This is a genomic window from Stenotrophomonas rhizophila, from assembly GCF_007667275.1.
GTDB lineage: Bacteria > Pseudomonadota > Gammaproteobacteria > Xanthomonadales > Xanthomonadaceae > Stenotrophomonas > Stenotrophomonas maltophilia_AE.
The window spans coordinates 395,354-450,425 of record NZ_VDQT01000004.1 but is presented as its reverse complement, the minus strand read 5'-3'; the positions used below and the strand labels follow the sequence as shown (position 1 = coordinate 450,425).

56 protein-coding genes and 1 tRNA gene (2 of these 57 cut by a window edge) are annotated in these 55,072 nt (G+C 67.0%); 30 read left to right on the top strand and 27 right to left on the bottom strand.

Annotated features, from left to right (window positions below; translation table 11 throughout):
• On the bottom strand, positions 1 to 395 hold the 5' portion of the coding sequence (locus tag FSZ13_RS15100) for a TonB-dependent receptor (RefSeq protein ID WP_145481104.1). 2,497 nt of this gene lie to the left of the window's left edge; only the first 395 of its 2,892 coding nucleotides appear in the window; it begins with the start codon at positions 393 to 395; the stop codon falls past the left edge of the window.
• Positions 396 to 753: 358 nt separating this feature from the next.
• On the opposite strand from FSZ13_RS15100, the gene FSZ13_RS15095 reads away from it, so the two are divergent.
• From FSZ13_RS15095 to FSZ13_RS15070, 6 genes are read left to right on the top strand one after another with little or no spacing between them, the layout of a single operon-like run.
• A complete protein-coding gene (locus FSZ13_RS15095) occupies positions 754 to 2,961 on the top strand; it encodes a polysaccharide lyase 6 family protein (protein ID WP_145481102.1) in 2,208 nt (735 codons plus the stop codon).
• A complete protein-coding gene (locus FSZ13_RS15090) occupies positions 2,958 to 5,195 on the top strand; it encodes an oligoalginate lyase (RefSeq protein WP_260844195.1) in 2,238 nt (745 codons plus the stop codon). Before FSZ13_RS15095 ends, FSZ13_RS15090 begins: the two co-directional genes overlap by 4 nt.
• Positions 5,192 to 6,481, top strand: coding sequence for an MFS transporter (locus FSZ13_RS15085; RefSeq protein ID WP_145481100.1), 1,290 nt, complete (start codon positions 5,192 to 5,194; stop codon positions 6,479 to 6,481). The genes FSZ13_RS15090 and FSZ13_RS15085 overlap by 4 nt, the downstream gene beginning before the upstream one ends.
• Positions 6,482 to 6,516: 35 nt before the next feature.
• On the top strand, positions 6,517 to 7,272 hold the full coding sequence (locus FSZ13_RS15080) for an SDR family NAD(P)-dependent oxidoreductase (protein ID WP_145481097.1): 756 nt from the start codon (positions 6,517 to 6,519) through the stop codon (positions 7,270 to 7,272).
• Between the two features lie 29 nt (positions 7,273 to 7,301).
• A complete protein-coding gene (locus tag FSZ13_RS15075) occupies positions 7,302 to 8,483 on the top strand; it encodes a GDSL-type esterase/lipase family protein (protein WP_145481094.1) in 1,182 nt (393 codons plus the stop codon).
• Positions 8,480 to 9,583, top strand: coding sequence for a sugar kinase (locus tag FSZ13_RS15070; RefSeq protein ID WP_145481092.1), 1,104 nt, complete (start codon positions 8,480 to 8,482; stop codon positions 9,581 to 9,583). Before FSZ13_RS15075 ends, FSZ13_RS15070 begins: the two co-directional genes overlap by 4 nt.
• An 8-nt stretch (positions 9,584 to 9,591) precedes the next feature.
• On the opposite strand, the gene FSZ13_RS15065 is transcribed toward FSZ13_RS15070, so the two are convergent.
• On the bottom strand, positions 9,592 to 10,017 hold the full coding sequence (locus FSZ13_RS15065) for an NUDIX domain-containing protein (protein WP_145481090.1): 426 nt from the start codon (positions 10,015 to 10,017) through the stop codon (positions 9,592 to 9,594).
• Between the two features lie 234 nt (positions 10,018 to 10,251).
• The gene (locus tag FSZ13_RS15060; RefSeq protein ID WP_145481088.1) at positions 10,252 to 10,824 is read right to left on the bottom strand and encodes an Ax21 family protein; all 573 of its coding nucleotides are present in this window, start codon (positions 10,822 to 10,824) and stop codon (positions 10,252 to 10,254) included.
• 696 nt (positions 10,825 to 11,520) lie between these two features.
• Here FSZ13_RS15060 and FSZ13_RS15055 point away from each other — a divergent pair.
• The gene (locus FSZ13_RS15055; RefSeq protein ID WP_145481086.1) at positions 11,521 to 11,886 is read left to right on the top strand and encodes a DUF1428 domain-containing protein; all 366 of its coding nucleotides are present in this window, start codon (positions 11,521 to 11,523) and stop codon (positions 11,884 to 11,886) included.
• A gap of 46 nt (positions 11,887 to 11,932) precedes the next feature.
• Here the strand turns inward: FSZ13_RS15055 and FSZ13_RS15050 are convergent, their stop codons facing one another.
• Together FSZ13_RS15050 and FSZ13_RS15045 are read right to left on the bottom strand one after the other, a co-directional pair.
• Positions 11,933 to 12,610, bottom strand: a complete 678-nt coding sequence (locus FSZ13_RS15050) for a hypothetical protein (protein WP_145481084.1) — start codon at positions 12,608 to 12,610, stop codon at positions 11,933 to 11,935.
• Positions 12,611 to 12,733: 123 nt separating this feature from the next.
• Positions 12,734 to 13,666, bottom strand: a complete 933-nt coding sequence (locus FSZ13_RS15045; RefSeq protein ID WP_145481082.1) for a histone — start codon at positions 13,664 to 13,666, stop codon at positions 12,734 to 12,736.
• A 579-nt stretch (positions 13,667 to 14,245) separates the two neighbouring features.
• On the opposite strand from FSZ13_RS15045, the gene FSZ13_RS15040 reads away from it, so the two are divergent.
• The 9 genes from FSZ13_RS15040 to FSZ13_RS15000 all read left to right on the top strand — a co-directional run bounded on the left by FSZ13_RS15040 (position 14,246) and on the right by FSZ13_RS15000 (position 22,274).
• Positions 14,246 to 15,673, top strand: a complete 1,428-nt coding sequence (locus FSZ13_RS15040) for a Do family serine endopeptidase (protein ID WP_145481080.1) — start codon at positions 14,246 to 14,248, stop codon at positions 15,671 to 15,673.
• 137 nt (positions 15,674 to 15,810) lie between these two features.
• Entirely contained in the window at positions 15,811 to 16,176 is a 366-nt protein-coding gene (locus FSZ13_RS15035) for a hypothetical protein (RefSeq protein WP_070208571.1), read from the top strand.
• Between the two features lie 6 nt (positions 16,177 to 16,182).
• Complete coding sequence (locus FSZ13_RS15030) at positions 16,183 to 16,680, top strand: phage holin family protein (RefSeq protein WP_186308957.1); 498 nt, start codon at positions 16,183 to 16,185, stop codon at positions 16,678 to 16,680.
• Positions 16,677 to 17,144, top strand: a complete 468-nt coding sequence (locus FSZ13_RS15025; protein WP_145481078.1) for a protein sip-5 — start codon at positions 16,677 to 16,679, stop codon at positions 17,142 to 17,144. The genes FSZ13_RS15030 and FSZ13_RS15025 overlap by 4 nt, the downstream gene beginning before the upstream one ends.
• A gap of 129 nt (positions 17,145 to 17,273) precedes the next feature.
• Entirely contained in the window at positions 17,274 to 18,374 is a 1,101-nt protein-coding gene (locus tag FSZ13_RS15020; RefSeq protein WP_145481076.1) for an AI-2E family transporter, read from the top strand.
• Between the two features lie 44 nt (positions 18,375 to 18,418).
• Positions 18,419 to 19,156, top strand: coding sequence for an HAD family hydrolase (locus FSZ13_RS15015; protein ID WP_145481074.1), 738 nt, complete (start codon positions 18,419 to 18,421; stop codon positions 19,154 to 19,156).
• Positions 19,153 to 20,520: a leucyl aminopeptidase family protein gene (locus tag FSZ13_RS15010; protein WP_145481072.1), complete on the top strand. Its 1,368-nt coding sequence runs from the start codon at positions 19,153 to 19,155 to the stop codon at positions 20,518 to 20,520. Before FSZ13_RS15015 ends, FSZ13_RS15010 begins: the two co-directional genes overlap by 4 nt.
• Positions 20,521 to 20,622: 102 nt before the next feature.
• Entirely contained in the window at positions 20,623 to 21,735 is a 1,113-nt protein-coding gene (locus tag FSZ13_RS15005) for a catalase family peroxidase (protein WP_145481070.1), read from the top strand.
• The gene (locus FSZ13_RS15000) at positions 21,732 to 22,274 is read left to right on the top strand and encodes a cytochrome b (RefSeq protein ID WP_145481068.1); all 543 of its coding nucleotides are present in this window, start codon (positions 21,732 to 21,734) and stop codon (positions 22,272 to 22,274) included. The genes FSZ13_RS15005 and FSZ13_RS15000 overlap by 4 nt, the downstream gene beginning before the upstream one ends.
• Positions 22,275 to 22,330: 56 nt before the next feature.
• Here FSZ13_RS15000 and FSZ13_RS14995 read toward each other — a convergent pair whose 3' ends face one another.
• Both FSZ13_RS14995 and FSZ13_RS14990 read right to left on the bottom strand, forming a co-directional pair.
• A complete protein-coding gene (locus tag FSZ13_RS14995) occupies positions 22,331 to 22,933 on the bottom strand; it encodes a response regulator transcription factor (RefSeq protein ID WP_145481066.1) in 603 nt (200 codons plus the stop codon).
• Positions 22,930 to 24,189 carry a sensor histidine kinase gene (locus FSZ13_RS14990; RefSeq protein WP_145481064.1) on the bottom strand — a complete coding sequence of 420 codons (1,260 nt, stop codon included), beginning with the start codon at positions 24,187 to 24,189 and terminating at the stop codon, positions 22,930 to 22,932. The genes FSZ13_RS14995 and FSZ13_RS14990 overlap by 4 nt, the downstream gene beginning before the upstream one ends.
• Before the next feature lie 313 nt (positions 24,190 to 24,502).
• Here FSZ13_RS14990 and FSZ13_RS14985 point away from each other — a divergent pair, with 313 nt between their 5' ends.
• The 4 genes from FSZ13_RS14985 to FSZ13_RS14970 all read left to right on the top strand — a co-directional run bounded on the left by FSZ13_RS14985 (position 24,503) and on the right by FSZ13_RS14970 (position 29,051).
• The gene (locus tag FSZ13_RS14985) at positions 24,503 to 25,747 is read left to right on the top strand and encodes an efflux RND transporter periplasmic adaptor subunit (protein ID WP_145481062.1); all 1,245 of its coding nucleotides are present in this window, start codon (positions 24,503 to 24,505) and stop codon (positions 25,745 to 25,747) included.
• A 120-nt stretch (positions 25,748 to 25,867) separates the two neighbouring features.
• A complete protein-coding gene (locus FSZ13_RS14980) occupies positions 25,868 to 26,557 on the top strand; it encodes an ABC transporter ATP-binding protein (RefSeq protein ID WP_145481060.1) in 690 nt (229 codons plus the stop codon).
• Between the two features lie 14 nt (positions 26,558 to 26,571).
• Positions 26,572 to 27,729 (top strand): ABC transporter permease, encoded by a 1,158-nt coding sequence (locus FSZ13_RS14975; protein WP_145481058.1) that lies wholly within the window; start codon positions 26,572 to 26,574, stop codon positions 27,727 to 27,729.
• 11 nt (positions 27,730 to 27,740) lie between these two features.
• The gene (locus tag FSZ13_RS14970) at positions 27,741 to 29,051 is read left to right on the top strand and encodes an ABC transporter permease (RefSeq protein WP_145481056.1); all 1,311 of its coding nucleotides are present in this window, start codon (positions 27,741 to 27,743) and stop codon (positions 29,049 to 29,051) included.
• A 15-nt stretch (positions 29,052 to 29,066) separates the two neighbouring features.
• On the opposite strand, the gene FSZ13_RS14965 is transcribed toward FSZ13_RS14970, so the two are convergent.
• A complete protein-coding gene (locus FSZ13_RS14965) occupies positions 29,067 to 29,945 on the bottom strand; it encodes a hypothetical protein (RefSeq protein ID WP_145481054.1) in 879 nt (292 codons plus the stop codon).
• Between the two features lie 618 nt (positions 29,946 to 30,563).
• Between FSZ13_RS14965 and FSZ13_RS14960 the strand changes: the two genes are divergently transcribed.
• Positions 30,564 to 32,093 carry an MASE1 domain-containing protein gene (locus FSZ13_RS14960; RefSeq protein ID WP_145481052.1) on the top strand — a complete coding sequence of 510 codons (1,530 nt, stop codon included), beginning with the start codon at positions 30,564 to 30,566 and terminating at the stop codon, positions 32,091 to 32,093.
• Here FSZ13_RS14960 and FSZ13_RS14955 read toward each other — a convergent pair.
• The 3 genes from FSZ13_RS14955 to yedA form a co-directional block, all read right to left on the bottom strand.
• The gene (locus FSZ13_RS14955; RefSeq protein ID WP_145481051.1) at positions 32,082 to 32,534 is read right to left on the bottom strand and encodes a hypothetical protein; all 453 of its coding nucleotides are present in this window, start codon (positions 32,532 to 32,534) and stop codon (positions 32,082 to 32,084) included. The genes FSZ13_RS14960 and FSZ13_RS14955 overlap by 12 nt on opposite strands.
• A 152-nt stretch (positions 32,535 to 32,686) precedes the next feature.
• Positions 32,687 to 33,598, bottom strand: a complete 912-nt coding sequence (rarD, locus tag FSZ13_RS14950; RefSeq protein ID WP_260844194.1) for an EamA family transporter RarD — start codon at positions 33,596 to 33,598, stop codon at positions 32,687 to 32,689.
• Positions 33,595 to 34,497, bottom strand: coding sequence for a drug/metabolite exporter YedA (gene yedA, locus FSZ13_RS14945; protein WP_145481049.1), 903 nt, complete (start codon positions 34,495 to 34,497; stop codon positions 33,595 to 33,597). Before yedA ends, rarD begins: the two co-directional genes overlap by 4 nt.
• Positions 34,498 to 34,676: 179 nt before the next feature.
• On the opposite strand from yedA, the gene FSZ13_RS14940 reads away from it, so the two are divergent.
• Positions 34,677 to 36,011, top strand: coding sequence for an MFS transporter (locus tag FSZ13_RS14940; RefSeq protein WP_145481047.1), 1,335 nt, complete (start codon positions 34,677 to 34,679; stop codon positions 36,009 to 36,011).
• A gap of 139 nt (positions 36,012 to 36,150) precedes the next feature.
• On the opposite strand, the gene FSZ13_RS14935 is transcribed toward FSZ13_RS14940, so the two are convergent.
• From FSZ13_RS14935 to FSZ13_RS14920, 4 genes are all read right to left on the bottom strand, one after another.
• Positions 36,151 to 37,803, bottom strand: a complete 1,653-nt coding sequence (locus FSZ13_RS14935; protein ID WP_145481201.1) for a M28 family metallopeptidase — start codon at positions 37,801 to 37,803, stop codon at positions 36,151 to 36,153.
• A 98-nt stretch (positions 37,804 to 37,901) separates the two neighbouring features.
• Positions 37,902 to 38,834 carry an MBL fold metallo-hydrolase gene (locus tag FSZ13_RS14930; protein WP_145481045.1) on the bottom strand — a complete coding sequence of 311 codons (933 nt, stop codon included), beginning with the start codon at positions 38,832 to 38,834 and terminating at the stop codon, positions 37,902 to 37,904.
• 37 nt (positions 38,835 to 38,871) lie between these two features.
• Complete coding sequence (locus FSZ13_RS14925) at positions 38,872 to 39,210, bottom strand: hypothetical protein (protein WP_145481043.1); 339 nt, start codon at positions 39,208 to 39,210, stop codon at positions 38,872 to 38,874.
• Positions 39,211 to 39,346: 136 nt separating this feature from the next.
• The gene (locus FSZ13_RS14920) at positions 39,347 to 40,642 is read right to left on the bottom strand and encodes a tryptophan--tRNA ligase (RefSeq protein WP_145481041.1); all 1,296 of its coding nucleotides are present in this window, start codon (positions 40,640 to 40,642) and stop codon (positions 39,347 to 39,349) included.
• Positions 40,643 to 40,752: 110 nt separating this feature from the next.
• Here FSZ13_RS14920 and FSZ13_RS14915 point away from each other — a divergent pair, with 110 nt between their 5' ends.
• Positions 40,753 to 41,580, top strand: a complete 828-nt coding sequence (locus tag FSZ13_RS14915; protein WP_145481039.1) for a hypothetical protein — start codon at positions 40,753 to 40,755, stop codon at positions 41,578 to 41,580.
• A gap of 96 nt (positions 41,581 to 41,676) precedes the next feature.
• Here the strand turns inward: FSZ13_RS14915 and FSZ13_RS14910 are convergent, their stop codons facing one another.
• From FSZ13_RS14910 to rocF, 3 genes are all read right to left on the bottom strand, one after another.
• Positions 41,677 to 41,898 carry a CsbD family protein gene (locus FSZ13_RS14910; protein ID WP_145481037.1) on the bottom strand — a complete coding sequence of 74 codons (222 nt, stop codon included), beginning with the start codon at positions 41,896 to 41,898 and terminating at the stop codon, positions 41,677 to 41,679.
• Between the two features lie 266 nt (positions 41,899 to 42,164).
• A complete protein-coding gene (locus FSZ13_RS14905; protein ID WP_145481035.1) occupies positions 42,165 to 42,302 on the bottom strand; it encodes an entericidin A/B family lipoprotein in 138 nt (45 codons plus the stop codon).
• Positions 42,303 to 42,492: 190 nt separating this feature from the next.
• Positions 42,493 to 43,416 carry an arginase gene (rocF, locus tag FSZ13_RS14900; RefSeq protein WP_145481033.1) on the bottom strand — a complete coding sequence of 308 codons (924 nt, stop codon included), beginning with the start codon at positions 43,414 to 43,416 and terminating at the stop codon, positions 42,493 to 42,495.
• A gap of 315 nt (positions 43,417 to 43,731) precedes the next feature.
• Between rocF and FSZ13_RS14895 the strand changes: the two genes are divergently transcribed.
• The 4 genes from FSZ13_RS14895 (at position 43,732) to FSZ13_RS14880 (ending at position 46,193) form a co-directional block, all read left to right on the top strand.
• Positions 43,732 to 44,184 carry a roadblock/LC7 domain-containing protein gene (locus FSZ13_RS14895; protein WP_145481031.1) on the top strand — a complete coding sequence of 151 codons (453 nt, stop codon included), beginning with the start codon at positions 43,732 to 43,734 and terminating at the stop codon, positions 44,182 to 44,184.
• 76 nt (positions 44,185 to 44,260) lie between these two features.
• Entirely contained in the window at positions 44,261 to 44,620 is a 360-nt protein-coding gene (locus FSZ13_RS14890; protein ID WP_070208473.1) for a hypothetical protein, read from the top strand.
• A 74-nt stretch (positions 44,621 to 44,694) separates the two neighbouring features.
• Positions 44,695 to 45,657, top strand: a complete 963-nt coding sequence (locus tag FSZ13_RS14885) for a hypothetical protein (protein ID WP_145481029.1) — start codon at positions 44,695 to 44,697, stop codon at positions 45,655 to 45,657.
• The gene (locus FSZ13_RS14880; RefSeq protein ID WP_145481027.1) at positions 45,654 to 46,193 is read left to right on the top strand and encodes a GTP-binding protein; all 540 of its coding nucleotides are present in this window, start codon (positions 45,654 to 45,656) and stop codon (positions 46,191 to 46,193) included. The genes FSZ13_RS14885 and FSZ13_RS14880 overlap by 4 nt, the downstream gene beginning before the upstream one ends.
• A 154-nt stretch (positions 46,194 to 46,347) precedes the next feature.
• Here FSZ13_RS14880 and FSZ13_RS14875 read toward each other — a convergent pair whose 3' ends face one another.
• The 5 genes from FSZ13_RS14875 to birA all read right to left on the bottom strand — a co-directional run bounded on the left by FSZ13_RS14875 (position 46,348) and on the right by birA (position 49,457).
• On the bottom strand, positions 46,348 to 46,737 hold the full coding sequence (locus tag FSZ13_RS14875) for a DUF3800 domain-containing protein (protein ID WP_260844202.1): 390 nt from the start codon (positions 46,735 to 46,737) through the stop codon (positions 46,348 to 46,350).
• A gap of 47 nt (positions 46,738 to 46,784) precedes the next feature.
• Positions 46,785 to 46,860 (bottom strand) — tRNA-Thr (locus tag FSZ13_RS14870).
• Between the two features lie 39 nt (positions 46,861 to 46,899).
• Positions 46,900 to 47,748 carry an SPOR domain-containing protein gene (locus FSZ13_RS14865; protein ID WP_145481023.1) on the bottom strand — a complete coding sequence of 283 codons (849 nt, stop codon included), beginning with the start codon at positions 47,746 to 47,748 and terminating at the stop codon, positions 46,900 to 46,902.
• A 9-nt stretch (positions 47,749 to 47,757) separates the two neighbouring features.
• Positions 47,758 to 48,495, bottom strand: a complete 738-nt coding sequence (locus tag FSZ13_RS14860; protein ID WP_145481021.1) for a type III pantothenate kinase — start codon at positions 48,493 to 48,495, stop codon at positions 47,758 to 47,760.
• A complete protein-coding gene (birA, locus tag FSZ13_RS14855) occupies positions 48,492 to 49,457 on the bottom strand; it encodes a bifunctional biotin--[acetyl-CoA-carboxylase] ligase/biotin operon repressor BirA (protein WP_429000005.1) in 966 nt (321 codons plus the stop codon). Before birA ends, FSZ13_RS14860 begins: the two co-directional genes overlap by 4 nt.
• A 134-nt stretch (positions 49,458 to 49,591) precedes the next feature.
• On the opposite strand from birA, the gene FSZ13_RS14850 reads away from it, so the two are divergent.
• Positions 49,592 to 49,867, top strand: coding sequence for a hypothetical protein (locus tag FSZ13_RS14850; RefSeq protein WP_145481017.1), 276 nt, complete (start codon positions 49,592 to 49,594; stop codon positions 49,865 to 49,867).
• Complete coding sequence (locus FSZ13_RS14845) at positions 49,834 to 50,631, top strand: zinc-dependent peptidase (protein WP_145481015.1); 798 nt, start codon at positions 49,834 to 49,836, stop codon at positions 50,629 to 50,631. Before FSZ13_RS14850 ends, FSZ13_RS14845 begins: the two co-directional genes overlap by 34 nt.
• A gap of 100 nt (positions 50,632 to 50,731) precedes the next feature.
• Here FSZ13_RS14845 and FSZ13_RS14840 read toward each other — a convergent pair whose 3' ends face one another.
• The 4 genes from FSZ13_RS14840 to dusA form a co-directional block, all read right to left on the bottom strand.
• The gene (locus tag FSZ13_RS14840; protein ID WP_145481013.1) at positions 50,732 to 52,156 is read right to left on the bottom strand and encodes an ATP-binding protein; all 1,425 of its coding nucleotides are present in this window, start codon (positions 52,154 to 52,156) and stop codon (positions 50,732 to 50,734) included.
• A gap of 23 nt (positions 52,157 to 52,179) precedes the next feature.
• Complete coding sequence (locus FSZ13_RS14835) at positions 52,180 to 52,863, bottom strand: response regulator transcription factor (RefSeq protein ID WP_004136763.1); 684 nt, start codon at positions 52,861 to 52,863, stop codon at positions 52,180 to 52,182.
• A gap of 72 nt (positions 52,864 to 52,935) precedes the next feature.
• Positions 52,936 to 53,304, bottom strand: coding sequence for a hypothetical protein (locus FSZ13_RS14830; RefSeq protein WP_145481011.1), 369 nt, complete (start codon positions 53,302 to 53,304; stop codon positions 52,936 to 52,938).
• 214 nt (positions 53,305 to 53,518) lie between these two features.
• Entirely contained in the window at positions 53,519 to 54,532 is a 1,014-nt protein-coding gene (gene dusA / locus FSZ13_RS14825; protein WP_145481009.1) for a tRNA dihydrouridine(20/20a) synthase DusA, read from the bottom strand.
• Between the two features lie 456 nt (positions 54,533 to 54,988).
• Here dusA and nadS point away from each other — a divergent pair, with 456 nt between their 5' ends.
• Positions 54,989 to 55,072, top strand: partial view of a NadS family protein gene (gene nadS, locus FSZ13_RS14815; protein WP_145481007.1) — the 5' end (the start) only. 213 nt of this gene lie beyond the right edge of the window; only the first 84 of its 297 coding nucleotides appear in the window; its start codon is at positions 54,989 to 54,991; its stop codon lies off the right edge, out of view.

Sequence of the window (55,072 nt, the reverse complement as noted above, 5' to 3'; positions counted from 1 at the left end):
TTGAAGGTGGACGAGCCCAGGAACGGGCCCAGCCCGCGGATCGAGATTTCCGAGGCGCCGCCCTTTTCGCGGTGGGTGGACGCGCCGGTGATGGTTTCGATGGCTTCGCCGATGGACAGCGCCGGCAGGTCGCCGATGTCTTCCGCCGACAGCACATCGGAAACCACGGTCTCCTCGCGTTTCTTGTCGATCGAGGTCTGGATGGTGCCGCGGGTACCGGTCACCTGGACCTGGTCGAGCGTGGTGGCCTGCTGGCCTGGCGCGGTGGCCGGGGCGGCGTCCTGCGCGTGCACCAGCGGCACGGCCGCAGTAGCGCACAGGGCGTAGAACAGCGCGCTGTGCAGCGCGGTGTGGCGGAGGCCTCGTGGCGAGGCCGTACGGCGGTCATGCAACATCGTGATCTCCCTCCCAGGATGGATCGTCCGACTACACGGATTCGATCCGGAAGATTCACGGTTGGAAGACCAATGTCAATGAATTGGTACTAAAGTCTACCCCGGTGATGCACCTAGACCAGTTAGGACCACTTTTATGTGCGGATGCAGCAGGATTTTGCGCAAAGCGCTTACCAGATGCGTCTAAAGTGGTATGCGATTCTGGTTGACTGTTGCGCGGTGGAGGCTGTTACCATCCGGACTCGCGTTGGCGTCCATGGTGATCTGGGAGGGTTAGCCGGTGGCACAGCAACATGATGTGGGTCAGGGTAAGGCGGTGAAGCGTTGGCGTTGGTGGGGTCCGTGCGTTAAAGCGCCGATGGGCCGTACGGGCGGGCGTTTGGGAACCGCCCCTACCATTCTGGCACTGCTCCTCTGCCCTGGGTTTGCCTGGTCGGCTGAGTATCTTGTGCACGACGCGGCTGGGTACGCTGCCGCTGCCAAGGGCCTTGAACCGGGCGATACCGTCGTTCTGGCTGACGGGATCTGGCGGGATATGGACCTGCTGCTGACGGGCACCGGTACAATTGGTCAACCAATTCGACTGACTGCCCAGACCCCGGGCAAGGTGATCCTCAGCGGGCAGTCGCAGCTTCGGCTGGCCGGCGCCTATCTGGAGGTGTCCAACCTGGTGTTCCGCGATGGCTGGGCGCCGGGCGGCGAGGTGGTGAGCTTCCGCAGCTCCTCCAAGGCCTGGGCCGAGCACAGCCGGGTTACCGGGATCGTGATTGACGGCTATAGCAAGCCCGACCGCGCCCAGTCCGACAACTGGGTGGCGATGTACGGCCGCTTCAACCGCTTCGACCACAACCAGCTGGTGGGCAAGACCAACGCCGGCACCACCCTGGTGGTGGTACGCAACGCCACCAGCGGCCTGGACAACCGCCACCGCATCGACCACAACTGGTTCGGGCCACGCCCCAACCTGGGCAGCAACGGCGGCGAGACCATCCGGGTGGGCACCAGCCACGATTCGCAGTCGGCCTCGAACACGGTGGTGGAGAACAACTGGTTCGAGCACTGCGATGGCGAAGTGGAGATCGTCTCCAACAAGTCCGGCGGCAACCTCTACCGCGGCAACGTGTTCAAGGAATCGCGCGGCTCGATGGTGCTGCGCCACGGCCACGGCAACGTGGTGGAGCGCAATGTGTTCCTGGGCAACGGCAAGGCGCACACCGGTGGGGTGCGGGTGATCAACCGCGACCAGATCGTGCGCGACAACTACTTCGAAGGGGTGGCCGGCGACGGCTTCGCCGCGGCGCTGGCGGTGATGGCCGGCACCCGCGATGCACCGCTCAACCGCTATGAGCAGGTGGACAACGCGCTGATCCGCCACAACAGCTTCGTGCAGGCGCGTTACCTGTTCCTCGGTGCCGGGCTGGACGAGGAGCGCAACGCCATGCCGGTGCGCAGCAGGCTCGCCGACAACCTGTTCGTCGGCGATGGCAGCGGCGAGCTGTTGCGCACGCAGGGCGACCTTTCCGGCATTGCCTTCAGCGGCAACGTGCAGAGCCCCACGGCATCACCCGGTTTCCCCAACGGCGTGCAGGGCCGTAGCCTCACCCTGCAGCGCGCGGCCAACGGGCTGTTGTATCCGCCGGCCGGCATCGAGGTCGGCGCACCGCGCGACCTGGCGCCGGTTCCGCGCGAACAGGTCGGCGTGGCGTGGTATCCCAAGCAGCTGACCCGGACCGCGCTGGACAGCGGCCGCGAGCAGCGCGTGGCGCCGGGCGAAGACACCCTGGTGACAGCGGTGGCGGCCAGCGCCGCGGGCGACCGCCTGCAGCTGCAGGCCGGCGATTACCGCATCAGCCAGGTGCTGGCGGTGGACCATCCGCTGAGCGTGGTGGGTCCGGCCAAGGGCAAGGCCACGCTGCGCTTTTCGCGGCCGTCGCTGTTCGAGATCCGCCCCGGCGGTTCGCTGCGCCTGGCCGGGCTCGACATCGACGGCAGCCTGGCGCCGGACGCCGCCGGCAATGCGGTGATCCGCGTGCCGCCGGGCAGCCAGGCCTTCGATTACACGCTGGACATCGCCGACAGCCGCATCCACGACCTGAGCAGCAACAAGGCCTTCGATGTGATCAACACCGGCAAGGGCACGTTCGCCGCGTCGATCCGGCTGCAGGGGGTGACGGTGCGCGACATCAGCGGCAGCGTGATCGCCGCGGCCGCCGAGACCGACGACCTGGGCACCTACAACGCCGAAACCGTGGACATCGTCGATTCGGTGTTCCAGCGGATCGACGGCCCATTGGTGAACCTCTACCGCGGCGGCACCGATGAAAGCACCTTCGGCCCGGCCTTCCAGCTCCGCGGCAGCCGCCTGGAACAGGTCGGCAATGCCGGCGATACCAGCCTGCGCCTGCACGGCGTGCAGCAGGCCAGCCTGAGCGACACCACCTGGCTGCGCAGCGGCCGGGTGCGGTTCACCCACCAGACCGGCGAGCCCACGCTGCGCCTGCGCAACACCACGTTCACCGCTACGGCGGCGCTGCAGTCCGATCTTCCAGCCGAGACTTTGCCATGACGCGTTCCACGCCCCTGATGCTGCTGCTGGCGGCCACTTTCAGCGCCTGCGCGCTGCCCGTCGCGCACGCGCAGGCGCCCAGCGCCGCCGCGCGCGGCACCCAGGCCGACACCGCACCGGTGCTGGTCACCGCCGCGCAGTGGGAGCAGATGCGCCGCGACGGTGCCGGCTACCCGATGTTCGCCAGGGAACAGGCGCGTGCGGAAAAACTCGTGCGTGCCATGATGAAGGCCGGCATCGACGTGCCGGTACCCAAGGACAAGGGCGGCGGCTACACCCACGAACAGCACAAGCGCAATTACCAGGCCATCCAGGCCGCGGGCGCGCTGTACCGCCTGACCGGCGACAAGGCGTATGCGAACTTCGCGCGCGATGTGCTCCTCGGCTACGCCAAGCTGTACCCCGGCCTGGGGGCGCATCCGGAAGGACGCGGGCAGATTCCCGGGCGACTGTTCTGGCAGACCCTCAATGATTCGGTGTGGCTGGTCAACGCCGTGCAGGGCTACGACGCGATCCGCGACAGCCTCACCGCCGACGAACGCCGCACCATCGACGACAACGTGTTCCGGGCGATGGCGCGGTTCCTGAGCGGCAACCCGGAGAATTTCGACAAGATCCACAACCACGCCACCTGGGCGGTGGCCGCCACCGGCATGACCGGCTATGTGCTGCGCGATCCGGTACTGGTGGATCAGGCGCTGAAGGGCAGCAGGCGCGATGGCAGCGCCGGCTTCCTCAAGCAGGTGGACCAGCTGTTTTCGCCGGATGGCTATTACGAGGAAGGCCCGTACTACCAGCGGTATGCGCTGGCGCCGTTCATCCTGTTCGCGAATGCTGTACAGCGCAACGAACCCGACCGAGGAATCTTCAAGCGCCGCGACGGGGTGCTGCTCAAGGCAGTGGATGCGCTGGTGCAGAGCAGCTATGGCGGTTACTTCATCCCGATCAACGACGCGATCCTGGACAAGGGGCTGGACACCGAAGAGCTCGTGGCAGGCATCGACATCGCGTACGCCAACACCGGCGATGCACGGTTGCTGTCGGTCGCCAAGGACCAGAAGCGCGTGCTGCTCTCGCCCGAAGGGCTGCAGGTGGCCAAGGCGCTGGCTGAAAACAAGGCCAAGCCCTATGACTTCGTGCCCACCCTGCTGCGCGACGGTCCGGACGGCACCGAAGGCGCACTGGCGATCCTGCGCATGGGTGGCGAGAACGGCCAGGCGCTGGTGATGAAGAACACCAAGCAGGGCATGGGCCACGGTCACTTCGACAAGCTCAACTGGCTGTTCTACGACAACCGCCAGCGCGTGGTCACCGACTACGGCGCGGCGCGCTTCCTCAACATCGAAGCCAAGTCCGGCGGCATCTACCTGCCCGAGAACACCAGCTGGGCGCGGCAGACGCTGGCGCACAACACGCTGGTGGTGAACGAGCAGAGCCACTTCGGCGGTGACTGGAAGAAGGGCCAGCCGCTGTCGCCGGTCCCGCTGCTGTTCGCGGTGACCGACGACACCCAGATCGTGTCGGCACGCATGGACGGTGCGTACGACGGCGTGAGCTTCACCCGCACCCAGGCGCTGCTGTCGCACCCCTCGCTGGGCCAGCCGGTGGTGCTGGACCTGCTGCGCGTGGACGGCAGCAAACCGGCCCGCTACGACCTGCCGCTGCACTTCAACGGCCACATCATGGACGTCGGCTTCAAGGCGCAATCGGCCGTGGCCACCCGGCCGGTGCTGGGCACGGCCAACGGCTACCAGCACGTGTGGGTGGATGCCTCCAGCGACCCCTCCGCCGAGGCCCGCAGCCTGACCTGGCTGCTGGATGGGCGCTTCTATACCTACCGTTTCGCCAGCACCGCGCCATCGCGTGCGTTGATCGGCGAAAGCGGCGCCAACGACCCGTCGTTCAACCTGCGCCGCGAGCCGTTGCTGCTGCAGCGCGTGGATGGCCAGGCCAGCACCACCTTCTACGGCGTGCTGGAACCGCATGGGCAGTACGACGGCACGGCCGAAACCGTGCGCGGCGCCAACAGCCGCATCGATGCGATCACCCACTACCGCGGCAAGGACGCCAGCGTGCTGGTGCTGGCGCTGGCGGGCGGCAAGCGGGTGGCACTGGGGGTGGCCGATGATCCGTCCAAGGGCGGCACGCACGAAGTGAGCGGGAACGGCCAGCGCTGGACCTGGAACGGCGGCTGGAAGCGCTTCGACACCGCCAGCGGCAAGGACGGCAAATGAAGATCACGAGCAAGGCAACGTCCTACGTACGCTGGCTGATCGTGGCCCTGATCGCGGTGGCCACGGTGATCAACTACATCGACCGCAACGCCCTGGCGGTGATGTGGCCACAGATCTCCAAGGACGTGGGCGCCACCAAGGAAGACTACGCGCTGCTGGTCACGGTGTTCATGCTGTTCTACGCCGCCGGCCAGTTCGTGTTCGGCCGGCTGTTCGACATCATCGGCACCCGGCTGGGTTTCGCGCTTTCGATCGCGGTGTGGTCGATCTCGATCGCACTGCACTCGGTCACCCATTCGATCCTGTCCTTCAGCATCGTGCGGGCCATGCTGGGCATCAGCGAAGCCGGCGCGTGGCCGGGTGCGGTGAAGGCCAATGCGGAATGGTTCCCGGCGCGCGAACGGGCTCTGGCACAGGGCGTGTTCAATGCCGGCGCGTCCGTTGGCGCGATCGTGTCGGCGCCGCTGATCGCGGTGCTGTTCCTGTGGCTGGGATGGCGCGGCACGTTCATCCTGATCGGCGCGATCGGTTTCGTCTGGCTGCTACCGTGGCTGGTCATCTACCGCGCCGGCCCGGACAAACATCCGTGGGTAAGCGCCGCAGAGCGCGCGCTGATCCTGGATGCGCCGGCCGAACAGCCGGCGGTGCCCAAGGCCGAGTACGCGCCCAACGTGCGCCAGCTGCTGGGCCACCGGCAGACCTGGGGCATCCTGATCTCGCGCTTCTTCCTGGACCCGATCTGGTGGCTGTTCGTGTCCTGGCTGCCGATCTACCTGGCCGATACCTTCGGCTTCGACATCAAGCAGATCGGCATCTTCGCCTGGGTGCCCTATGTGGGCGCAATGATCGGCAGCCTCGGCGGCGGCTGGCTGTCCGGCCGGCTGATCGGCGCCGGCTGGAGCGTGGACCGCGCGCGTAAATGGGTGATCACCCTGGGCGGGGCGATCATGGCGCCTGCGCTGGTGGGCGCGGTGCTGGCCACCGACCCGGTGTGGGCGGTGGTGACCATCGCCTTCGTGCTGCTGGGCTTCCAGATCGCCATCGGCAACATCCAGACCCTGCCCGGCGACATCTTCAGCGGCAAATCGGTGGGCTCGCTGGCCGGGCTGGGCGGCATGGCCGCGGTGGCCGGCACGCTGATCACCACCTGGCTGGTGCCGGTGATGACCCGCGAGTCCTACGCACCGATCTTCATCCTGGTGGCGGCGCTGGTGCCCGCCTCCCTGCTCGCCCTGTGGCTGGTGACCGGACGCGTCGAGAAGGTCGACGCGCCGCCGCACCGCTGAATTTCCTTTTCCCCCTCGCATCACTGGAGTAACAAATGAATCAGTTCAAGGACAAGGTGGCGATCGTCACCGGTGGCGGCCGCGATATCGGCCGTGAGATCTCGCTCAAGCTGGCCGCGGCCGGCGCCAAGGTGTGCATCAACTACGCCAATGACGAAGCCAGCGCGCAGGAGACCCTGCAGCAGGTGCAGGCCGCCGGCGGCACCGCCATCGTGCACCGCGCCGACGTGACCGACGCGCAGGCCGTGGCCGGCATGGTTGCCGCCACCCAGGCTGCGTTCGGGCCACGGATCGACGTGCTGGTGAACGTGGCCGGCGGCATGGTGCAGCGCCGCCCGCTGGCCGAGATCGACCCGGCGTTCTTCCACAAGGTGATGGACCTCAACATGAGCTCGGTCTACCTGACCACCCATGCGGTGGTGCCGCACATGCCCGAGGGCGGCGCGATCGTGAACTTCGCCTCGCAGGCCGGCCGCGATGGCGGTGGCCCGGGCGCCTCGATCTATGCCACCGCCAAGGCGGCGGTGATGACCTTCACCCGTGCCATGGCCAAGGAACTGGGGCCGCGCGGTATCCGCGTCAACGCGCTGTGCTGCGGCATGATCGCCACCCGCTTCCATGACGAGTTCACCAAGCCGGAAGTGCGTACCGCCGTGGCCGGCAACACCCCGCTGCGCCGGCAGGGCCGTCCGCAGGAAGCCGCCGACACCGCGGTGTACCTGGCCTCGGACGCGGCCGGCTTCATCACCGGTGCCAACGTCGACGTCAACGGCGGCACCTACTTCTCCTGATAGAACGCTGACCGCCTGGGAGGGCCGCCATGCTGCGCTGGATCACTGCACTTTCATTTGCACTTGTCACCAGCGCCGCCGCGCTGCCCAGCCAGGCCCAGGTCTGGGTACCGGCCTGGACCGCCTCGCCGGCGCCCGACCGTCAGGACGGCGCGCCGGAAGCACCGGTGCAGTTCGCCAACCAAACCGTACGCCAGGACATGCGCCTGGCCAGCTCGGCCACTGCGCTGCGCTTCCGCATCACCAATGAGCTGGGCGTGGCGCCGCTGCATATCGGCGGCGCCACCGCGCAGCGCACCGGCAAGGCCACCCCGGCCAAGTTGGTGACCTTCAACGGTCGCAGCGAGGTCACCGTGCCAGTGGGCGCGGTGCTGCTCAGCGACCCGGTGCCGATGGCAGTGCCGGCGCTGGCTGATGTCTCGCTCACCGTGTACTTCCCCGAACCCACCCAGCCGGCGGTGCGGCGCACTGCGCTGCGGATTGCCGATGGCCGCCATGCCGAGGTGGGCGACAGCGTGAAGCTGGCCTACCGGCAGAACGTGGTGTCGGCGGTGCTGGCCGAGCGCAGCAGCACGCCGATCGTGGTGGTCGCGCTGGGCGATTCGATCACCGAAGGGGGCACCGCCACGCGCGGCAGCAACGGCGATTGGCCTTCACTGCTGGCCGCCCGCCTGCAGCAGGCCTGCCCTGACCAGGTGGTGCTGGTGAATGCGGGCATCAGCGGCAACAAGGTGATGGACCATGGCCGCAGCCACAGCGCGCTGGCGCGGCTGGACCGCGATGTGATCGCATTGCCGCACGTGGATCGGGTGATCCTGTTCGAAGGCATCAACGATATCCGCCATGACGGCGGCACCCCACCGGTGCCGGGCCGCAATGCCGAGGACATGGTGCTGGGTTACCGCCAGGTCGCCGAGCGCCTGCACAGCAACGGCATCCGCGCGATCGCCGCCACGATCACGCCGTTCGGTGGGTCGGACCGCTACGAACCCGTATCGGCCGGCACGCGCACCACGCTGAACACCTGGATGCGCGGTGGCCGCAGTGGCTTCGATGCGCTGATCGACTTCGACCGGATCCTGCGCGACCCGGCCAAGCCGGAGTTCCTGCCGGAAGCCATCACCCGCGATTTCCTGCACCCGAACGACGAAGGCTACCGGCGCATGGCCGAAGGCGTGGACCTGGCCCTGCTCGGGTGCACCGCACGATGAGCGCGCAACGGTTCCAGCTGGCGCCCCACCCTACCCCGCGCTGGGCTGCGATGGCGCTGGGCGAAGTGATGCTGCGGTTCGACCCCGGCGAAGGCCGCGTGCGCAATGCGCGGCAGTTCCAGGTGTGGGAAGGCGGCGGCGAGTACAACGTGGCGCGCGGGCTCAGCAGCACGTTCGGCCATTCCACCGCGGTGCTGACTGCGCTGCCGCGCAATGAGCTGGGGCTGCTGGCGCAGCAGCTGATCCAGGCCGGCGGGGTGGATGCCAGCCAGATCATCTGGCGCGGGTACGACGGCATCGGCCGCAACACCCGCATGGGGCTGAACTTCACCGAGCGGGGTTTTGGGGTGCGTGCGCCACTGGGCGTGTCCGACCGCGCGTACTCCGCGGCGTCCCAGCTGCAGGCAGACGAGTATGACTGGGACACCCTGTTCGGCGTGCTCGGGGGGCGTTGGCTGCACACCGGTGGCATCTTCGCCGCGTTGTCCGAACACAGTGCGCAGACCGCCATCGCCGCGGTGCGCGCGGCGCGACGGCATGGCGTGGCTGTGTCCTATGACCTCAACTACCGCGCCAGCCTGTGGAACAGCCACCCGGATCCGGATGCGGCGCGGCAGGGCAACTGCGCGATCGCCGCCGAGTGCGACCTGCTCATTGGCGACGAGTACTCGTTCGCGGCCTGCCTCGGCATGGACCTGGCCGACCTGGGCCGTCGCGAGACACCGATGGATGTGGGCCCAGCCGATGCGGCGGCGCTGCGGGCGCTGGAGCGTTTCCCGAACCTGCAGGCTGTGGCGTTCACCCTGCGCGATGCAAGCAACGCGGCCCGCAACGGTTGGGCCGGCGCGCTGCGCAACCGCGAGGCCCTGTTCGTCTCGGCCGCGCGCGAAGTGGACCTGCTGGACCGCGTCGGCGGCGGCGATGCGTTCGTGGCCGGGGTGGTGCATGCCCTGCTGGAAGGCCTCGGTGAACAGGCGGCGGTGGAACTGGGGGCAGCGCATGGCGCATTGGCGATGACCACGCCGGGCGATGCCGCGTGTGCCAGCCGCGAGGAAGTGGAAGCGGTGGCGCGCGGCGACGCTGCCGCCGCACGACGCTAGCGCGCGGCTCAGCGCGGCTCGGCGAGCCGCGCCAGGCCTTCGGTGGCCGAGCGGGTCAGGGGGGCGGGCAATGCGTCGGCCGCGAACCAGTCCACGGCCAGGATCGCCTCGGGTTCGAGCGATGCGGCCGGAGTGTCGTCCAGCGTGCGCGCCAGGTAGACCGGTGCCACCCAGTGCTGGCCCAACGCCGGCTCGAAGTGATCCACCACGCAGAGCAGCCGCTCCAACGCGACGCGCAGGCCGGTTTCTTCCAGCACTTCGCGCACCACGGTGTCTTCCACTTTTTCCATCCAGTCGACCTTGCCGCCGGGCAGGCCCCAGTGGCCCTGCTCGGGGGCGCGCCCGCGCTTGACCAGCAGGACGGCGCCATCGGCACGCTGGATGACGGCACCACAGCCGACGCGGGGTTGTTGCGGTGGGGTCGGCTGGGACATGCGGTTCTCCGGGAGGCGGCGGCATTATCGCCTGCGGGGCCGCGACCACCAACGGTGGCCGCCTACCGGCTGCTGCGCGTGCGCGACCACCAACGGTGGCCGCCTACCGGTGTATGGGGTGGTAGGTGCCGACCGTTGGTCGGTACGCCTTTCGCGCGCACAAAAAAGGCCCGGCAATGTGCCGGGCCTTGCCGCTGCGCCGTTCAGGCGCGCAGCGGAGCGATCAGACGCCGCTTACCAGCTGAAGCGCGGGCCGACCGACCATTCCTTGTCACCGTGGCGATCCATCTTGATATCGCCGTTGATGCCCCAGTTCTGGTTCAACTTCACCTGGCCACCGAGGCGACCGTAGAACTCGCCGTCCGGGTTGATGCCACGCTTCTTGCTGTAATCCTCGTAGCCAGCCATGGCATAGACTTCGGCATGGTCGCCGAACGCGGTGCGGATACCGGCTTCGGCGCTGTAGCCGTTGAAGTCCAGGCCTTCCTTCGGGTCGTACTTGTTGTAGGCAACGCGGCCCACGAAGTCGGTGCTGGTGGCGATTTCGTGGTTGTAGCCCACGCCCACGCGCCACTGGTCAATCTTGAAGTCGCCGATGTCGGTCTTCTGCTGGCTGTACTCACCAAACGCATGGAAGTTCGGCAGGAAACCGTACGAACCCTTGACACCCCAACCGTCAGCCTTGCCACCGTCGGCATCGGTCTTGACGTAGTCGCCTTCGGCGTAATTGTAGGAAAGGCCTTCGGCAGCGGAAGCAGCGAACGGCAGAGCGGCGGCCAGCGCCAGGGCAATCAGGGAAGTCTTCATGGGGGTACACCTTTTCTTGTTCGGTCGTGCAGTGGCGCAAGCGGCTTCTGCATCGGGAATGTAAATTCTCCGTTATTCGACACAACGCGCCCTGAAGTAGGCCACCTTCAACGCAGCGAATTTTCGGCAACCATTCAGTCGGCGCGTGTCATACGCGCGCAATGCAATGTCGTGCCGTGCACAACGCGTGACGTAGTGACACGCCATGCGTGTCAGCGCGGTAGCTGAGCGTTCGCAAACAATCCTGGAGCGGCATACCGGCCAGAACGGCACGGCAACGCAGAATGGAATCCGGTCACGACGATACCCTCGCGGGGCGTCGCGCGTTGGGGAAGCCGCTCTTGGGGAGTAGTCGGCTAACGCGCCCATCTTCCGTATTGCACCGGCTGACGCAGCTGGGGCGTCGCACCGCAGGTCTCTTGGGGTAGGCCCTGCCCGGCCTCTGCATAGTGTGCTGAACACGGTCCCGTAAACATCAGGATGTTCCTCACTGTGGTTAGGGTTTTTCTGACCCCCGACCCACTCCCGTGTGGCTCGCGCCGCGCACAAGCAATTGATTCTGCGCGATGACACCGCATGAACAGGCAGCCATCACGTGATTTGACGGAGGCCAGGCGCACTGTCGATTTCCCCCACGCCCATGCGTCGTACCTGTGAAGGTGCCCATCCTGGCGCACCGGTGACCGGAGGCTGCAGATGTCCTATATCGACGGTTTCGTACTGGCCGTACCCACCGCCAACAAACAGAAGTTCATCGATCACGCCAATGAAGGCGACTCGGTATTCATCGACTTCGGCGCCATACGCGTCGTCGAATGCTGGGCCGATGATGTCCCCCGCGGCAAGCAGACCGACTTCTTCCGCGCGGTCGAAGCCAAGGACGATGAAACGTTGGTGTTCTCCTGGGTCGAGTGGCCGGACAAGTCCACGCGCGATGCCTGCATGGAGAAGATGATGAGCGACCCGCGCATGGATCCGGAGAAAAACCCGATGCCGTTCGACGGCAAGCGGATGATCTATGGCGGCTTCGTTCCGATCGTGGATCTGGACGGCAAGCGGTAATCCTCGACCGGACGGCGGCGACGACGCAGGCAGCCACCCACCCGGTTCAGCGGATATGGCTGCTGTCGTCGTCCATCCGGTGCGCACTGCCCATGCCCATGCCGCCGCCCATGCCCCCCATGCCGCCACCTGCACCGCCCTTTCCGCCGCTGCGGTCGCCGCCATCAGGTTTGCCGCGCGTCCCCCCCGGCGCGGGACGCGCGGGTCCCTGGCGGGGAATGGTTACGCCGGTGGGAATGGGCGCCAGGTCCAGCGCTTCGCGGATGAAGTCGCGCAGCGATACCACCAGTTCGGCGGTGGGCACGGCGCGGCCTTCGGCCAGTTCATTGGCGGCATGCGCGGCCAGCCGCACCTGTTCGTCGGTACCCAGCAGCACGATGTCGGACAGCGCCGCTTCCACCGCATCGCGGATCCGGCGCGCACGGTCGCTGCCGGTGTTGCGCGGCAGATCCAGGGTGTCGTCTTCTTCGCCGGGCAGTTGGCGCAGGTCGCGCAGGTGGCGGGGGTCGACGTGCAGCGCCCCGGTGAATGACCCGCCCAGGGTTTTGTAAGCGGCGATCAGGGTACGCAGGCGCTCGTTGATCTGGCGGTTCTCGCGCTCGCGGCGCTGTTGCAGGGTCTGCATGAAGACCAGGCGGATACCCACGCCGACCAGGGTGATGACGGCCAGCCCGACCAGGGTCGAGAGCATGGCCTGCCAGGAACTGAAGTCCAGGTTGCGCATCGGTGTGCAGACTCCCCGCCGTGGTGGCTGGATGGTCCTGCGTTCTACCGGAAGCGGCGTTGCTGCGGCGTGTTCACGTGGGTGCTCACGGCGCCCGCCCGGGGGCAGGCGCCGTGCTGACGCTTACTTGCGGGCGCGCTTGGCCGGGGCCTTGCGAGCCACGGTCTTGGCAGCGCGCTTGGCCGGGGCGGCCTTGCGGGCGACGGCCTTCCTGGCCACGGCCGTCTTCTTGCCGACGGCCTTCTTGGTGGCTGCCGACTTGCGGGCCACGGTCTTCTTGGCGACGGCGACCTTCTTGCCGACCGTCTTGCGGGCGGTAGCGGTCTTCTTGCCAACGACCTTCTTGGTGGCAGCCGACTTGCGGGCTACGGCCTTCTTGGCGGTGGCGACCTTCTTGCCAACCGTCTTACGGGCGGCCACGGTCTTCTTGCCAGCAACCTTGCGGGCGGTGGCCGACTTCTTGGCAACGGCCTTCTTTGCGGTAGCAACCTTCTTGCCGACAGCCTTTTTGGCGGTCGCGGTCTTCTTGGTCACGGCCTTCTTGGCGGTGGCCGACTTGCGGGCGACAGCCTTTTTGGCAGTTGCGACCTTCTTGCCGGCGACCTTCTTGGCCGCAGCGGTCTTCTTCGTCACGGCCTTCTTGGCGGTGGCGACCTTCTTGCCGGCAACCTTCTTGGCGGCCTTGGTGGTCTTGGTCACGGCCTTGTCGGCGGCGGCCTTCTTCTTGGCGACCTTCTTGGTCAGCGCAGCCGCTTCGGCCTTGGCATTGGACTTGGCCGCTTCCAGCTTCTTCTTGGCGCTGGCCAGGGTCTTGCCCACCGACTTGGCGGCCTTGTCGGCCTTCTTGGCGACGGTCTTCTCAGCCTTCTTGACCGCCTTGGTGACCTTGGCCACCTGGGTGGTGGCAGCCTTGCGCGCGCGCTTGGCGGTCTTCTTTACCTTGGCGACCACTTCTTCGGCGGTGTGCGCGATGGTTTCGCCCACGCCTTCGGCGGTTTCTTTCACGCTCTCGACGCCCTGCGACAGGGTCGCGGTCACACCATTTCCGTTGCTCATGTTGCCCTCCTGAGGGGCCTGGTCAGTGATTTCGCTGGCGATGCTATACCGGCGCGGTCCCGGGTGGAACGGTCTTGTCGCAGCGGATGAGGCGCGGATGTGCTGCGGAGATGCGACGAATGCAACACGCGTGTGCCGTGCTGGTGTGGAAAAGCGCTTTAAAACAGCGGTGCGCGTGTTTCCCGCGCGTGCACGCGTGGCGCGTTTCGCGTGCGTGGCGGCGGGTGGTGCGGGTCTGGAATTGATGGTCGTGCGCGGACATTCCGTTGCCCTTTCCTGCACAAGTGCGCTGGATGTGCGGGAATTTCTGCTGGGGCGGTGGAGCGTTTCTTCGTTTGGGGTCCATGCGTTACCGGGGCGATGGGCGCTATTGGCGGTCGTCTGGGGACCGACCCTACCGGGGAGGTGCGACGGTTTTCTGGCGACCTGGTGCAGTCCGGCCGTTCCCTGCCGAGCGGGATCCGCGGTACCGGCGACCGGGTGTGGCGGGCGCCGCTCATCCGGTTTTCAGGCGTTGCCGGACAGACTCGAGGCGCTTGAATTACCGTATACCCGTTCCCTGCCCCAACCCGGACTCCCATGCGACCGCTTCCGACCCTGCTTACGCTCGCACTTGCTGCCGCCTTCGGTGGCTTCGTCGCCTCCGCGATCAACGCCCACCTGGACAATCGCGCCGAGGCGGCGCCGGCATCGTTGGCGATTCCGGCCACGGCTGCGTTGCCGGCGTCGGTGGCCGGGCAGCCGCTGCCGTCGCTGGCCCCGATGCTGGAACGGGTGATGCCGGCGGTGGTCAGCGTCAACACCAAGCAGGTGGTGCGGGTCCGCAACCCGTACTTCAATGACCCGTTCTTCCGCCGCCTGTTCCCGGAAGTGCCGCAGGAGCGCATCAATGAATCGCTGGGCTCGGGGGTGATCATCGACGCTGCCGAGGGCCTGGTGCTGACCAACCACCATGTGATCGACAACGCCGACGACGTGCAGGTCACCCTGTCGGACGGGCGCACGGTCAAGGCCGAGTTCCTCGGTTCGGACCGCGACACCGACGTGGCGCTGATCCGCATTCCGGCCGACAAGCTCACCGCGCTGCCGCTCGGCGACAGCGCACAACTGCGCGTGGGCGACTTCGTGGTGGCGATCGGCAATCCGTTCGGTTTCAGCCAGACGGTGACGTCGGGCATCGTGTCGGCGGTCGGCCGCACCGGCATCCGCGGGCTGGGCTACCAGAACTTCATCCAGACCGACGCCTCGATCAACCCGGGCAATTCCGGCGGCGCGCTGGTCAACCTGCAGGGCCAGCTGGTGGGCATCAACACCGCCAGCTTCAATCCGCAGGGCAGCATGGCCGGCAACATCGGCCTGGGCCTGGCCATCCCCACCAACCTCGCCCGCGACGTGGTGGACCAGCTGGTCAAGCATGGTGTGGTCGTGCGCGGCACGCTGGGGATCGAGGCGCAGAACCTGACCCAGGCGCTGGCGCAGAACCTGGGCCTGAGCGAGGCACGTGGCGCGCTGGTTACCCGCGTACTGGCCGGTTCCGGCGCGGCGGCGGGCGGCTTGAAGCCGGGCGACGTGGTGGTCGCGGCCAACGGCCAGCGCGTGGACAGCGCGCAGGCGCTGCACAATGTGGAAGGCCTGCAGCCGGTGGGCAGCGCGCTGAACCTGGACGTGCGCCGCGACGGCAAGGCGCTGCAGCTCAAGGCCACGCTGAAGGAACAGCCGCGTGCGGTGGCTGGCGAGTCGCTGGATCCGCGCCTCGCAGGCGCCACCTTCGTCGACCTGCCCGAGACGCTGCGCCAGGCCGGCGACGGCGGGGTCATGGTCAGCGAGGTCAAGCGCGGCAGCCGTGCAGCGAACTCCGGGCTGGCCGCGGGCGATGTGATCATCCAGGCCAGCGTGGGTGAATTCGCCGACCTGGCCAGCTGGCGCGCCAATTTCCAGAAGCCGCCGCAGCAGCTGGTGCTGCGGATCGTGCGCGGCAACGCGCGCGGCGACCTGGTGATGCGCTGAACCGGTCAGCCCGCCTTCGCGTGCGGATCACGCCAGCTGACGCCCTCTACACCCGCCCGGTGCTATTACCTTGTGTTCGTTGCCGACGGGTTCTTCCGCGGTCACCTGCCCCATCGCTTACCTAACGGAGACACATAATGAGCCCCACCAACACCGAAAACCTCAAGGAACACCTGGGCGAAGCCGGCTCGCACCTGAAGTCGGCCGCCAGCGCCGCCGGCGGTGCGATCAAGGGCGCCACCGGTGCGGCCGGCGACGAGCTGCGCATTGGCCGTGCCAACGTCAAGGCCGAGCTGTCCGACACCGCACTGTCGGGTCTGGCCGCGGCTGAATTCGGCGGTGCCGCCGCCAAGGAACAGGTCGATGCGCTGATGGACAAGGGCAAGGACCTGGTCGACAGCGCCGCCGAGCTGATCCGCGAGCGCCCGCTGGCCTCGTTCGGCGTGGCCTTCGCGGCTGGCTGGATCATTGCCAAGCTGGCCCGCAGCGGCGGCGACAAGTAAGTCGGCGTGAGCGATCAAGCACAGTCGACCCCGGACGGTGGAGCATCTGCTCCACCCGACGGCGATGCCGGCGCGCCGCGCCTGGATGAAAGCATCCGCGAGATCGGCCAGGCCGGGCGTGCCACCGTTGATTCGGGCAAGCACACCCTGCGTTCGTTGCGGCGCTTGGCGTCGTTCGAATTCGCCCTGGCGCGCAGCGCGTTCGGTCGGGCGCTGGCTTGGAGCGGGGTGGCGATCGTGTTCGGCGCCTCGGCCTGGCTGTTGCTGGCCGGCACTCTGATCGCGCTGATGCAGCGCTGGGGCCTGTCCTGGTTCCAGTCGCTGTTGGTCACCTCACTGGTCAGCCTGGCGGTGACCGGCTACTCAATCTGGCGGGTGTCGTTCTTCTTCCGCCATACCGGCATGCATGCCACGCGTCGGCAGCTGGCGCGCCTGGGACTGTTCGATGAGCCCAGCGATGATGATGCCGAAGCGCAGGACGACGGCACGGAGCGTTCGCCATGAAATTCGAAGCCCTGCGCCACCGCGTCAAGCGCGCGGAAAAAGTGGTGTCGATCCGGGTCGACGAGACCCAGTGCAACTGGTTCACCCTCAGCCAGGCCTGGCGGGAGGGCTGGACGCCGCTGCGCATCGTCAGCGTGGGCCTGGTCGGCGGCTTCATCGCCGGCAAGCTGGAACCGGGCAAGACCCGTTTCCATGGCGCGCGCTGGCTGCAGATGATCGGTTCGGTGTCCAACCTGATGGCCAGCGCGCAGGCGGCATTCGCCTCGATGCAGGCCAGCGAGGCCGCCGATACCGCCGAGCAGGCGGCCGACAAGGTGGAAGAAGCGGTCGACCCCACCCCGCTGGCACCCGTGCGGGCGGCAGCGCCTGCCGCTGCGCCCAGGGCCCGGGTGACCGCTACGCAGGAAGCGGCGCAGCCACAGCCGCAGCCGGCGGAAGCAGCCACCGACGTTTCCGAACGTTGACCGGTAGCGCCGGCCGTCGGCCGGCCCTCCGTAACCCGTAAGCCGGCCAACGGCCGGCGCTACCGACTCCACACGCCGCACGCACCCGGGTTGCCCAATAATGCGTCTCCTCTCCAGCGTGCGACCTGCATGAGCGTTCCTGCGCCTTCCCCTGCCGACGCTGACCTCGTCGCGCCCCCGCCGCCCGCACCGCGCCCACGCGCGCCGATGTCGCTGGTGGTGCTGGCCTTCCTGGCGGTGTGCTTCACCTTGTGGGCCGCGCAGGAGGTGATCCTGCCGGTGCTGCTGGCGATGTTCTTCGCGCTGGTCGGCAACCCGATCATCCGCTTCCTTGGCCGGCTGTGGATTCCGCGCTTCTTGGGTGCGGTGCTGGTGATCGGGGTGGGCCTGAGCGGCGCCACCGCGCTGGGCGTGCAGCTGATCGGTCCAGCAATGGAGTGGGCGCAGGAGGCCCCGCAGCAGCTGCGCAAGGTCGCCCGCCAGGTGCAGAACCTGACCAAGCCGGTGCAGCAGGCCAACCTGGCGGCGGAGAATTTCGCCCGCGTGGCCGGCGGCGAAGGCAGCCGCCGGGTACAGGTGGTGCGCACCCAGCTGGACGATCCCTACAAGGTGCTGACCCGCGCGCCGCGGCTGGCCGCGTCGGTGCTGGCGGTGGTGCTGCTGACCCTGTTCTTCATGATTTACGGACAGAACCTGCAGCGGCATGCCATCGCCCTGTTCCCCAGCCGCCAGCAGCAGCGCTTCACCGCCGACATCCTGCGTTCGATCGAACGCGAGGTGTCGCGCTATGTGCTGACCATCACCGTGATCAACACGCTGGTGGGGCTGGTGTTTTCCGGGGTGTTGCTGCTGCTCGGGATCAGCCTGCAGGAAGCCCTGCTGTGGGGCACGGTGGCCGCGCTGCTGAACTTCGCGCCCTACGTGGGCCCGCTGATCGGGGTGACCCTGATGCTGCTGATGGGCTTCGTGGAGTTCAGCGATCCGTTCAAGGCGATGCTGCCGGCCGCCTGTTACCTGGCCCTGCATACCATCGAAGGACAGATCGTGACCCCGATCGTGCTGGGGCGGCAGATGGCGATTTCGCCGCTGATCCTGATCCTGGCGCTGATGGTGTTCGGCTGGCTGTGGGGCATCGTCGGCCTGCTGCTGTCGGTGCCGCTGCTGGTCTGCATCAAGCTGGTGCTGGCACGGCTGGACGGCACCCAGGGCTGGGCGAAGCTCCTGGAGTAGAGCCACGCCCTGCGTGGCTGCCCCCACAGGCGTAGAATGACCGGGTGAATTTTCCCGTCCAAGCCATCACCCTCGACCTCGACGACACCCTGTGGCCGTTCGCCCCCATCGGCGCCCGCATCGACCAGGTGTTGCACGAGTGGATGCTCCAGCACAGCCCCGCCACCGCCGCGATGTATCCGGTGGCGGCGATGCGTGAGCTGCGCGAGCGCTCCTTCCGCGACAACCCGCACCTGCACTACGACCTGAGCGCGCTGCGCCGGTTGACCCTGCGCGAAGCGCTGGAAAACAGCGGCGCCGACCTGGCCCTGCTGGAACCGGCTTACGAGGCGTTCTACGCCGCGCGCAACCAGGTGGAGTGCTACCCCGATGCGATCGAGGCGCTAGCCCGCATCGCCGCGCGGGTGCCGGTGGCCGCGCTCAGCAACGGCAATGCCGACCTCGTCCGCATCGGCCTGGACCACCACTTCGTATTCCAGCTCGGCTCGCGCGAGCACGGCGCGGCCAAGCCGGCCGCCAGCATCTTCCACGCCGCCTGCGACCGCCTGGGCGTGCCCCCGGCGCAGGTGCTGCACGTGGGCGACCACGTCGAGATGGACGTGGTCGGCGCGATGCAGGCCGGCCTGCGCGGCTGCTGGATCAACCGCGTCGAACACACCTGGCACCATCCTTCGCTGCAGCCCGACCTGCAGTTCGACACCCTGACCGGACTGGCCGACTGGCTCGATGCGAACGCATCGGCGCAGCACGCCCGTCCACGAACGGAGCACGACCCCGCATGACCCAGATCACCGGCTTCACCACCGATTCGGCCAAGGCCCTGCCGCTGCATGTCATGGAGCGCGAGCAGTTCGCGGCATGGCGGGCGCAGCAGGACGCGACGCTGGTTGCCTGGCTGGACGCGCAGCATTTCAACGGCAGCGGTGGCAGCGTGGTGCTGCTGCCGGGCCCGCACGGCCTGGCCGGCGCGATCGTCGGCGTGGGCGACCCGGGCGATGCGTATGCCTATGCGCATGCGCCGTTCGCGCTGCCGGAAGGCACGGTCTGGCAGCTGGCCGACGCGCTGCCCGGCGAGATCGAAACCCTGCTGCACCTGGGCTGGGGCCTGGGCAGCTACCGCTTCGCGCGCTACCGCAAGCCCAACCGCGCCCCGGCGCAGCTGCTGGCAACCCCGGCACCCGAAGTGCGCGATGTGATCACCGCCAGCCTGCGCGTGCGCGACTGGGTCAACACGCCCACCGAAGACATGGGCCCGCAGCAGCTGGAAGACGCCGCGCGTGAACTGGCCGCCGCGCACGGTGCGCAGGTCGAGGTGATCACCGGCGATGCGCTGCTGGAGCAGAACTTCCCGGCCATCCACGCCGTGGGCCGCGCTTCGCACCGTGCGCCGCGCCTGATCGCGCTGCGTTGGGGCCAGGCCGGTCGCCCGCACGTGGCGCTGGTGGGCAAGGGCGTGTGCTTCGACACCGGCGGGCTGGACATCAAGCCGGCCGACGGCATGCGCAACATGAAGAAGGACATGGGCGGCGCCGCGCATGCGCTGGCCCTGGCCGGGTTGGTGATGGCGCAGGACCTGCCGGTGCAGCTGACCCTGCTGATCGCGGCGGTGGAAAACGCGATCGGGCCGGACGCGTTCCGCCCGGGCGAAGTCATCGCCACCCGCAAGGGCCTGAGCATCGAGATCGACAACACCGACGCCGAAGGCCGCCTGGTGCTGTGCGACGCGCTGACCTACGCCAGCGAGCAGAGCCCGGAGATCGTGCTCGACTTCGCCACCCTGACCGGTGCGGCGCGGATCGCGCTGGGCCCGGACCTGCCGGCGCTGTTCAGCAACAACGACACGCTGGCCCAGCAGTGGCTGCAGGCCGGTGAGAGCACCCGTGACCCGGTCTGGCGCATGCCGTTGTGGCGCCCGTACCTGCGCTACCTGCACAGCGGCATTGCCGACCTGGCCAACGCCGGTTCGCGCATGGCCGGCTCGGTCACCGCGGCGCTGTACCTGGAACGCTTCATCGGCGAAGGCCAGGTGTGGGCGCACCTGGACGTGTATGCGTGGAACGATGGCGAACGCCCGGGCCGCCCGGCCGGTGGCGAGGCGCTGGCGTTGCGGTCGGCGTGGACGATGTTGAAGGGGCGCTACGCCTGATCGGGCGAATCTTGTCGAAAATGTGAATATCGGCGTGGCGGGGGTTCTGCGACCATGGGCCCCACCCACCCCGCTCACGTTCGAGAAGGCAGGTAACGGCCCATGTCGCTCTTCCGCTACACCCGCGCCGGCCGCGAGCCGGATGCCCCGCGCCCGCCCCATTCGCCGCTGCTGTGGATCGCGCTGATCGCGCTGATCGCCGGTGTGATCGTGCTGGCGTTCGCCTGGCTGGCCGGCTGGCTGGGCCGCGACCGCGCTACCGCGCAGGCCTTTACCGACACCATTGAAGCCACCGGCGCCAATCATCCCGGCTTCCGCCGCGCGCACAGCAAGGGCGTCTGCGTCAGCGGCACTTTCCAGGGCTCGCCGGACGGCGCCGCGCTGAGTTCGGCGCGAGTGTTCCGCCAGCAGCAGGTGCCGGCGCTGGGCCGGCTGTCGATCGGCGGCGGCGACCCGCATGGTGCAGACGCCAGCGCGCGGGTCCGCAGCATGGCGCTGCAGCTGGTGACCGACGACGGCCAGGAATGGCGCATGGCGATGAACAGCTTCCCGTTCTTCGCCGTGCCCACCACCGAGGCGTTCCTGGAACAGACCCGCGCCGGCATTCCCGACCCGGCCACCGGCAAGCCGGACCCGGCGAAGATGGCGGCCATCGCCGCGAAGTACCCGTCCGCGCGTGCGTTCGGCGAATGGGCCAAGAGCGCGCCGTGGTCGACCAGCTGGGCCAATACCGACTACAACGGGGTGAACAGCTTCCGCTTCACCGCCGCCGATGGCAACGAACACGCAGTGCGCTGGAGCATGCGCCCGCAGGCCGCATTCGAAGCAATGAGTCCCGAACAGCGCGCGCAGGCCGGGCTGGATTACCTGGCCGACGAATTCGCGCAGCGGCTGGCGCAGGGGCCGGTGCGCTGGGACATGTGGGTGACGCTGGCCGGCGATGGCGATGACATCAGCGACCCCTCCATTGCCTGGCCCGACGACCGGCGCCGGGTGAAGGCCGGCACGCTCAGCCTCACCGCGATGCAGCCGCAGGCCGGCGGCGCCTGCAACAACGTGAACTTCGATCCGCTGATCCTGCCCAGTGGCATCGCCGGTACCGATGACCCGATCCTGGCGGCACGCTCGGCGGTGTATTCCGAATCGTTCAACCGCCGCGAGCGCGAGCTTGCCGGCGGCAAGACCCGCGGCGGCGGCCAGGAGAAGGCGCGATGAACCGCGAGGCCGGCCACTTCAATCTCACCGCGCGCGTCCTGCACTGGCTGATGGCGGCGCTGATCCTGACCATGCTGTTCGTGGGCGTGACCATGGTGGCGTCGCTGCACTGGCGGCCGATGCTGGTGGACCTGCACCGGCCGCTGGGGATTGCGATCCTGCTGCTGGCGGTGGTGCGGCTGGTGAACCGGCTGCGGCACCGGCCGCCGCCGCTGCCGGCCGACCTGCCGGCGTGGCAGGTGTTCGCAGCGCACGCGTCGCATTGGGTGCTGTACGGGTTGATGCTGGCGATGCCGCTGGTGGGCTGGGCGATGCTGTCGGCCGGTGGATACCCGATCCAGATGTGGAAGGGCGTGCTGCTGCCGCCGATCCTGCCGCATGACGTGGCGCTATATGCGGCGCTGCGCGGCGCGCACAGCGTGCTGGCGTATGCGTTGTTCGCCACGGTGGTACTGCACCTGAGTGCGGCGCTGTTCCACCTGTGGGTGCGCAGGGACGGGGTGTTCCAGGCGATGGCGAGGGGCAGGACAGACCGTTGAAAAGTCACACGACCAACGGTCGTGTGCTACCGGATGGTTGTCGCCACCGTTGGTGGCTACAACCATCCTTTCTGTCGGGCCAGGCGATAGGCCTCGATGCGGTTGGCGACGCCGAGCTTGCCGATGCATTCGGAAAGGTAATTGCGCACGGTGCCGTGTGACAGGCCCAGCTGGGTGGCGATTTCACTGGCCGAGCGACCGTCGCCCGACAGCCGCAGCACTTGGCGTTCGCGGTCGTTGAGCGGGTCGGCCTGCGACCATGCATCCAGCGCCAGCTGCGGGTCGATGGCGCGGCCACCGTGCTGCACCTGGCGCAGTGCGTCGGCCAGCTTTTCGGCCGGTGCGTCCTTGAGCAGGTAGCCACACACGCCGGCATCCAGCGCGCGGCGCAGGAAGCCCGAGCGTGCGAAGGTGGTGACGATCACTACCTTGATCGGCAATTCCTGCCGCGCGATCCGCTGCGCCAGCTCCAGGCCTGACAATCCCGGCATTTCAATGTCGGTGACCAGGATGTCCGGCTGCAGCTGCTGCAGCATGCGCCACGCCGCCTCGCCGTCGGCGGCCGCACCCAGCACCTCGATGTCCGGCTCCAGCCCGAGCAGCGCCGACAGCGCGCCGCGCACCATGGCCTGGTCTTCGGCCAGCACGATACGGATCATGGCGTTGCCTCACCGAGTACCTGCGCGGGCAGATCGGCACCGGCTGCCACGGTCGTGGTCGGCGTGACGCTCGCCTCAGGCGCTTTCGTCGGGGCCGGCTCCTGCTGCACCGACGTGGACGTGGTCGCCGCAGGCAGCGGCACCTGCACGGCCACCGTGGTGCCCTCCCCGCGCGTGGACTGCAGCCGCAGCGTGCCGCGCAGCGCCGCCACGCGTTCGCGCATGCCGGCCAGCCCATTGCCGTCCACCTGCACGCCGCCCCGGCCGTCATCGCGGACCTGCAGCGACAGCGTGCGCCCTTCCTGCGCGAACGAGACCCAGGCCTGCCGCGCATCGGCATGCCGCGCGATGTTGGTGACCGCCTCGCGCAGCACCAGCGCCAGCCCTCGTTCGACCTCCACCGGCATCGGCGGCGGCGCACTGTAGTGCAGGTGCACGTGCTGGCATTCCAGCAGCAACCGCGCTGCCGCCAGTTCGGCGGCCAGGTCGCTGGCGCGGATGCCGGTGACCGCGCTGCGTACTTCGGCCAGCGCCTGCCGGGCCACGGCCTCGGCTTCGGTGATCTCCAGCCGGGCGCGCTCGGGGTCGCGGTCGAACAGCTTTCGCGACAGCTCCAGCTTCAGGGTGATCATCGACAGGGTGTGGCCGAGCAGGTCATGCAGGTCGCGGCCGATGCGCTCACGCTCGGCGGTCGCGGCCAACCGGCGCACTTCGTCCTGCGACAGCTGCAGGGCCGCATCGCGGTCCTTGTTGGTACTTTCCACATTGATGATGACGCCGATGATGAACGCCATCGACGGAATCCACACCACCAGCTGCCAGTGATAGCCCACCCACAGCGCGATGGCCACGAACGCCGCGTTCAGCGCGGCCAGCTGCGCCAGGTAGCGCCACGCGCTGCCGGTACGGCACACCCGTAGCGTGACGCAGCCGAAGATGAAGTAGCTGATGCCCGACGGGTACCACGGCAGCAGCGCCAGGCCCATGGCCACCATCGCCATCGCGTAGCGCGGCGCATGCCGGCGCGGCGACAGCAGCTGGCGGGCGTACAGGGCCAGGAATACCGGGTAGGTCAGCAGGGTGAGCCACAGCCAGAGCAGGGTGAAGCCACCGCCGAACATCGGGGTGAGGAAGACCCAGCCGGTCCACAACAGGTGCACCGCGTCGGACCAGGCGGGCTTTCCCCGCCGCAGGTTGTCGGCCACGGCCGAATCCGGCGCGGGGCGAAGCAGGGAGGCAAGCCAGCGGGGCAACATGGTGGGTTCCCGGTCGGACGAGGGTCGAGGCGCGATCATGGCAGCTTCCAGTGGGGTAGAGCCACGCCCTGCGTGGCTGCGCGGTGCGTGGATCACGCTGGGCCTGGGGACCGCGCAGCCACGCAGGGCGTGGCTCTACGATGCCTTGTTGGGAATGGCCCGGGCAGTGGGCTGGATCACCTGGATTGGATGACAGCTGTCACTGCCACAGCCCCCACCTGGCGGGCATGCTGTGCCCCACCCGGCACCCCGCCGGTTTGCCCGCAACCATGGTTGCGGTCACACTCGGCCCGATTCCACGTCCAGACTCACGATGAACGCATCCGCTGAACTGCTCAAGGAACTCCGCATCGACCGCAGGAAGGGATCGGCCCCGCCGCCTTCGTCGCCACGCCGTGGCCTGTGGATCGTGCTGGCCCTCGTGGTCCTGCTGCTTCTGGGCGCTGTCGCCTGGTTCGTGTTCGGTCGCGAACGGCCCATCGAGGTGACCACCGCGCCGGTGGTGGCGATCCAGCAGGGCACCGCCAGCAGCTCGGTGCTCGACGCCAGCGGCTATGTGGTGGCCCGGCGCATGGCCACGGTGTCGGCCAAGATCACCGGCAAGGTGCGCGAGGTGATGATCGAAGAAGGCATGCGGGTGGAAGAAGGCCAGGTCATGGCGACCCTGGACCCGATCGATGCCAACGCCCAGCGCAGCCTGTCGGCGTCGCAGCTGGAAGCCGCGCGCAGCCAGCTGGCCGGCCTGCAGGCCCAGGTGGCCCAGGCCGATGCCGAAGCCGGGCGCCTGCAGAAACTGGTGGACCAGCAGCTGGTTTCGCGCTCGCAGTTCGACCTGGCCATGGCCCAGCGCGACAGCCTGCGCGCACAGCTGCGCACCGCCCAGCGCAATACCAAGGTCGCCAGCGACTCGCTGGCGATTGCCGACCTGGGCGTGGACAACAACGTGGTACGCGCGCCGTTCTCCGGCGTGGTCACCGCCAAGGCGGCACAGCCGGGCGAGATCGTGTCGCCGCTGTCGGCCGGCGGCGGCTTCACCCGCACCGGTATCGGCACCATCGTCGACATGGACTCGCTGGAGATCGAAGTGGAAGTCGGCGAAGCCTTCATTGGCCGCGTGCAGCCGAAGATGCCGGTGGAAGCCACGCTCAACGCGTACCCGGAGTGGAAGATCCCGGCCGAGGTGATCGCGATCGTTCCCACCGCCGACCGCGGCAAGGCCACGGTCAAGGTGCGCGTGGCACTGAAGGTGAAAGACCCGCGCATCGTGCCGGAAATGGGCGTGCGGGTGAGCTTCCTGGAATCGGCCGCACCGGCCCAGGCCGCCGCGCCGAAGGGCGTGCGCGTGCCGGCCTCGGCACTGGTCGAGCGCGAGCAGAAGACGGTGGCGTTCGTGGTGGGCGATGACCAGCGCGTGCAGCAGGTACCGGTCACGGTAGGCGTGGCGCTCAACAACGACCGCCAGGTCACCGCCGGCCTCAGCGCCGGCCAGCAGGTGGTAAGCAACCCGCCACCGGAACTGCGCGATGGCAGCGCGGTGGTGGAAAAGCAGTCGCAATAAGCAAGGCGGTAGCGCGACCCGGTCGCGAACCGAAGGTGTGCGATTCCCGTGCCGGCCCGGCGCGCATGCGCGCGGCTGCCTGCATGGTTTCTTCTTCCAACGATTCACGGAGAACCACCCATGTCCACCCTGGTTTCGCTCCGCAACATCACCAAGTCCTACCAGCGCGGTCCCGAGAAGGTGCAGGTGCTGCACGGCATCGACCTGGACATCCAGAAGGGCGACTTCGTTGCGCTGATGGGCCCGTCCGGCTCGGGCAAGACCACCCTGCTCAACCTGATCGGCGGCTTGGACACCCCGACCGGTGGCGAGATCGAGATCGAGGGCGAGCGCATCGACCGCATGTCCGGCGGCCAGCTCTCCACCTGGCGCAGCCACCACGTGGGCTTCGTGTTCCAGTTCTACAACCTGATGCCGATGCTCACCGCGCAGAAGAACGTGGAACTGCCGCTGCTGCTCACCCACCTGGGCGCGGCGCAGCGCAAGCGCAATGCCGAGATCGCGTTGACCCTGGTCGGCCTGGCCGACCGCCGCAGCCACCGCCCCAATGAGCTGTCCGGCGGCCAGCAGCAGCGCGTGGCGATCGCCCGCGCCATCGTCTCCGACCCGACCTTCCTGATCTGCGACGAGCCCACCGGCGACCTCGACCGCGCTTCGGCCGAGGAGATCCTGTTGCTGCTGCAGCAGCTCAACCGCGAGCACGGCAAGACCATCATCATGGTCACCCACGACCCGAAGGCCGCCGAGTACGCCACCCATACGGTGCACCTGGACAAGGGCGAGCTGGCTGCCGCACCCGCGGCCCACTGACGGAGGTCACTGCGATGAAGTATTTCTCGCTCATCTGGGCGCAGCTGTTCCGCAGCAAGACGCGGACCCTGCTGACCCTGCTTTCAGTGGTGGCCGCGTTCCTGCTGTTTGGCATGCTCGACTCGGTGCGCGTGGCCTTCAGTTCCGGCGGCAGCGTGGAAGGCGCCAACCGGCTGATCGTGGCCTCGCGCCTGTCCATCACCCAGTCCCTGCCGATCCGCCTGGAACCGCAGGTACGGCAGGTTCCCGGGGTCAAGGACGTCACCTCGGGCATGTGGTTCGGCGGCATCTACCAGGACCCGAAGAACTTCTTCGCCAACTTCTCGGTGGCGCCGAACTACTTCGAGGTCTACCGCGAACTGCAGCTTCCGCCCGAGCAGCTCAAGGCGTTCCAGGACACCCGCACCGGCGCGGTGGTCGGCGAGACCCTGGCAAAGGAGTTCGGCTGGAAGATCGGCGACACCATCCCGCTGCAGGCCACCATCTTCCCGCGCGGCGGCAGCAACGACTGGCCGTTGCAGCTGGTGGGCATCTTCCGTTCCAAGGACCGCACGCTGGCCGCCAATGAAGAGCGGCAGCTGATGATGAACTGGAAGTACTTCGACGAGTCCAACGATTACATCAAGAACCAGGTGAGCTGGTTCACCGTGACCCTGGACAACCCGGACCATGCCTCGCGCGTGGCCCAGGCCATCGATGCGATCTCGGCCAACTCCGACCATGAAACCAAGACCCAGACCGAATCGGCGTTCCAGCAGGCCTTCGTCAAGCAGTTCGCCGACATCGGGCTGATCGTCACCTCGATCATGGGCGCGGTGTTCTTCACCCTGCTGCTGCTGACCGGCAACACCATGGCCCAGGCGGTGCGCGAGCGCGTTCCGGAACTGGCCACGCTGAAGACGCTGGGCTTCAAGGACAGCACGGTGCTGGTGCTGGTGATGATCGAGGCGGTGCTACTGATCGGGCTGGGCGGCGCGATCGGCATGGGCCTGGCCGCCAGCATCCTGCCGGTGCTGTCGCCGAAGACGCAGGGGCTGCTGCCGCCGCATGTCCCGACCCCGACTTGGGCAATGGGCGTGGCACTGATCCTGCTGATCGGGGTGGTGGTGGGCCTGCTGCCGGCGCTGCGCGCCAAGCGGTTGAAGATCGTCGATGCCCTTGCGGGCCGCTGAGGAGAACCGACATGAAGAAGCAATGGGTGGGAAATCTGCTGTCGGTGCTGCTGCTGGCGGTCGCGCTGGCGGTGTGGATCGCGCTGCCGTGGCAGGGCGTGCTGGCGGTGGTGGTGGGCGTGGTGCTGTGGCTGCTGTTTACCCGCAGCGGGCGGCTGGCGCTGGCCGCCACCCGCATCGGCGTGGCCAGCCTGCCGCAGCGCTGGGGTGCGTCCTCGGTGGTGGTGGTTGGCATTGCCGGCGTGGTCGGCGTGCTGGTAGCAATGCTGGCGATGGGCCAGGGCTTCCAGGCCACGCTCAACAGCACCGGCGATGACACCACGGCCATCGTGCTGCGCGGCGGCTCGCAGGCCGAGACCAATTCGGTGATCACCCGCGACCAGGTGCCGCTGCTGTCCACGCTGCCGGGCGTGGCCCGCGACGCGCAGGGCAAGCCGATGATTTCGCCGGAGCTGTCACAGGTGGTGAACCTGGTCTCCAAGGGCGACGGTACCGACGTCAACGCGCAGTTCCGTGGCGTGGGCGAGATGGCGTGGGCAGTGCACGATAGGGTGAAGATCACCGAAGGCCGCCGCTTCAATCCGGGCCTGCGCGAGATCGTGGTCGGCAAGGGGGCCCAGAGCCAGTTCCGTGGGCTGGAGGTGGGCAAGACGCTCACCCTGGGCAACCAGCAGTGGACCGTGGTGGGTGTGTTCAACTCCGGCGACGCGCATGATTCGGAGTTGTGGACCGACGCCGAGACCCTGGCCAACACCTACCAGCGCAGCGCCTGGCAGTCGATCAGCGTGCGCACCGACGGCGAAGCCGGCTTCAAGCAGTTCAAAGCCGGCGTCGCCGCCGATCCGCGGCTGAAGCTGGACGTGGAAACCACCAAGGCCTACTACGCCAAGCAGGGCGGCGGGCTCAACACGCTGATCAAGGTGCTGGGCACGGTGATCGGCGCGATCATGGCGGTGGGCGCGGTGTTCGGTGCGCTCAACACCATGTACGCGGCGGTTGCCACCCGTGCGCGCGAGATCGCCACCATGCGCGCGATCGGCTTCCGTGGCGTGCCGGTGGTCACCGCGATCATGCTCGAGACCATGCTGCTGGCATTGATCGGCGGCCTGCTCGGCGGCCTGGTGGCCTGGGCCATCTTCAATGGCTACAGCGTCTCCACCATCGGCAGCAACTTCAGCCAGGTGGTGTTCCAGTTCAAGGTGTCGCCCGAGCTGCTCTGGAGCGGGTTGAAGTGGGCGCTGGGGATCGGGCTGGTGGGCGGGTTGTTCCCCGCCCTGCGCGCAGCGCGCCTGCCGATCACCACTGCCCTGCGGGAGACCTGATGCAGGGCGATGTCATCACACCGGGGGCACGGTCACGGATTGAAGCAGGCACTGGATTTTCCCTGCCGTGCGACTGCACAGGTAGGTTGCATCCCGATATCGATCTGGCAGTGTCCCGACCACGTCCACGCCCGCCCAGACGGCGCGCTGCCTGAAGTAGGGATCGAATTCCCGGTCATTGGTCAGGCGACGCGGGCTGCCGTCCGGGCGCACGAAATCATCCGCTGATTCCTGGATGAGGTTACGGCCATCACTCGACTGCAGGTACACCCACTGTCGGGTGTCGTAATCGAAGAATGACTCGACCCACCCCAGGAAAAAGAGGATGTTGAGCCGTGAGATCAACGGTGACCCACCCTGCAGCTGCGACTCGAAGCGCAGGATGCGGCCATGCTCGGTGTCTGCCTTCAGGAAGTCGAAGCGCGGTGCGCGCGTCAGCATGCGGCGAACGGTTTCCCTCGCTTCCAGGTGGCGGGGGTAGAGGTCGCTGACGTGGTGTCCCCACAGCACCGTATCGCGCTGGATCTGTTCCATGAAGACATGCGGGGATCCCGGCGGCTGCAGGTTCACCGTACCCCACTGGTCGACAAATCGGCCGCTGGACGACTGGTAGAGCTTCATCATCGCGTTGTACTGGGTACGAATCCAGGCCGGCGGTACGAAATGCGTGGCCACCAGCTCCCCGCCCACATTGGTTACGTTGAAGCCCTGGATATTGGTCTGGCTTGCGCTGTTGTAAACATAATGTTCGCCCACCCCCAGCGACCTCGCACGCTCGGACATCTCGTCGTTGGTACAGTAGTAGCAGGGCCGCGCGATGGGATCTGCCATCCGCTCCTGCGCCATGCCCTGCAGCGGCAGCGCCGCCAGCAGCAACCACGCCAAGTTCTTCATTTCGTGCTCCCTCAAGACCCGCACGCGCGGGCCAATCGAGTGGAGCAGCCTGCGCCAGGCAAAGACATCGGAACTGGGCGAAAGCGCGTGTGGGAATTGCATCATTCGGGATGATGCGTGGATGGTGGGATGCCGCGCAGCCACGCAGGGCGTGGCTCTACGTCCGGGGCGCGGCGCCAATCCAGGTCGGTCGCAAGCTGCGTAGAGCCACGCCCTGCGTGGCTGCGGGATGTCAGAGCCGTCCGGGTATCCGCGACCGCCATGGGCTGTCACGGATCAAAATCAGCGGGCCGATCCAGATGTGGGCTGAAGGGGTGCCTGTTGGAATCGGGTGGAAGGCGACGCGGTGGATGCATCATTCGAGAGGGTTCCACGGGCATTCCATGACCGGCGTGCGCAATACGTCATCTCTACGGCTGTTTTTAACGCCATATTCTGGAACGTAGATCATGCCCACGGTGTGATGCAGTTCAACGGAAGCAGACAACCGGTTTCGTCTTTGTCTGAAAAGTCTGAATATTCATTGCTACAGCCGTACCTCATCGCTATTTTCGCGCCCTCGGAAAGGGCGTGCGTCGCGGGCGACTTGCGACATCGACCCACCTAAGGAGGGTATGGATGTCGGTACAAAAGGTTGCAGGCGGGTTTGGATCAGGTGCACGAACGCTTGGCGAAGGGCTGCTTATTGCTGCGCTGTACGCCGTAACGTGCTGGGCGACGCGACAGGTTTCATTGGATCAGTTCTTCTTGCCTGCAGGGGTGCGGATTGCATCCCTGCTCCTTTGGCCGGTACGTTTTTGGCCGTACCTGTTGCTGGGCGAGTACATCTACTACGGTCACCTGAGATTTCCCCTTATCGAAAACTACGGGCTGTCTTGGGTTCTGATCTCCTCGGCGTTCCAGTTTCCAACTGCGGCCGGCGTCGTTTACCTGCATCGGCGGCAGATCGCCCGAAAGAAGGACACATGGCTGCTGTCAGTCGCGTCTGCTGCAGCAGTTTTGATCGGGACAGGTACGGTTCTCATTGCCCATCTCTTCTGGCCTGTGCCGCCGCCTGGCGGGATCGTAGCTATTTCATTCAGAAGCGTACTTGGCGATTACGTTGCCATCCTGACGGTTGTGCCACTGGCGGTGCTGTGGAAGCAGCGACTGGAGATAGACTGGCTTTCCTTTCTAAACTCACGTACCGCGTACGTCCTGCTCACACTGTTGGCGTTGGGCTTCGTCTCGATCCTCCTGCCCCACACTTCGGTCGAAAGAACCACTGCTCAACTTCTGATGGCGGCGCCTGTCATCGCACTCACTTGTCTTCAAGGCTGGTTGGGAGCAGCCATCGGAATGCCTTTGATGAATCTTTTCGTCCGAATAGGCACCCCGGTTACCGGCCTTCCTTATTCGTTCGATCTGGAGTCCTTCAACATACAGCTGGTTGCAGCTTTGTCAGGCACAGCGTTGCTTGCCCTTGGCTCGAGGATCACGCACTTCTTCCATCAATGCACTTTCCATGCAAGCGCCAGTCGGCAAGTTATCTCGAATGCGCGCACGTCACATAGTGTTGTTGAACGCGAGCTCCGCAATCGGGCGATGGACCTTAGGAAGATTGGGGACGGGCTTGAGTCAGCTCTCAGCGAAACCATCGAGTGGCTGAAGGTTCGTGGATATCACGACATGGCATCAGGCCTTCTACATGTTGCGACCGTTCATTCAAGTAAATTTCGGGCGCAGACCAGCATGGTTTATCCAAGCAGCATGGAACATGTCGGCCTCTATCTTGCGCTTCAAGTTGGAGGACTCTGCGATGCGTGGGAGGAGACGGCCAGAGTGGAGAGACTTCATTTGTCGGGCGACCCTTGCCGATTGGACTTGGACCTGCAGCTCAACGTTTATAGAGCAATGACGGAGGCAGTTTCCCTCCTTATGGAACATGAAAGAGGAAAGCTGAGGATACGCGCCAGGTGCGGCCGCCATGGAACCACCCATGGCGTCGTGGTGACCATCGGCACGGCAGATGTTCGGCACAGGCTTTCCAGGGCTACTGTCACCATGGCCATTGGTCGGTTGAGTGGGCGTACCCAAGTCTACGGCGGAACCGTCCAGTGCTTCCCTAACCGTATCCGGATGTCGTTCGCTGACCCTTCAATGTGCTAGCTGTTGGGACGCGTCTTCCACCCACCAGGTAGCCGTGCGACCCCAGCCACTCACAAGCAGTCTGAATTCTGGATGCCTGTACACCTCCCGAGCATGTATCGGGGCCGTTTGGCCATGGTCGGAAGGCAGGGTGATGCTGGTATCGTTCGGCCCTGCGGGCAGCACCCAGTAGAAGCTTCCCGATTTCCCGATGATGAACTGCACGTCCCCTGACTTTTCACTGACCTGCAGGTAGCCGACTCCATCGCGTTCGAAGGTATGAACGGCCCACTGCCGATCAAGACTCACATCCGTTTCTGGCGGTTGAACCTGGCCAATTCCGCTACCGGCGGACATAGGTTCTTTGATATCGCCCGGGCAGCACAGCGCCCAGGCGGGGAGTGACGGCGTCATCATCAGGATGAGCGGACAGATGTAACGCGCAGACAGCTTCAGCATCATGCACCTCTGATTCTTCATTGGCTGGTGCGCGCGATGCTATGCGGGCGGGTTGCGCAAGACCTTGAACAAAATCGGAAACTGGCAGGGCCACGCAGTGCATGGCTGAAGGATCAGGATTCACGCGGGGTAGTGCAGCCACGCAAGGCGTGGCTCTACCGGGTTGTTCCCCGCGAGCGCCACAGGCTGTCGCCGATGAACAGCAGCAGGCCGGTCCAGATGGCGGCGAAGCCCAGTGCCTTGGCGCTGTCGAACGGTTCGCGGAAGAAGAACACGCCCAGCAGCAGGCCCAGACTGGGGGCGATGTACTGCAGGATGCCCACCAGCGACAGCGGGATGCGCTTCACGCCATAGGCAAAGCCGATCAATGGCAGGGCGGTTACCGCGCCGCCCAGGATCAGCAGCAGGTCGTTGCGCCAGCCCCAGCCGCCGAAGAAACCGCCGCCGTGGCCGGCCTCGCTCCACAGCGCGAAGCCGATCGCGGGCAGGAACAGGTACAGGCTCTCGATGCCCAGCCCGGCCACCGGGTCCACCGAGATCATCTTGCGCAGCAGGCCGTACAGCCCGAACGAGCAGGCCAGCCCCAGCGCAATCCACGGCGGGGTGCCGGCGTCAATGGTGAGCCAGGCCACGCCCAGCGCCGCGCAGGCCACCGCCAGCCACTGCAGGCCGCGCAGGCGCTCCTTGAGCACCACCACGCCCAGCACCACGCTGACCAGCGGGTTGATGAAGTAGCCCAGGCTGGTTTCGATCACGTGCCCGGCGTTGATCGCCCAGATGTACAGGCCCCAGTTGAAGGCGATGGCCATGCTGCTCAGGGCCAGGGTGGGCAGCGCGCGCGGCTGCGCGGCGATCTGCTTCCACCAGCCGGTGCCATGGCTGAGCAGCAGCCAGGCCACCACCAGCACGGTGCTCCAGATGATGCGGTGGGCGATGATCTGCTGCGACGGGACCGCCTTGAGCAGGTGCCAGTACACCGGCACCAGCCCCCACAGGGTGAAGGTGAACGCGGTGATGGCCAGGCCACGGCGCTGTTCCTGCAACGGGGTGCGTTCGGGCGTGCTCACTTGTCGCGGGTCCGGGCCAGGGTGAGCACCAGCACGCCGGCCAGGATCACGCCCATGGCCAGCAGGTCGCGCGGGCCGAAGTGCTCATGCCCGATCAGCGCACCCAGCAGCACCGCGATCACCGGATTGACGTAGGCGTAGCTGGCGGCCAGCGCCGGGCGCACGTTCTGCAGCAGCCACACGTAGGCGGTGAAGGCCACGATCGAGCCGAACACGCACAGGTAGGCCACCGCCAGCAGGCCATCCATGCTGGGCCAGCTGGTCGGCCGCTCGCCGGTGGCAAGGCCGAGTGCGACCAGCATCACCCCGCCGCACAGCATCTGCCCGGCGGCGGTCATGAACGGGCTGGGCAGGTCCAGGCCGCGCGCCCAGACCGAGCCGAAGGCCCAGCCGATCGGCGCGATCAGCAGCAGTATCAAGCCCTGCGGAGACGCGGTCAGGCTGCTGCCGGCGTTGAGCCAGACCACGCCCAGGAAGCCGATGGCGATGCCCAGCCATTCACCGCGGGTGGCGTGCTGGCCGCGCATGGCGCCGAACAGGGCCATCCACAGCGGCACCGAGGCCACCGCCGTGGCCGCCAGGCCGGAGGACACAGTGCGCTCGGCCAGCACCACCATGCCGTTGCCCAGCACCAGCATGGTCAGGCCCATGATGCCCAGGTTGCGCCACTGGTGGCCGGTGGGCGCGGGCATGCCCCGCCAGCGCAGCACGGCGTACATCAGGCTGCCGGCCACGATGAACCGGGCCCCGGAGACGGTCGTCAACGGCAGCGCACCGCCCTCCAGGGCGAAGCGGATACCTAGGTAGGTGGACCCCCACACCACGTACACCAGCAGCAGGGCCAGGACGACCAGGCCGCTGCGGGGGGCGGCCTGCGGGGTTGCGGGGGTAGCGGCCATGCGGGACCAGCGGGCGGGGGGAGTGGCGATTCTAGGCCTTTGCGGCAGGCCCGGCATGCCCTGTGGTGGCACGCTGTCGTGCCCGGACTAGTTACATGGTGCAATGCCCACCGGTCATGCACGTGGGGTAAGGTAAAAGTCGCAGAACCACCGCTCCACCGTGAGGACCGTTTTCCAGCATGAGCACTTCCCCCACCCTTTCCGCGCCCGCCTCTGACAAGGCCGCGCTCAAACGCTCGATCTCCAATACCCTCAAAGGGTCGGCGGGCAACCTGGTCGAGTGGTACGACGTCTACGTCTACTCGGTATTCGCGGTGTACTTCGAGTCGCAGTTCTTCTCGGCCGCCGACAAGAACTCCACCATCTACGTCTGGGCGATCTTCGCCGCCACCTTCCTGATGCGCCCGATCGGCGCCTGGTACTTCGGTCGTTTCGCCGACCGCTATGGCCGTCGCCTGGCACTGACCGTGTCGGTCTCCATGATGGCCGCCTGTTCGTTCCTGATCGCACTGACCCCCACGGCCAACACCATCGGTGGCTGGGCCGCGCTGATCCTGCTGTTCGCACGCCTGCTGCAGGGCTTCGCCACCGGTGGCGAGTACGGCACCAGTGCCACGTACATGTCCGAAGCGGCCATTCCGGGTCGCCGCGGCTTCCTGTCCTCGTTCCACTACGTCACCCTGGTGGGTGGCCACGTGCTGGCACAGCTGACCCTGTTCACCATGCTGCTGTTCTGGGACAAGCCGGAAATCTCGGCGTGGGGCTGGCGCATCGCGTTCGGTATCGGCGGCCTGGCCGCGATCGTGGTGTTCTGGCTGCGTCGCTCGATGGATGAGTCGCTGGGCGAAGACTCCATCGAAGCCGCGCGCGAAGGCCGCGCCAAGGCGTCGGGCTCGATGTACGAGCTGATCGTGAACCAGTGGCGCCCGCTGCTGCTGTGCTTCCTGATCACCGCCGGTGGCACCGTGGCCTTCTACACCTACTCGGTGAACGGTCCGAAGATGATCCAGAGCGCGTTCGCCGGCACCGACGTGATGACCGGTACGCTGATCAACCTGGGCGTGCTGACCTTCCTGATGGTGCTGCAGCCGATTGGTGGCTGGCTGTCGGACATCGTCGGCCGCAAGAGCCTGCTGGTGTTCTTCGGCGTGGGCGGTGTGCTGTACAGCTGGTATCTGGTCACCGAGCTGCCGAACCAGCACGATCCGCTGATCGCGTTCCTGACCCTGGCGCTGGGCTTTGTGATCCTCACCGGGTATACCTCGATCAACGCGGTGGTGAAGGCCGAACTGTTCCCCACCCATGTGCGGGCGCTGGGCGTGGGCTTCGGCTACGCACTGGCCAACTCGCTGTTCGGTGGTACCGCACCGCTGCTGTACCAGGGCGCGCTGAAGACCGACCGCGTGGGCGACTTCGCCATCTATGTCACGGCGATCATCGCGGTGTCGCTGGTGGTGTATGTGTTCTTCCTGAAGAACCACGGCCCGAACTATCTGGATGGCACGCGGAAATAACCGGGCAGCGGCGAACAGGCCGCGGACCGGGAAAAGAAAACGCCGGGCATTGCCCGGCGTTTTTCGTTTGGGATCGTGGGGATCACGACCAACGGTCGTGATCTACCCGCGGACGTTCTGGTCGTGACCCACGCGGGGATCAGCGGCGGGACGCTTCGCTTTGTTCCCGTGCCTTGCGGAATTCCGAACCCTCTTCCCAATGCGGCCAGCGGCGGCTGTTGGCCAGCTCCGCGCCCAGGTCGTAGACCAGCAGGGTGTCGGCGGCGTGGCCGGCCGGGTCCCAGCTCGGGGTCCAGGCGTCGCAGGCCTGGTGGTAGCAGTCGGCGAAGTACTTCTCGCGCAGCGCCTTGCCGGCTTCAACGCCACCGTCCACCTTGTCCAGGCCCGGGCCGATGGTGATCGCCGGCACGCCCAGGCGGGCGAAGGCGAAGTGGTCGGCGCGGTAGAAGAAGCCCGCTTCCAGGTTCGGGTCCGGGCTGTAGCTGCGGCCGCGGGCCTTGGCCACGCGCTCCAGGTCGCCTTCCAGCGAGACCCGGCCCTTGCCCCACGAGGCGATGTCGCGGGTGGCGCCGTCGGGGCTGAACATTTCGATGTTGATCACCGCAGCGGTCTTGTCCAGCGGCGCCAGCGGGTGTGCGGCGTAGTAACTGGCGCCGAGCAGGCCCTTTTCTTCGGCGGTGAGCGCCACGAAGTACAGGGTGCGCTGCGGCTGTGGGCCGGCGGCGAACACCCGGCCCAGTTCCAGCACAGTGGCCACGCCGGTGGCGTTGTCGATCGCACCACGGCGGATCCGGTCGCCCTTGGCATCGGGCTGGCCGATGCCGAACGCGTCCCAGTGAGCGGAGAAGATCACCGCTTCGTCGGCGTGCGCGCCGCCGGGCAGCTTGGCCACCACGTTGCGGGTGACCACCTGCTCGCGCTTGAGCTTGAACTGCGCCGACAGCGTGGCGTCACCCAGCACCACCGGCTGGAACGCCGGGGTCATGGCCCTGCGCTTCTCGGCGTCGAAATCCAGCCCGGCGTCGCGGAACAGCTGCTCGGCCAGCGCCCGCTGCATCCAGCCGCGCACCGGCACGTGCTGGGCCAGCGCCTGGGCCTGCGGGCGCTCGATGTCGAACAGCGGCGAGGTGCCCGAGCTCTTCACCGTGGCCCAGCCATACGCGGCCGGGGCGGTTTCATGCACGATCAGCACGCCCTGCGCACCGCGCCGCGCGGCTTCCTCGAACTTGTAGGTCCAGCGGCCGTAGTAGGTCACCGCCTTGCCGTCGAAGGCACCCGGACGCTCGGCTTCGAAGTCGGCGTCGTTGATCAGCATCACCGCGATCTTGCCGTGCAGGTCGACGTCCTTGTAATCGTTCCACTGCCGCTCCGGGGCATCGATGCCATAGCCCACGAACACCAGCGGGGCGTTGCGGATGTCCACCGCCGCCTGCGGGCGCAGGCTCTGCAGGGTGACGTCCACGCCGTTTTCCAACGCACGGCTCCTGCCCTTCTGGCGCAGCTGCGCTTTAACCGGACCGTCCACCTGGGCACGCACCATCGGCACCGGCTGCACCCAGCTGCCATCCACGCCACCGGGCTGCAGGCCGGACTTGCGGAATTCCTCGATCAGGTACTGCACGGTGCGTTCTTCGCCGGGCGAAGCCGGCGCGCGGCCTTCAAACTCGTCCGAGGCCAGGATCCGCACGTGCCGCGACAACGCTTCCGGGTCGATGCCGCCGCCCGGCAGGTCATTGGCCGCGTGGGCCAGCCCGCCCACGAACAGACAGGACGACAACAGCAGCATGCGCATCGGATTCACGGCAGACACCAGTTAAAAAAACGGAAGGCCGAAGTGTAACGTGACACTTCAGTTACCGTGCACGCCGCCTGCACACCACGTGGACGCGGTCAGCGCCGGTCGCGGTCCAGCCAGCACGCCAGGCCCTGCGCATTGAGTTCGATGTCCATCGCCAGCACCTGCGCCACCGCAGTGTCGTCGAGGGGGCAGCCATGCGCCTGCGCGCGTTCCTGGTACAGCGCGGTGAGTGCGGCCACCAGGCAGCGGTGGCGGTCGGGGCGTTCGTCGCACTGCCGCCCGATCTCCACCATGGCGTCGATCTGCTCGACCAGGTCGGCGGCCAGCGCCGGTATTCCTTCCACGCGACCGTAGTGGGTCAGGTAAACCGCCTGCGGTTGCAGGGCCAGCAGTCGCGCGATGGACTGCTTGAGTGGCTCGGGGTCGAACTGCACCGGCGACGAGGTGGGAATGATGAAGGCGCCGCGTGCACTGTCGAGTTCGCGGTAGGACAGGCCGAAGGTGTCGCCGGTGAACAGGCTGCGGCTGTGCTCGTCCCACACGCACAGGTGGTGGCGGGCGTGGCCAGGGGTGTCCAGGCACAGCAGGCTGCGGCCTGCCAGGTCGACGCGGTGGCCGTCATCGGCAATGACGATGCGGGCGGGTGGCACCGGCAGGACCGGGCCGTAACTGCGCGCGATTTCTTCGGCGCCATACACCTCGGTGGCACCGGCAAGCAGCCGGGTCGGGTCGACCATGTGCGGGGCGCCGCGCGGGTGCACCACCAGGGTGGCGTTGGGCAGCTGCTGCATCAGCAGGCCGGCACCGCCGGCGTGGTCCAGGTGAACGTGGGTGAGCACCAGCCAGTCGACCTGCTCCGGCGTGCAGCCGGCGCGCTCGAGCGCGGCCAGCATGGCCGGCACGGCCAGGCCGGTGCCGCAATCGATGAACGCTGCGCGGCCATTCTCGACGACCAGGTAGGCGGCGTCGAAATCGTTGCGCTGGAACGCGGTGTCGATGGTGTAGATGCTGGGGTCGGAGGACATCGGCTCATCCCTGGCAACAGGCGGTATACGCCTGATTCTAGGCCGTGTCGCCGGCCGGTTTCGATGCGGCTTTGGTCGCACGCGCGGCCAGCCAGCCCCCGCGCAGCAGTACTGCGGCCACCATCACCGCCAGGAACGCGCCGTAGGCATACAGCACCGCCAGTACCTGTCGCCAGATCGGGCCGGCGTCGCTCTGCACCACGCCGATGTGGTGGCCCCACAACATGGCGAGCATGCTCAGCACGAAGGCGAGCAGCAAGGCGGTGCCGTCGAACAGGCGCCGCGCGGTGTGGCGCGGCTGGCGCGGGAACAGCCAGTACACGGTGCCCAGCAGGATGAACCAGGGCAGGAACAGCAACAACGACAACCAGGCCATCGTGGTTTTCTCCGTTTACGTGTCCACCGACCAACGGTCGGTGGCTACCGTGCCGTTCCGACCGCCTTGGATGTATCGCACACCATGGATCCGCCAGCCCCGGTAGGTACCGACCGTTGGTCGGTACGCCTTAACCTCACGACTGCTCGCGCAGTTCCTGCAATGCCGCCAACACCTCGTCAACTTCCGCTTCGAGCTTGAACAGCTCGCTCTGCAGGCCGTCGCCGTGCTCGGTCTGCTTGAGCACGCCGATCAACTGGCCGGCATCGCGCGGCGAATCGAAGCCTTCGCTCTGGATCAGCAGGGTGCCATCACCGCCCTGCAGCTTGAAGTAGAAGCGGCCATCCTTTTCGCGGTACTGCTTGAACAGCGGCGGCGCAGCGCGGGCCACGCCACCGTCCTCGGCGGCGATGTCGCCGGCGCTGGACAGGTCGCGCAGGCCCACCGCATGGCGCAGCTCCTTCAGCAGCGGCACGGCGTACTGCTCGCGCAGCTGCTGGCCGCGACGGCGCAGCAGTGCCTCGATCTTCTCCGGTTCGGCCATCAACGCGTCGTAGCGCTCGCGCAGCGGGGTGAGCTCGGCGTCGATGCGCTCGAACAGCTGCTGCTTGGCATCGCCCCAGCTGATGCCGTCGGCGAAGGCCTGCGCGAACGCGGCGGTCTGTTCCGGGCTGGCGAAGGCTTGGAACATCTGGAACAGCGCCGAGCCTTCGGTGCTCTTCGGCTCGCCCGGCGCGCGCGAATCGGTGAGGATGGAGAACACCAGCTTCTTCAGCTCCGCCCGCGGGGCGAATAGCGGAATGGTGTTGTGGTAGCTCTTGCTCATCTTGCGGCCGTCCAGCCCGGCCAGGGTGGCGACCTGCTCGTCGATCACCACCTCCGGCAACGGGAAGTACTCCTTGCCGTAGACGTGGTTGAAGCGCTGGGCGAAATCGCGCGCCATCTCGATGTGCTGGATCTGGTCGCGACCCACCGGCACCTGGTTGGCCTTGAAGATCAGGATGTCGGCGGCCATCAGCACCGGGTACATGAACAACCCGGCGCTGATCCCGGCGTCTTCATCGAGCTGCTCTTCGCGGTTCTTGTCCACCGCCGCCTTGTAGGCATGGGCGCGGTTGAGGATGCCCTTGCTGGCGATGGCTGTCAGGAACCACATCAGTTCGGTGGTTTCGGGAATGTCGCTCTGCCGGTAGAACCAGACCTTGTCCGGGTCCAGCCCGCACGCCAGCCAGCTGGCGGCGATCTCCAGGGTCGAGCGCTGGGTCCGCTCCGGCTCCTGCGCCTTGATCAGGCTGTGCAGGTCGGCCAGGAAGAAGAAGCTCTCGATGTCCGACGCAGCGCTGGCAGCGATGGCCGGACGGATGGCGCCGACATAGTTGCCCAGGTGGGGCGTGCCGGAGGGGGTGATGCCGGTAAGAACGCGGGTGGTCATGTGGGAATCATTACGGACAGTTGAACGCCCCCAGTTTACCTGCCCGCGCGCAACCCCGTTGCCCGGCCCGGCGCGTTGAATGCACTACCCAACCGCGAAGGCCCCCTGCCATGAAACGCCTGACCCTGACCCTGCCCCTGCTTGCCGTGCTGGCCCTGTGTGGCTTCAAGCCCGTCGTACCGCCCCGCGCCGATGTCGGCCCGGTCACCCTGGTCCTGGTCGATCGCGACCAGCGCCGGGAACTGCCCGCCTGGCCGCACCGTGGCCAGCGCTGGGTGGCCGGCAACCAGGGCACCCCGTATGCGGTGCGCCTGCGCAACAACAGTCCCGAGCGGGTGCTGGTGGTCCTGTCGGTAGACGGCCTGAACGCGATCAGCGGCGAGGTCGCCTCGCCGGACCAGACCGGCTACGTGCTGGACCCGTGGCAGAGCGCGGACATCACCGGGTGGCGCAAGTCGCGGCACGAGGTGGCGCAGTTCGTGTTCACCAACCCGGGTAACAGCTACGCCGACCGCACCGGGCGCCCGGACAATATCGGCGTGGTCGGCATCGCCGTGTTCAACGAGGCGCGGCGCTGGGTGCCGCCGGCCCCGCGTGCGCCGGCCGTGGCACGCGAAAAGAGCCGCGTGCAGGGCCAAGCCGCGGCCGAGGCCGCCGACAGCGCCATGCCCTCGGCACGGGTCAGCGGCTCGGTCGCCGCCGCGCCCGCCCCGGCCTTGGGCACCGGCCATGGCCCGCGCGAGACGTCGTATTCGGGCAGCACGACATTCGACCGTGCAACGCGCCTGCCAGCACAGCGGCTGGACCTGCGCTACGACAGCGAACGCAACCTGGTGGCGAGGGGTGTCATTCCCGCCCGTCATCGCAGCGGCGAGCGTGGTCCACAGGCGTTCCCGGACGCCTTCGTGCCGGACCCGCCGGCGTACGGCTGGCGGTGATCCCCGCACAGCCACACGAAAAACGGGCCGCGATGCGGCCCGTTCCGGTTTCATACCCTCGTCGCGGCCCAGGGCCGCACTGCCCCGTCGGCCGGGTCAGCGGAAGTCTGGATAATCCTTGCGCAGCGTCTCGTCGAAGTCCTTGACTTCTTTTTCAGCGCGATCGCGCGCCCAACCATAGCGCTCCTGCAGGCGGCCTGCCAGGTACTCGGAGTTGCCTTCGGCCACCTTGAAATCGTCGTCGGTCAGGTCGCCCCACTTTGCCTGCGCCTTGCCCTTGAGCTGCGTCCACTTGCCGGAAATGATGTCTTTGTTCATGGGTCCTTTCCTGGATTGCAACGGCAACGTCGCCGTAGGGACAGAGTGCAACAGCCGGTGTTTGGCGGCGGTCAAGCGCGGATGAAGCGGATGCTCACTTCGTTGAATGGTGGGTGTGCTTTGCGGCAGGCATAAAAAAAACGCCGGGAAATTCCCGGCGTTTTTTATCTACCGACCAACGGTCGGTAGCTACCGATGCGGAGGTAGCTACCGATGCGGGTTGGTGGCTGTCGACCATTGGTCGACAGCCCATCCGCACGGTTGGATCAGTTGCCCTTGGCGGCGTCTTCAACCGACTCGCCGGCCTTCTGCACGTCCTTGCCGGCACCGGCAACGGTATTGCAACCGGCCAGCATGGCAACCGAAACCATCGACAACAGCATCAGTGCAATTACACGCTTCATAGGATTCTCCTGATTAGTTCAACGTCACTACCGAATTCCGGCCCCACCTGCCTCAGGCAGATCGCGTCGGCATCGCTGCCATTTCAGGCACCGCCGCCGCGTGAGATGCAATCTGAAGTCTGGGGCGTGCAATCGATGTGAACGCGCCCCGGAACGGTTCAGCCAGGGCCTGCGAAGCGGCGGCCCGGGCTCAGTCGCGCATCAGGGTGGACTTGCCGAACAGGCTCTCCACCAGGTCCACCGCCAGCACCGCGGTGGCATTGCGGTTGTCCAGCAGCGGGTTGAGCTCGACGATGTCCAGCGAGCCCATGCGCCCGGTGTCGGCGATCATTTCCATCACCAGCTGGGCTTCGCGGTAGTTCACCCCGCCCGGCACCGTGGTGCCCACGCCGGGCGCGATGCTGGGGTCCAGGAAGTCCACATCGAAGCTGACATGCAGGTGGGTGTTGTCGTCGACGCCGTCCAGCGCAGCTTCCACCGCGCGCTTCATCCCGGCTTCGTCGATGTAGCGCATGTCGTACACATCCACCTTGTGCTGCTTGATCAGGCGCTTTTCTTCCTGGTCCACCGAGCGGATGCCGATCTGCCGCACCTGCTGCGGGCAGATCGCCGGTGCGTCGCCGCCGAGCCGGGTCAAGGCGTCCGGCCCCAGGCCGCACAGGCAGGCCACCGGCATGCCGTGCACGTTGCCCGACGGCGTGACATCACTGGTGTTGAAGTCCGAATGCGCGTCCAGCCACAGCACGCGCAGGTCGCGACCCTGTTCCCGGCACCAGCGCGCGACAGCGGTTATCGAACCGATGCCCAGGCAATGGTCGCCGCCCAGCATGATCGGCATGCGCCCGTCCTGCAGCTCTGCATAGGTGGCATCCATCAGCGCCTGGTTCCAGGCCACCACTTCGTCCAGGTGCCGGTAGCCCTGCACGGGCGCGGTCCACGGGTTGCGCGGGCCGTCCAGGTTGCCGCAGTCGCGCACGTCCACGCCGCGTGCTGCCAGCGCCTCGCCCAGGCCAGCGATACGCAGCGCCTCCGGCCCCAGTCCGGCACCGCGCGCACCCGCGCCGATGTCCGTAGGCACGCCGATCAGGGACACCGCAGGTTGACGTTTGCTCATACCAACTGACTCCACACGCACGGAAAATCCGACCAGTCTAGTCACCGCATGGCCAAACCACTCGCGGCGACGCAGCAGCGGACGACCGGTGCCGCGGCCCGCCACGGCGCTTCCTGCCCCTGCGCGTCGTATCCCGATACAGACCCAAAACCGTTGTGCGTCAACGGTTTGACGCAGACGAAAGCCGCCCGTGGTTTAGCTTACGTTGTCTATTTTGGCAAAATTTACGTGCTACATTTCACACTTCTTCGCAGTACTGATTGACTAACCCGCAACGGGTTGGTCCGTGTTTCGTTTTGTCTCAGGGGGCAGTACGTGCAGCGCAGCAGCATCCACCAGATCGTCCGCAACGCCAGTGGCGAGAGCCAGCCGGCCCGGCAGCTGTATGACGTGGCCGCCATCGAGCAGGTGTTCCAGCAGTCGCGCGAACGCGAGCAGGGCCTGCGCCTGCTGATGCTGTCCACCGCTGACGGCCGCGCCGTGGCCGAGGATTCCACGCTGGGCGTGGATGGTCGCCGGCTGGCCGCGATGGCCAATTCCTTCCTGACCCTGGGCGAGACGGTCTCGCGCGAGCTGGCGCTGAGCGACGCGGACTACGCCACCATCTGCACCAAACTGGGCAATGTGGTGCTGATCCGCATCCAGGCCGACAAGCCGCTGACCCTGACCGCCGTTGCCGGCCACGAGGTCAACATGGCGGTGCTGCTTTTCAACGCGCGCGATTGCGCCAGCCGCCTCGACGCCGTGCTGCGCGTCCGCGCGGCCTGAGCCCTACCGATTTCGCTGTGCCCTTATGGCAGGCCCTGGCCTGCCCCTCCCACTGCTTGAAGTAAAAAGGATTTACGTGCCCAATCTCAATCTGGAAAAGCTCAATTCGCTCGCCGGTTTCGTCGGCGCCGCGCTGGTCGACGGTGACAGCGGCATGGCCCTGGCCATGGTCGGCGGCGGCAACATCAACCTGGAACTGGCCGCGGCCGGCAACACCGAAGTGGTGCGCGCCAAGCGTCGCGTGGCCGAGTCGCTGGGCCTGTCGGACACGCTGGAAGACCTGCTGATCACCCTGACCACCCAGTACCACCTGATCCGCCCCCTGGAAAGCAACCCGCTGCTGTTCCTGTACGTGGTGATGGACCGCAGCAAGGCCAACCTGGCCATGTCGCGTCATGAACTGAAGGCCTTCGAAAAGACCCTGGACTTCAGCTGATCGCAGGCGCCCGTGCCGCACCACGTCCGTGAGCGGACGTGGTGCGGCCGCCGCCGCGCTGCTGCGTGACCCGCATGAATACCCCCACACGTTCCTTCCGCGTTGCCGCTGCCGGCCTGGACATGCTGCACCAGACCCGGCTGAAACTGGCCTGCTCGATGCTGCTTGCCGAGCGCATGGAGGTGCTGCTGCAGCCCTGGTCCGGCGACGCCTGCGACCTGCTGGTGATCGGCCTGGACCACGCGGATGCTGCCCGCGCGCTCAGCGAAGCGAACGCGGTCAACGTACCCATCCTGTCCGTCGCGCGCCGCCATGCCGACGCGGCACCGGGACGGCTGCCGCATGGCGCCACCGTGCGCGACATCAACGAACAGCTTTCCAGCCTGCTGCTGGCCACGCCTGGCATGGGTGGCGAGCGCGACGCACAGGGCACGCCGCTGCTGCTGCAGCTGGCGTCGGCGGATTCCGCTGCATCGGCACTGCACCTGCTGCAGCGTGGCGGCATCACCGTGCTGGTCGACAGCGCCACGCGCAGCATCGCGCTGGCCCCCGGCACCACGCTGGCGGACGTGGTGGCACAACTGGACGACGTGGCCTGGTCGGCCAGCCCCATCGATGCGGCCACGTTCCAGCACCAGTACGCGTACCGGCTGCCGCAGCGGCATTCGTTCGAAGCGCTGTATTTCTGCATCGCGCGCCACCGCCCCGCGCTGCTGCCCCCGGTTGCCGAACACGCAACGTTGAAGCTGCGCCATTGGCCCGACCTGGATGCCGACGACGTGCCCGGCACGTGGCTGCTGGCCATCGCCTGCCTGCACGCCCGCCCGTGGCAGCCTGCGGCATTGGCCGCGGCTTGCCAGATTCCGCGCCACACGGTGCAATCGCTCTTCTGCGCTGCTGTCGCCAGTGGCCTCGCATTGAACCAGGACGCCGCCGTGCCCCGTACACAACGCCGTAAAGACGCCAGCGACTCACGCTTCTTCTCGTGGGTGGCACGACGCTTCGGCCTGAACCTGTTCCAGGGAGCCCAATCATGAGCCTGCCTGCCAACAAGCTGGTGTTCGTCGGCAGCATGGGCGCCGGCAAGACCACCGCCGTCCGCGCGATCTCCGACGTGGAGCCGGTAAGCACTGAAATGCCGATGAGCAGCGATGCCATGGGCGACAAGGTCGAGACCACCGTCGCGCTGGATTACAGCTCGATCGAACTGGATGACGGCGAACTGCTGCACGTCTACGGCGTACCCGGACAACGCTACCTCGACTTCATGTGGCCGATGGTCTGCGAAGGCGCGCTGGGCGTGATCGTGCTGGTCAGCGCAGGGCACCCTGACCCGGTGGCCTCGACGCTGGAGCTGCTGCAGGAGTTCTCGCGCATCGCCCCGGAGGCCAGCCTGGCGGTGGGCGTGACCCGTACCGATGAACATCCGGCACTGTTGATCCCGGAGTTCCGCAATGCACTTTTCGACGCTGGCCACCGCCTGCCGGTAATGCGCGTGGACGCACGCTCGGCCACGCAGGTGACGTTCCTGGTGAAGTCGCTGCTGTCGTATCGGTATGCGGAAGCGAACTGAATGCGTGGCTTGAACTATCAAAACCGCCGAAATCATTGGAAAAATTGAAGATACGGATGCCCGGCATCCGTGGTACCTTCAGTTCAGATCTAACCGGCAGCTCGTCTGCCCAGTAGGATCTACCCGGGCACCGAAAGGTGCCCTTTTTTTTGTTTTACAGCCTGACGATGCCTTCCGGGTCAGAGGCGCTGGCTGCCCTGTACAGCATCGGTGCGAGGCGTTCGAAGTAGTGGTTGCCGCCCTTCCTGCGCATGTACCCATTCGGGGCAAGGCGTTGGTAGAGCAGGAAGGCGCACAAGTCTGCGGACTGGATAAGCAGCGAGTGCTTCGAATCCCGGTAGACGGGATCCTCAAGGACGCGGCGAAGTTCCAATGACCGGTATCCGCCAAGCTGATTCGGAACTGGATTGTGCCGACGCATCCTTCGCAGCAGTTGCGTCAGCTTCTTCTGCGGATCCCGATCGGCAAATATCAATCCACATTCGTCCTGCGCTGCGGGGCCGCGAAAGTTGCGGAACGCGATTGTGTTCTCGAATCGCTGTATCAGTGAGTGCCGTCCGCGGGATGCGTCTATCGCGATTCCGCGGAAGCTGGTGCCGACACCCGGATTCGAACTGGGGACCTACCGCTTACAAGGCGGTTGCTCTACCAACTGAGCTATGCCGGCAAAGGCACGGCGACGGCATTGCCGGCGCGGACGGCGATTCTAGCGCAAGCCCGCGCATTCCAGCGAGCGCTGCTGCGCCGCGCCGCTGCGCTGGCGGGCTGCTGAGGGGGTGGCCTGCCCGGCCAGGGCCGCGTCCACCCACCACTGGGCCGTGCCTGCGGCGCCGCCGACCAGGCGGGCGCTGAAGCCGGCGGCCGCCAGCGCGGCCATCCGCCGCTCGGCGCCTTCACGGTTGCGGTACTGCCCCAAGGCAATGGCGTTGGTGTCTTCGCCCTGGGCCATGATGTAGTAATCGCTGATGCCGGCGGCGGCGATCCGCTTGACCGTGGCCTGGGCCTCTTCGCGGCTGGCGGCGGCCGGCAGCATCACCCGGTAGGTGCTGCTGGCACCGGGCTTTGCGACCTCCCGCAGGCGCGAGCGCTGGAGCAGGGTGCCGGCGTTGCCCTGGGCAGCCATGGCGGTGTCGCGATCGGCAAAGGGGCCAAGGCTGATGCATTGGAGGGGCGCGGGGGGTGCGGGCGCCGGTGGGGTTTCCGTGGGCCGGCCAACGGCCGGCGCTACCGACGCGGTGGACGGTGCGGGCACGTTTGATGGTGCGGGTGCGGTCGACGGTGCTGGTGGTGGTGCGGCGGGTGCCGGGGTGGTTGGGGCCGCTGGTTTTGGCGGTGCCGGGGTGGCGTCTGCCAGGGCCGTGCTGGCGGCGGCGGGCTGCGCGGCCGAGGGGGCCGGCGCTGCTGCCGCGTTCGGGGTGTCGAGCAGCTGCAGTCTGGCCACGCCAGTGGGAGGTTCTGCCGGTGGCGTCGGTACGGGTTCGCCGCGCAGCATCCACCACAGCGCGACACCGACGTTGAGGATGGCCAGTACGACGATCAGGGCACGGGTAAGCATGCGGCGATCCTACCTTGCCGCCGGTGGCTGATGCACCGCCCAGCGCGCCAGACCATCCAGCACAAGCGCTGGTTGCAACTGCGCATCGCCCAGCAACGGCATCAGTGCCGGGGCGCCGCCGCCATGCACCAGCAGCGCCGGCAGGCTGCCCAACACGTCGGCGGCCTGCACGCGGCTGCGCTCGATCAACGCCACGGCTGCGCCATCGCAACCGGAGGCAAGCGCGTCGGCGGTGTCGTTGGCGAACTCGCTGTACTCGCCGCCCGACGCCGGCAGCTGCACCGCACGTGCATGCAGCGCTTCGCGCATGGTGGTGGGCGAGGCCGCAATGCGGCCGCCATGATGCTGGCCCCCGGCATCCAGCAGGTCGATGGTGAGCGCGGTGCCCACGCCCGCCACCAGCACCGCCTCGCCGCGATCCGCGGCGGCGATGAGGGCGAGGTAGCGGTCCACGCCGAACTTCGACGGGTCCGCATAGGCGATACGCACGCCCGCGCAGCTGGCTTCGGTGTGCGCGACCCGCACGTGGGTGAAGCGAGCGCGCAGCACGTCCAGCATGCTGGCGGTGAGGGAGGCCGCTGCGACGCTGGCAACGTAGGCCGTATCGCCGCTGGGCAGCAGGGCCAGGGCATCGGCCGGCATCGCTTCGGCGCCATGCGGCCACGCCTGTACATCGCCGGCGCGGTTGCCGTTCAGCGGCGCGAACTTGAAGCGCGAATTCCCCAGATCGAACAACCAGTCGCTCATTGCGCCCTCACGCTGACTTCCCCGGCATGGAACACCCGTTCGCTGCCCTCGATGCGCACCCGCAGTGCGCCGTCTTCGGCCAGCCCCAACGCGGTCCCTTCATGCAGTACCCCATTGTCATCCACCCGCACGCTGCGCCCGGACAGGCTGTCCAGTGCGGCATAACGCGGCAGGAACGGGGCCAGGCCGTCGCGCTCGAAGTCGTCCAGGGCCGGCAGCAATGCCGCCAGCAGCCATGCGACCACTTTATTGCGGCCCACGTCTTCGCCCAGCAAGGTGGCCAGGTCGGTCCACGGCTGGGTGATCTCGGCCGCGAACGCGGGCGGCATGCGCACGTTGATGCCCAGCCCGATCACCGCGCGCGCCGGGCCGGCGAACTCACCGCCGCCCTCCACCAGCAGCCCACCCAGTTTTTGGCCGTCGACCACGATGTCGTTGGGCCATTTCAGGCCGACCTGGGCGACGCCGTGCGCGTGCAGCGCCTCAGCCACCGCCACGCCGGCCACCAGGCTCAGCCCGCCCAGGCGCGACAGCCCACCGGCGAAACCGCGCAGCACCGACAGATACACATGCGCGGCCAGCGGCGAGGCCCACGCCCGTCCACGGCGACCGCGGCCGCCGGTCTGGCGCTCGGCCAGCAGCACCCGGGCACCGCGCTCGGGCGCGCTGCAGCGCAGCAATTCAGAGTTGGTCGAGCCTACGCTCCAGGCCACGTCCAGAGTGTTTAGGCTCTCCGCCAGCGGGGCCGGCAGCATCCCCAGGATGGACGCAGGGTCCAGCAGTTCCAGCCGCTGCTGCAGCTGGTAGCCGTCACCGGCGCGGCCGTCGATCTCTACGCCGGCCGCCCTAAGTCCTTGAATCCGCTTCCAAATGGCGGCGCGGGTCTGGCCGAGCTCACGCGCCAGCGCGTCGCCGGACAGGCGCCCGGCGCCCAGTTTGGCCAGCAGTTGGCGGTCGTCCACGGCAGCTTCCATCGGTTGATGGACAAAATTATGCGGGAAAGCGACCGGGCGCGCTTTGGGGAGGGGTTCCAATTGAGGCCGTGAATCGGGCTAGAATCGAAGATTGACCCCTTTCGCCCTTCCGGATGTTGACGATGCGCCCGTTCGCCCATTGCCTGATCCTGTTGATGGCCCCCCTTGCCGCGCACGCTTCCGATGCGCTGGCCAGCGCGGGCCGGGGTGGCTGCGTGTATTCGGCGGCCGAGAGCGAACGTACGACGCAGACCACCGCGCCGGCGGCCCCTGCCCCGACCACGGTCAAGCCCAGTGCCACGGCACCCGGCAGCACCGGCGGTGGTGGCGACGATGACGTGCTGCCGCGCCTGCGCGCGCCGAAATGGCACAGCTTCCTGCCAGGCATGTTCCGCTGATCCAGTCGTTGTTGCGCTGGCTGCGGTCGGCACCGCGCCCGATTCCCGATACCGCCTGGCAACGCACCTGCCAGCGCAGCGCGTGGCTGCGTGGCGTCCCGCCTGCTCGCCAGCAACGCCTGCGCGAGCTGGCGGCGGCGTTCCTGCACGGCAAGACCATCACGCCGATCGGCGGTCTGCAGCTGGGCGACGATGACGCGGTGCTGATTGCCGCGCTGTGCTGCCTGCCGTTGCTGGAACTGGGCGAGGTGGGACTTCGCGGCTGGTCGCAGGTGCTGGTGTACCCCGAAGGCTTCATCGTGCCGCAGAGCGAGATGGACGAAGACGGCGTGCTGCACGAGTGGGAAGAAGAAGCGATCGGCCAGGTCTCGCACAATGGTCCGTTGCTGCTGTCCTGGCATGACGTGCAGGCCGAGCTGAAGCATCCGCACGAAGGCGCGTGTGTGGTGGTGCATGAGATGGCGCATCGCATCGATGTGCTCGACGGCGTGCTCGATGGCACGCCACCGTTGCCGCGTGACTGGCAGAAGCAGTGGGCGGCGGATTTCCAGCAGGCGTATGACGCGCTGTGCGCGCAGGTGGATGACGGCCAGGAAACGGTGATTGATCCGTATGCCAGCGAAGGGCCGGATGAGTTCTTTGCGGTGGCGACCGAATATCACTTCTCGGCGCCGGATGTGCTTGAAGCGGAGATGCCGATGGTTGCACGGCATCTGCGGCGGTTTTATGGGGCGCCGCCTTCGGTTGGCGTTCGTACCGACTGACAGTCGGTACCTACCTGGAAGGCGTACCGACCAACGGTCGGTACCTACCGGGAAACGGCCATGCGGGTAGGTACCGACCGTTGGTCGGTACGCTCTGAACTTACGGCCCGGGCGGCAACTTTACTTCAAACCGCGCGCCACCCAGTTCCGGCGAGCGCTTCACCTGCAATTCGCCGCGGTAATCCTTGATCAGGTCCTGCACGATCGACAGGCCGATGCCGTGACCCTGCACGCGCTCATCGCCACGCACGCCACGCTGCAGCACTTTGGCGATGTCTTCCGGTGCGATGCCCGGGCCGTCGTCGTCCACCGACAGCAGCAGGCCGGCGCGGCGCACGCCCGGCGCGCTCAGTGGCTTGGCAGTGAGCAGCACGCGGCGGTTGGCCCACTTGAACGCGTTTTCCAGCAGGTTACCCAGCAGTTCCTGCAGGTCGCCCGGCTCGCCGTGGAAGCGCGCCGCTTCGTCGATGTCGAACTCGCACAGCACACCCTTGGACGCGTACACCTTCTCCAGCCCACGCACGATTTCCTCGGCGTTGGACTCGATCGGCAACGGGGCCGAGAACAGCTTGTGGCCGGACGAGGCCGCGCGCGCCAGCTGGTACCCGACCAGGTTGTTCATGCGCCGCAGCTGCACGTCGAATTCCTCGCGCAGGTCCTGGTCGTGCGCACCACTGTCCAGCTGCGTGCGCAGTACCGCCAACGGCGTTTTCAGGCTGTGCGCCAGGTCGGCCAGGGTATTGCGCTGGCGCTCGAGGTTTTCGCGTTCGCTTTCGATCAGCGCGTTGATGCTGTCGGTCAGCGGTTCCAGCTCGCGCGGGTGGCGTTCGCTCATGCGCTCGGTTTCACCGCGCTGCACCTTGGTCAGCTCGGTGATCACGCGCCGCATCGGACGCAGGCTCCACTGCAGGATCACCGTCTGCAACAGCAGCAGGATCAGGCCCGCACCACCCATCCAGAACCAGACCCGGCCACGGAACACCCGCAGCTGCGCGCCCAGCGCACGCGAGTCTTCCATCACGTAGATGGTGTACGGGAACTCGGTGGCCGGATCGGCGTCGGCGTCCCACACCAGGCCCAGCCCATAGCGGTACACCGAGCCTTCGCTGCCGTCAATCTGGATCATCGGCAACGGGCCTTCGAATACTTCCTGTCGCGGCGCCAGCAGCCCGCCGCCCACGGTGGGCAGCATCGGGCCTTCGGCCGACATGGAATTGCCTTTGCCGTCCGGCATCACGACCTGCAGGTACAGGCCGCTGCCGGGAACGTCGAAACGGGGATCCGGCGGCTGCTCGCGAATGTACAACGAGCGGTCGCGGGTGAAGTCGATGCCGGCCGCATACGCAGTAGCGTAGTTCTTCAGGCGCTCGCGCAGGTTGGCCCGCGCGGTGTCGGCAAACGCGGCATCGAGCGCGTAGCCCGCGATCGCCAGGAAGGCGATCAGGCTCACACTGGCAGCCAGCAGCTGGCGTGCCTGCAGGGAGCGCGGCCGCCAGCGTTTAAAGAACCACAGACGGCCTGACATCATCCCATCGCCGGACTAACGGCTCAGCCCTCGTTGCGCGGAATCGCGAACCGATAGCCGCGACCACGCACGGTTTCGATCGGCTTGAGTTCGCCGTCCGGGTCCAGCTTCTTGCGCAGGCGGCCGATGAACACTTCCAGCACGTTCGAGTCGCGGTCGAAATCCTGCTGGTAGATGTGCTCGGTGAGGTCGGCCTTGGAGACCAGTTCGCCGGCGTGCATCATCAGGTATTCGAGCACCTTGTACTCGTAGCTGGTGAGGTCCACGTTGCTACCTGCCACGCTGACCGTCTGCGCGGCAAGATCCAGCGCGACCGGGCCGCATTCGAGGGTCGGCTTGCTCCAGCCCGCCGCACGGCGCAGCAGCGCATTGACGCGGGCCAGCAGCTCTTCGACATGGAACGGCTTGACCAGATAATCGTCGGCGCCCTGCTTGAGCCCTTCGACCTTGTCCTGCCAGCTCGAGCGGGCGGTAAGGATCAGCACCGGGAATTTCTTGCCCTCGTCGCGCAGTGCCTTGATCAGTTCCATGCCCGACATCTTGGGCAGGCCGAGATCGATGATGCCCACGTCGAACGGCACTTCGCGGCCCATGTACAGACCTTCCTCACCGTCCTGTGCGGCATCGACGGCAAAGCCTTCGCGCTTGAGCCGGGCTGCAAGGGTTTCCCGCAGCGGGGCTTCGTCTTCGACCAGAAGGATACGCATGAACTCTCCCTAGTGTCCTGGGTGTGGCCTGGGGCCAGTGGCTAACAGATGACTGCGGACAACTATCCCCGTTCAGGGGTTATCGCCGCGTAGTGATGACATATCCGAACGCGGCGTGCGGGGCTGTGAACGCGGCTGGGCAGGGTCGTCCATGTAGCGGACCCGGCCCCGGTCATCCATGTACTTCACCCGGTTGATGTCCCGACCGTCGAAAGGCACCCGTTCCGCACCCAGGATGTGGCCACCGGTGCTGCGCTGGACCCGTCGCACCGCGTCGGACAGGGAGCGTTCCTGCGGCGCACCACGGGAGGCCCGCACCATCTCGGCCCGGGCCGGATCCGGCTGCGGAGCCTGCGCGCCGGCGCTGCCGATGGCAGCAACTGCGCAGGTCGCCAGCACGGCGGCAACGGTGATTCGGCGGTGGCGGGTCACGGAGAACATCGGGTCTGATCCTAACGGAGCGCGTCAAAACGTTCAAAAGTTGTGAATCGGCAACCGCCAGCGATGGGCCGGCGCTTTACGAATCTTTCGCAAATTCTTGGTTTTACGCGGTGAATCCGGTCTGAACTTTTCTGACCGCCGCCTCGCTTTGTTCATCTAGGTGAACATTGACGGCTACTTCCCGAGCGATGTCAAGCGCGGTCTCCGGCGCGGTTCATGCAGCGACGCGTTCGGCCTGGTCGCGGGTGATGGTGAGGGCCTGTTCGATCAGGTCCCAATCGGCGCCGGGGCGGTGCGCGCCCTCGCTGAGCACCTGGCGGAACGCGCGGCCGCCGGGCTGGCCGTGGAACAGGCCCAGCAGGTGACGGGTGATGTGCTTCAGGGCCAGGCCGCGTTGCAGCTGGTCCTCGATGTAGGGGCGCATGGCGCGCAGCAGGGCCTCGCGCGGCTGCAGCGCGGCGCCGGTCTGCGCGGCTTCCAGCTGATGCAGCACATAGGGGTCGTGGTAGGCGGCGCGGCCCAGCATGACGCCATCCAGCGCCGTCATCTGGGCTTGGGCGGCCTCCACCGTGGCCAGGCCACCATTGAGCACGATCTTCAGCGGGGGGCGGTCGGCTTTGAGCCGGTGCGCCCAGTCGTAGCGCAGCGGCGGCACTTCGCGGTTTTCCTTCGGCGACAACCCCTTCAGCCAGGCATTGCGGGCGTGCACGATGAACATCGCACTTCCGGCGTTGGCTGACTGATCGACGAAGTTGACGAAGGTTTCGTAGTCGTTGTCTTCATCCACGCCAAGGCGGCACTTGACCGTGACCGGGATGTCCACCGCTTCGACCATGGCCGCCACGCACTCGGCAACGAGGGTGGGTTCGCGCATCAGGCAGGCGCCAAAGCGCCCGGCCTGGACCCGGTCCGAGGGGCAGCCGCAGTTGAGGTTGACCTCGTCGTAGCCCCATTCCTGGGCGATGCGCGCCGCCTGCGCGAGCAGGGCCGGGTCGCTGCCGCCGAGCTGAAGCGCGAGCGGGTGCTCACTGCCATCGAAGCCCAGCAGCCGCTCACGGTCGCCGTGAATCACCGCGTTGGCGTGCACCATTTCCGTGTAGAGCCGTGCGCCCGGGGCGAGGATCCGATGGAACACGCGGCAATGGCGGTCCGTCCAGTCCATCATCGGGGCGACGGAAAGGCGCAGGGAAGCGGCATAGCGGTCTGCGGAGGTGGCAGGCTGGGTCATGAGGGATCTGGGCAGGCGGGGGTCGCTGGGTTTGCCAGCGCGATCAATAGTTTACACCGATCGACTGAACGCAATGCCCGTTCCCAAACCTCGACGTAGGTCAATGACGCATGTGCGTCAATGGCGTACTTTTTGAGGTATGATCTTCATCGAAACCACCGCCTTCAGCCGGGCCATCATGGACCTGCTGCAAGACGACGATTACGCCAGGTTCCAGCTCGAGTTGGCTGCATCCCCAACAGCAGGCAAGGTCATTGAAGGGACCGGAGGCCTGCGCAAGGTTCGCGTCGCGGTCCCAGGGCGCGGGAAACGAGGTGGCGCACCGTCATTTACTACTACCTCGCTCCTTCTTCCCGGATCATCTTGCTTCTGGTGTATCCAAAGAATGATCAGGACACCCTGACTCACGCGCAGAAGGCAGCGCTGCGATCAATCATTGAGAACTGGAGGTGAGCCATGGACAACACACTGTTTGCCGAACTCATGGGAAGTGTGGCTGAGGCCGACGACATCCTGAAAGGGAAACGTGCACCCGCGCGT

Coding starts and splice junctions, on each gene's coding strand:
- FSZ13_RS15095 (WP_145481102.1), top strand. CDS start 754: ATGGGCCGTACGGGCGGGCGTTTGGGAACCGCCCCTACCATTCTGGCA.
- FSZ13_RS15090 (WP_260844195.1), top strand. CDS start 2,958: ATGACGCGTTCCACGCCCCTGATGCTGCTGCTGGCGGCCACTTTCAGC.
- FSZ13_RS15085 (WP_145481100.1), top strand. CDS start 5,192: ATGAAGATCACGAGCAAGGCAACGTCCTACGTACGCTGGCTGATCGTG.
- FSZ13_RS15080 (WP_145481097.1), top strand. CDS start 6,517: ATGAATCAGTTCAAGGACAAGGTGGCGATCGTCACCGGTGGCGGCCGC.
- FSZ13_RS15075 (WP_145481094.1), top strand. CDS start 7,302: ATGCTGCGCTGGATCACTGCACTTTCATTTGCACTTGTCACCAGCGCC.
- FSZ13_RS15070 (WP_145481092.1), top strand. CDS start 8,480: ATGAGCGCGCAACGGTTCCAGCTGGCGCCCCACCCTACCCCGCGCTGG.
- FSZ13_RS15065 (WP_145481090.1), bottom strand. CDS start 10,017: ATGTCCCAGCCGACCCCACCGCAACAACCCCGCGTCGGCTGTGGTGCC.
- FSZ13_RS15060 (WP_145481088.1), bottom strand. CDS start 10,824: ATGAAGACTTCCCTGATTGCCCTGGCGCTGGCCGCCGCTCTGCCGTTC.
- FSZ13_RS15055 (WP_145481086.1), top strand. CDS start 11,521: ATGTCCTATATCGACGGTTTCGTACTGGCCGTACCCACCGCCAACAAA.
- FSZ13_RS15050 (WP_145481084.1), bottom strand. CDS start 12,610: ATGCGCAACCTGGACTTCAGTTCCTGGCAGGCCATGCTCTCGACCCTG.
- FSZ13_RS15045 (WP_145481082.1), bottom strand. CDS start 13,666: ATGAGCAACGGAAATGGTGTGACCGCGACCCTGTCGCAGGGCGTCGAG.
- FSZ13_RS15040 (WP_145481080.1), top strand. CDS start 14,246: ATGCGACCGCTTCCGACCCTGCTTACGCTCGCACTTGCTGCCGCCTTC.
- FSZ13_RS15035 (WP_070208571.1), top strand. CDS start 15,811: ATGAGCCCCACCAACACCGAAAACCTCAAGGAACACCTGGGCGAAGCC.
- FSZ13_RS15025 (WP_145481078.1), top strand. CDS start 16,677: ATGAAATTCGAAGCCCTGCGCCACCGCGTCAAGCGCGCGGAAAAAGTG.
- FSZ13_RS15020 (WP_145481076.1), top strand. CDS start 17,274: ATGAGCGTTCCTGCGCCTTCCCCTGCCGACGCTGACCTCGTCGCGCCC.
- FSZ13_RS15010 (WP_145481072.1), top strand. CDS start 19,153: ATGACCCAGATCACCGGCTTCACCACCGATTCGGCCAAGGCCCTGCCG.
- FSZ13_RS15005 (WP_145481070.1), top strand. CDS start 20,623: ATGTCGCTCTTCCGCTACACCCGCGCCGGCCGCGAGCCGGATGCCCCG.
- FSZ13_RS15000 (WP_145481068.1), top strand. CDS start 21,732: ATGAACCGCGAGGCCGGCCACTTCAATCTCACCGCGCGCGTCCTGCAC.
- FSZ13_RS14995 (WP_145481066.1), bottom strand. CDS start 22,933: ATGATCCGTATCGTGCTGGCCGAAGACCAGGCCATGGTGCGCGGCGCG.
- FSZ13_RS14990 (WP_145481064.1), bottom strand. CDS start 24,189: ATGTTGCCCCGCTGGCTTGCCTCCCTGCTTCGCCCCGCGCCGGATTCG.
- FSZ13_RS14985 (WP_145481062.1), top strand. CDS start 24,503: ATGAACGCATCCGCTGAACTGCTCAAGGAACTCCGCATCGACCGCAGG.
- FSZ13_RS14980 (WP_145481060.1), top strand. CDS start 25,868: ATGTCCACCCTGGTTTCGCTCCGCAACATCACCAAGTCCTACCAGCGC.
- FSZ13_RS14975 (WP_145481058.1), top strand. CDS start 26,572: ATGAAGTATTTCTCGCTCATCTGGGCGCAGCTGTTCCGCAGCAAGACG.
- FSZ13_RS14970 (WP_145481056.1), top strand. CDS start 27,741: ATGAAGAAGCAATGGGTGGGAAATCTGCTGTCGGTGCTGCTGCTGGCG.
- FSZ13_RS14965 (WP_145481054.1), bottom strand. CDS start 29,945: ATGAAGAACTTGGCGTGGTTGCTGCTGGCGGCGCTGCCGCTGCAGGGC.
- FSZ13_RS14960 (WP_145481052.1), top strand. CDS start 30,564: ATGTCGGTACAAAAGGTTGCAGGCGGGTTTGGATCAGGTGCACGAACG.
- FSZ13_RS14955 (WP_145481051.1), bottom strand. CDS start 32,534: ATGATGCTGAAGCTGTCTGCGCGTTACATCTGTCCGCTCATCCTGATG.
- yedA (WP_145481049.1), bottom strand. CDS start 34,497: ATGGCCGCTACCCCCGCAACCCCGCAGGCCGCCCCCCGCAGCGGCCTG.
- FSZ13_RS14940 (WP_145481047.1), top strand. CDS start 34,677: ATGAGCACTTCCCCCACCCTTTCCGCGCCCGCCTCTGACAAGGCCGCG.
- FSZ13_RS14935 (WP_145481201.1), bottom strand. CDS start 37,803: ATGCGCATGCTGCTGTTGTCGTCCTGTCTGTTCGTGGGCGGGCTGGCC.
- FSZ13_RS14930 (WP_145481045.1), bottom strand. CDS start 38,834: ATGTCCTCCGACCCCAGCATCTACACCATCGACACCGCGTTCCAGCGC.
- FSZ13_RS14925 (WP_145481043.1), bottom strand. CDS start 39,210: ATGGCCTGGTTGTCGTTGTTGCTGTTCCTGCCCTGGTTCATCCTGCTG.
- FSZ13_RS14920 (WP_145481041.1), bottom strand. CDS start 40,642: ATGACCACCCGCGTTCTTACCGGCATCACCCCCTCCGGCACGCCCCAC.
- FSZ13_RS14915 (WP_145481039.1), top strand. CDS start 40,753: ATGAAACGCCTGACCCTGACCCTGCCCCTGCTTGCCGTGCTGGCCCTG.
- FSZ13_RS14910 (WP_145481037.1), bottom strand. CDS start 41,898: ATGAACAAAGACATCATTTCCGGCAAGTGGACGCAGCTCAAGGGCAAG.
- FSZ13_RS14905 (WP_145481035.1), bottom strand. CDS start 42,302: ATGAAGCGTGTAATTGCACTGATGCTGTTGTCGATGGTTTCGGTTGCC.
- rocF (WP_145481033.1), bottom strand. CDS start 43,416: ATGAGCAAACGTCAACCTGCGGTGTCCCTGATCGGCGTGCCTACGGAC.
- FSZ13_RS14885 (WP_145481029.1), top strand. CDS start 44,695: ATGAATACCCCCACACGTTCCTTCCGCGTTGCCGCTGCCGGCCTGGAC.
- FSZ13_RS14880 (WP_145481027.1), top strand. CDS start 45,654: ATGAGCCTGCCTGCCAACAAGCTGGTGTTCGTCGGCAGCATGGGCGCC.
- FSZ13_RS14865 (WP_145481023.1), bottom strand. CDS start 47,748: ATGCTTACCCGTGCCCTGATCGTCGTACTGGCCATCCTCAACGTCGGT.
- FSZ13_RS14860 (WP_145481021.1), bottom strand. CDS start 48,495: ATGAGCGACTGGTTGTTCGATCTGGGGAATTCGCGCTTCAAGTTCGCG.
- FSZ13_RS14850 (WP_145481017.1), top strand. CDS start 49,592: ATGCGCCCGTTCGCCCATTGCCTGATCCTGTTGATGGCCCCCCTTGCC.
- FSZ13_RS14845 (WP_145481015.1), top strand. CDS start 49,834: ATGGCACAGCTTCCTGCCAGGCATGTTCCGCTGATCCAGTCGTTGTTG.
- FSZ13_RS14840 (WP_145481013.1), bottom strand. CDS start 52,156: ATGTCAGGCCGTCTGTGGTTCTTTAAACGCTGGCGGCCGCGCTCCCTG.
- FSZ13_RS14835 (WP_004136763.1), bottom strand. CDS start 52,863: ATGCGTATCCTTCTGGTCGAAGACGAAGCCCCGCTGCGGGAAACCCTT.
- FSZ13_RS14830 (WP_145481011.1), bottom strand. CDS start 53,304: ATGTTCTCCGTGACCCGCCACCGCCGAATCACCGTTGCCGCCGTGCTG.
- dusA (WP_145481009.1), bottom strand. CDS start 54,532: ATGACCCAGCCTGCCACCTCCGCAGACCGCTATGCCGCTTCCCTGCGC.